Source organism: Curtobacterium sp. ME26 (genome assembly GCF_903970945.1).
GTDB lineage: Bacteria > Actinomycetota > Actinomycetes > Actinomycetales > Microbacteriaceae > Curtobacterium > Curtobacterium citri.
The window spans coordinates 1-52002 of the sequence record NZ_CAJCKG010000024.1; the positions used below are offsets into that span (position 1 = coordinate 1).

57 protein-coding genes and 1 riboswitch are annotated in these 52002 nt (G+C 71.0%); of the genes, 35 read left to right on the forward strand and 22 right to left on the reverse strand.

Going from position 1 to position 52002, the window contains the following annotated elements; all coding sequences use genetic code 11:
* Positions 1 to 129: 129 nt before the first annotated feature.
* Positions 130 to 537 carry a tautomerase family protein gene (locus tag H7A69_RS10740; protein WP_069711676.1) on the forward strand — a complete coding sequence of 136 codons (408 nt, stop codon included), beginning with the start codon at positions 130 to 132 and terminating at the stop codon, positions 535 to 537.
* A gap of 38 nt (positions 538 to 575) precedes the next feature.
* On the opposite strand, the gene H7A69_RS10745 is transcribed toward H7A69_RS10740, so the two are convergent.
* Positions 576 to 1334, reverse strand: a complete 759-nt coding sequence (locus tag H7A69_RS10745) for a GntR family transcriptional regulator (RefSeq protein ID WP_182047012.1) — start codon at positions 1332 to 1334, stop codon at positions 576 to 578.
* A 109-nt stretch (positions 1335 to 1443) separates the two neighbouring features.
* Positions 1444 to 2088 carry an exonuclease domain-containing protein gene (locus H7A69_RS10750; RefSeq protein ID WP_182047013.1) on the reverse strand — a complete coding sequence of 215 codons (645 nt, stop codon included), beginning with the start codon at positions 2086 to 2088 and terminating at the stop codon, positions 1444 to 1446.
* A 102-nt stretch (positions 2089 to 2190) separates the two neighbouring features.
* On the opposite strand from H7A69_RS10750, the gene H7A69_RS10755 reads away from it, so the two are divergent.
* Together H7A69_RS10755 and ychF are read left to right on the forward strand one after the other, a co-directional pair.
* Positions 2191 to 2391: a hypothetical protein gene (locus tag H7A69_RS10755; RefSeq protein ID WP_182047014.1), complete on the forward strand. Its 201-nt coding sequence runs from the start codon at positions 2191 to 2193 to the stop codon at positions 2389 to 2391.
* Between the two features lie 61 nt (positions 2392 to 2452).
* Positions 2453 to 3526, forward strand: a complete 1074-nt coding sequence (gene ychF / locus H7A69_RS10760; protein ID WP_182047015.1) for a redox-regulated ATPase YchF — start codon at positions 2453 to 2455, stop codon at positions 3524 to 3526.
* Positions 3527 to 3544: 18 nt separating this feature from the next.
* On the opposite strand, the gene H7A69_RS17300 is transcribed toward ychF, so the two are convergent.
* Positions 3545 to 3982: a tyrosine-type recombinase/integrase gene (locus H7A69_RS17300; protein WP_259346181.1), complete on the reverse strand. Its 438-nt coding sequence runs from the start codon at positions 3980 to 3982 to the stop codon at positions 3545 to 3547.
* Between H7A69_RS17300 and H7A69_RS17485 the strand changes: the two genes are divergently transcribed.
* From H7A69_RS17485 to H7A69_RS10795, 6 genes are all read left to right on the forward strand, one after another.
* Positions 3972 to 4145, forward strand: coding sequence for a hypothetical protein (locus tag H7A69_RS17485; RefSeq protein WP_182047016.1), 174 nt, complete (start codon positions 3972 to 3974; stop codon positions 4143 to 4145). The two genes, H7A69_RS17300 and H7A69_RS17485, sit on opposite strands and share 11 nt — an antisense overlap.
* Positions 4146 to 4264: 119 nt before the next feature.
* Positions 4265 to 4522, forward strand: coding sequence for a hypothetical protein (locus H7A69_RS10775; protein ID WP_182047017.1), 258 nt, complete (start codon positions 4265 to 4267; stop codon positions 4520 to 4522).
* 154 nt (positions 4523 to 4676) lie between these two features.
* A complete protein-coding gene (locus H7A69_RS10780; RefSeq protein ID WP_182047018.1) occupies positions 4677 to 5243 on the forward strand; it encodes a hypothetical protein in 567 nt (188 codons plus the stop codon).
* 209 nt (positions 5244 to 5452) lie between these two features.
* Entirely contained in the window at positions 5453 to 5728 is a 276-nt protein-coding gene (locus H7A69_RS10785) for a DUF1778 domain-containing protein (RefSeq protein ID WP_182047019.1), read from the forward strand.
* Between the two features lie 3 nt (positions 5729 to 5731).
* Positions 5732 to 6259: a GNAT family N-acetyltransferase gene (locus tag H7A69_RS10790; protein ID WP_182047020.1), complete on the forward strand. Its 528-nt coding sequence runs from the start codon at positions 5732 to 5734 to the stop codon at positions 6257 to 6259.
* Positions 6256 to 6639 (forward strand): DUF2510 domain-containing protein, encoded by a 384-nt coding sequence (locus H7A69_RS10795; protein ID WP_182047021.1) that lies wholly within the window; start codon positions 6256 to 6258, stop codon positions 6637 to 6639. Before H7A69_RS10790 ends, H7A69_RS10795 begins: the two co-directional genes overlap by 4 nt.
* A gap of 25 nt (positions 6640 to 6664) precedes the next feature.
* Here H7A69_RS10795 and H7A69_RS10800 read toward each other — a convergent pair whose 3' ends face one another.
* Positions 6665 to 7300, reverse strand: coding sequence for a hypothetical protein (locus H7A69_RS10800; RefSeq protein WP_182047022.1), 636 nt, complete (start codon positions 7298 to 7300; stop codon positions 6665 to 6667).
* 168 nt (positions 7301 to 7468) lie between these two features.
* Between H7A69_RS10800 and H7A69_RS10805 the strand changes: the two genes are divergently transcribed.
* The 3 genes from H7A69_RS10805 to H7A69_RS10815 all read left to right on the forward strand — a co-directional run bounded on the left by H7A69_RS10805 (position 7469) and on the right by H7A69_RS10815 (position 8808).
* Positions 7469 to 7822, forward strand: a complete 354-nt coding sequence (locus H7A69_RS10805; protein ID WP_182047023.1) for a hypothetical protein — start codon at positions 7469 to 7471, stop codon at positions 7820 to 7822.
* Positions 7823 to 7902: 80 nt separating this feature from the next.
* The gene (locus H7A69_RS10810) at positions 7903 to 8364 is read left to right on the forward strand and encodes a phage tail protein (protein ID WP_182047024.1); all 462 of its coding nucleotides are present in this window, start codon (positions 7903 to 7905) and stop codon (positions 8362 to 8364) included.
* Positions 8365 to 8460: 96 nt separating this feature from the next.
* Entirely contained in the window at positions 8461 to 8808 is a 348-nt protein-coding gene (locus H7A69_RS10815; protein ID WP_182047025.1) for a hypothetical protein, read from the forward strand.
* Positions 8809 to 8910: 102 nt separating this feature from the next.
* Here the strand turns inward: H7A69_RS10815 and H7A69_RS10820 are convergent, their stop codons facing one another.
* Positions 8911 to 9198 (reverse strand): hypothetical protein, encoded by a 288-nt coding sequence (locus H7A69_RS10820; RefSeq protein ID WP_182047026.1) that lies wholly within the window; start codon positions 9196 to 9198, stop codon positions 8911 to 8913.
* A 333-nt stretch (positions 9199 to 9531) separates the two neighbouring features.
* Entirely contained in the window at positions 9532 to 10308 is a 777-nt protein-coding gene (locus tag H7A69_RS10825) for an isocitrate lyase/phosphoenolpyruvate mutase family protein (RefSeq protein WP_069711665.1), read from the reverse strand.
* Between the two features lie 112 nt (positions 10309 to 10420).
* Between H7A69_RS10825 and H7A69_RS10830 the strand changes: the two genes are divergently transcribed.
* On the forward strand, positions 10421 to 11608 hold the full coding sequence (locus H7A69_RS10830; RefSeq protein WP_182047027.1) for a MalY/PatB family protein: 1188 nt from the start codon (positions 10421 to 10423) through the stop codon (positions 11606 to 11608).
* 15 nt (positions 11609 to 11623) lie between these two features.
* On the opposite strand, the gene H7A69_RS10835 is transcribed toward H7A69_RS10830, so the two are convergent.
* Together H7A69_RS10835 and H7A69_RS10840 are read right to left on the reverse strand one after the other, a co-directional pair.
* Positions 11624 to 11809, reverse strand: coding sequence for a hypothetical protein (locus H7A69_RS10835; protein ID WP_182047028.1), 186 nt, complete (start codon positions 11807 to 11809; stop codon positions 11624 to 11626).
* A gap of 27 nt (positions 11810 to 11836) precedes the next feature.
* Entirely contained in the window at positions 11837 to 12322 is a 486-nt protein-coding gene (locus H7A69_RS10840; protein WP_182047029.1) for a GNAT family N-acetyltransferase, read from the reverse strand.
* Positions 12323 to 12390: 68 nt separating this feature from the next.
* On the opposite strand from H7A69_RS10840, the gene H7A69_RS10845 reads away from it, so the two are divergent.
* A complete protein-coding gene (locus H7A69_RS10845; protein ID WP_182047030.1) occupies positions 12391 to 13269 on the forward strand; it encodes a LysR substrate-binding domain-containing protein in 879 nt (292 codons plus the stop codon).
* Positions 13270 to 13302: 33 nt separating this feature from the next.
* Here the strand turns inward: H7A69_RS10845 and H7A69_RS10850 are convergent, their stop codons facing one another.
* Genes H7A69_RS10850 through H7A69_RS10865 form a run of 4 tightly spaced genes read right to left on the reverse strand, consistent with a single transcriptional unit; the run spans position 13303 to position 15221 of the window.
* Positions 13303 to 13557, reverse strand: a complete 255-nt coding sequence (locus H7A69_RS10850) for a hypothetical protein (protein WP_182047031.1) — start codon at positions 13555 to 13557, stop codon at positions 13303 to 13305.
* On the reverse strand, positions 13554 to 14036 hold the full coding sequence (locus H7A69_RS10855; RefSeq protein WP_182047032.1) for an FBP domain-containing protein: 483 nt from the start codon (positions 14034 to 14036) through the stop codon (positions 13554 to 13556). The genes H7A69_RS10850 and H7A69_RS10855 overlap by 4 nt, the downstream gene beginning before the upstream one ends.
* A gap of 47 nt (positions 14037 to 14083) precedes the next feature.
* On the reverse strand, positions 14084 to 14818 hold the full coding sequence (locus H7A69_RS10860) for a M56 family metallopeptidase (protein WP_182047033.1): 735 nt from the start codon (positions 14816 to 14818) through the stop codon (positions 14084 to 14086).
* Positions 14819 to 14831: 13 nt separating this feature from the next.
* On the reverse strand, positions 14832 to 15221 hold the full coding sequence (locus tag H7A69_RS10865) for a BlaI/MecI/CopY family transcriptional regulator (RefSeq protein ID WP_182047034.1): 390 nt from the start codon (positions 15219 to 15221) through the stop codon (positions 14832 to 14834).
* 95 nt (positions 15222 to 15316) lie between these two features.
* A riboswitch (glycine riboswitch) is annotated at positions 15317 to 15407 on the forward strand.
* A 171-nt stretch (positions 15408 to 15578) separates the two neighbouring features.
* Between H7A69_RS10865 and gcvT the strand changes: the two genes are divergently transcribed.
* From gcvT to H7A69_RS10905, 8 genes are all read left to right on the forward strand, one after another.
* Entirely contained in the window at positions 15579 to 16682 is a 1104-nt protein-coding gene (gene gcvT / locus H7A69_RS10870) for a glycine cleavage system aminomethyltransferase GcvT (protein ID WP_182047035.1), read from the forward strand.
* 4 nt (positions 16683 to 16686) lie between these two features.
* The gene (gene gcvH, locus H7A69_RS10875; RefSeq protein WP_069711655.1) at positions 16687 to 17064 is read left to right on the forward strand and encodes a glycine cleavage system protein GcvH; all 378 of its coding nucleotides are present in this window, start codon (positions 16687 to 16689) and stop codon (positions 17062 to 17064) included.
* Complete coding sequence (gcvP, locus tag H7A69_RS10880) at positions 17061 to 19985, forward strand: aminomethyl-transferring glycine dehydrogenase (RefSeq protein WP_182047036.1); 2925 nt, start codon at positions 17061 to 17063, stop codon at positions 19983 to 19985. The genes gcvH and gcvP overlap by 4 nt, the downstream gene beginning before the upstream one ends.
* Positions 19986 to 20354: 369 nt before the next feature.
* Positions 20355 to 21983: an ABC transporter substrate-binding protein gene (locus H7A69_RS10885; protein WP_182047037.1), complete on the forward strand. Its 1629-nt coding sequence runs from the start codon at positions 20355 to 20357 to the stop codon at positions 21981 to 21983.
* Positions 21984 to 22227: 244 nt separating this feature from the next.
* Positions 22228 to 23157 (forward strand): ABC transporter permease, encoded by a 930-nt coding sequence (locus tag H7A69_RS10890; RefSeq protein ID WP_182047038.1) that lies wholly within the window; start codon positions 22228 to 22230, stop codon positions 23155 to 23157.
* Positions 23147 to 24097, forward strand: coding sequence for an ABC transporter permease (locus H7A69_RS10895; RefSeq protein ID WP_182047039.1), 951 nt, complete (start codon positions 23147 to 23149; stop codon positions 24095 to 24097). The genes H7A69_RS10890 and H7A69_RS10895 overlap by 11 nt, the downstream gene beginning before the upstream one ends.
* The gene (locus H7A69_RS10900; RefSeq protein ID WP_182047040.1) at positions 24094 to 25836 is read left to right on the forward strand and encodes a dipeptide ABC transporter ATP-binding protein; all 1743 of its coding nucleotides are present in this window, start codon (positions 24094 to 24096) and stop codon (positions 25834 to 25836) included. Before H7A69_RS10895 ends, H7A69_RS10900 begins: the two co-directional genes overlap by 4 nt.
* Before the next feature lie 113 nt (positions 25837 to 25949).
* On the forward strand, positions 25950 to 26402 hold the full coding sequence (locus H7A69_RS10905) for a PH domain-containing protein (protein ID WP_182047041.1): 453 nt from the start codon (positions 25950 to 25952) through the stop codon (positions 26400 to 26402).
* Between the two features lie 581 nt (positions 26403 to 26983).
* Here the strand turns inward: H7A69_RS10905 and H7A69_RS10910 are convergent.
* From H7A69_RS10910 to H7A69_RS10920, 3 genes are read right to left on the reverse strand one after another with little or no spacing between them, the layout of a single operon-like run.
* Positions 26984 to 29131 (reverse strand): ABC transporter ATP-binding protein, encoded by a 2148-nt coding sequence (locus tag H7A69_RS10910; protein ID WP_182047042.1) that lies wholly within the window; start codon positions 29129 to 29131, stop codon positions 26984 to 26986.
* Positions 29124 to 30062 (reverse strand): ABC transporter permease, encoded by a 939-nt coding sequence (locus H7A69_RS10915; RefSeq protein WP_182047043.1) that lies wholly within the window; start codon positions 30060 to 30062, stop codon positions 29124 to 29126. The genes H7A69_RS10910 and H7A69_RS10915 overlap by 8 nt, the downstream gene beginning before the upstream one ends.
* A 3-nt stretch (positions 30063 to 30065) precedes the next feature.
* Positions 30066 to 31046: an ABC transporter permease gene (locus tag H7A69_RS10920; RefSeq protein ID WP_069711646.1), complete on the reverse strand. Its 981-nt coding sequence runs from the start codon at positions 31044 to 31046 to the stop codon at positions 30066 to 30068.
* Positions 31047 to 31298: 252 nt separating this feature from the next.
* On the opposite strand from H7A69_RS10920, the gene H7A69_RS10925 reads away from it, so the two are divergent.
* Entirely contained in the window at positions 31299 to 33011 is a 1713-nt protein-coding gene (locus H7A69_RS10925; RefSeq protein WP_069711645.1) for an ABC transporter family substrate-binding protein, read from the forward strand.
* Positions 33012 to 33090: 79 nt separating this feature from the next.
* Here H7A69_RS10925 and H7A69_RS10930 read toward each other — a convergent pair whose 3' ends face one another.
* The 3 genes from H7A69_RS10930 to H7A69_RS10940 all read right to left on the reverse strand — a co-directional run bounded on the left by H7A69_RS10930 (position 33091) and on the right by H7A69_RS10940 (position 35233).
* A complete protein-coding gene (locus H7A69_RS10930) occupies positions 33091 to 33642 on the reverse strand; it encodes a PH domain-containing protein (protein ID WP_182047044.1) in 552 nt (183 codons plus the stop codon).
* A gap of 268 nt (positions 33643 to 33910) precedes the next feature.
* The gene (locus H7A69_RS10935) at positions 33911 to 34390 is read right to left on the reverse strand and encodes a peroxiredoxin (protein WP_182047045.1); all 480 of its coding nucleotides are present in this window, start codon (positions 34388 to 34390) and stop codon (positions 33911 to 33913) included.
* Between the two features lie 93 nt (positions 34391 to 34483).
* Positions 34484 to 35233: a CPBP family intramembrane glutamic endopeptidase gene (locus H7A69_RS10940; protein WP_182047046.1), complete on the reverse strand. Its 750-nt coding sequence runs from the start codon at positions 35231 to 35233 to the stop codon at positions 34484 to 34486.
* A 125-nt stretch (positions 35234 to 35358) separates the two neighbouring features.
* On the opposite strand from H7A69_RS10940, the gene typA reads away from it, so the two are divergent.
* The 7 genes from typA to H7A69_RS10975 all read left to right on the forward strand — a co-directional run bounded on the left by typA (position 35359) and on the right by H7A69_RS10975 (position 43412).
* Entirely contained in the window at positions 35359 to 37281 is a 1923-nt protein-coding gene (gene typA / locus H7A69_RS10945; RefSeq protein ID WP_069711641.1) for a translational GTPase TypA, read from the forward strand.
* A gap of 97 nt (positions 37282 to 37378) precedes the next feature.
* Positions 37379 to 38572: an amidohydrolase gene (locus H7A69_RS10950; protein ID WP_220456228.1), complete on the forward strand. Its 1194-nt coding sequence runs from the start codon at positions 37379 to 37381 to the stop codon at positions 38570 to 38572.
* Between the two features lie 70 nt (positions 38573 to 38642).
* Positions 38643 to 39182: a hypothetical protein gene (locus H7A69_RS10955; protein ID WP_182047048.1), complete on the forward strand. Its 540-nt coding sequence runs from the start codon at positions 38643 to 38645 to the stop codon at positions 39180 to 39182.
* 19 nt (positions 39183 to 39201) lie between these two features.
* Positions 39202 to 40434, forward strand: a complete 1233-nt coding sequence (locus H7A69_RS10960; RefSeq protein WP_182047049.1) for a PIG-L family deacetylase — start codon at positions 39202 to 39204, stop codon at positions 40432 to 40434.
* A 37-nt stretch (positions 40435 to 40471) separates the two neighbouring features.
* Positions 40472 to 40789, forward strand: a complete 318-nt coding sequence (gene fdxA / locus H7A69_RS10965; RefSeq protein ID WP_069711637.1) for a ferredoxin — start codon at positions 40472 to 40474, stop codon at positions 40787 to 40789.
* 14 nt (positions 40790 to 40803) lie between these two features.
* A complete protein-coding gene (gene dapC, locus H7A69_RS10970) occupies positions 40804 to 41922 on the forward strand; it encodes a succinyldiaminopimelate transaminase (RefSeq protein ID WP_182047050.1) in 1119 nt (372 codons plus the stop codon).
* Between the two features lie 191 nt (positions 41923 to 42113).
* Positions 42114 to 43412 carry a citrate synthase gene (locus H7A69_RS10975; protein ID WP_083263736.1) on the forward strand — a complete coding sequence of 433 codons (1299 nt, stop codon included), beginning with the start codon at positions 42114 to 42116 and terminating at the stop codon, positions 43410 to 43412.
* A 305-nt stretch (positions 43413 to 43717) separates the two neighbouring features.
* On the opposite strand, the gene H7A69_RS10980 is transcribed toward H7A69_RS10975, so the two are convergent.
* Entirely contained in the window at positions 43718 to 45142 is a 1425-nt protein-coding gene (locus H7A69_RS10980; protein ID WP_182047051.1) for a M60 family metallopeptidase, read from the reverse strand.
* A gap of 142 nt (positions 45143 to 45284) precedes the next feature.
* Positions 45285 to 46250 (reverse strand): 2,3,4,5-tetrahydropyridine-2,6-dicarboxylate N-succinyltransferase, encoded by a 966-nt coding sequence (gene dapD / locus H7A69_RS10985; protein WP_182047052.1) that lies wholly within the window; start codon positions 46248 to 46250, stop codon positions 45285 to 45287.
* A gap of 128 nt (positions 46251 to 46378) precedes the next feature.
* Between dapD and dapE the strand changes: the two genes are divergently transcribed.
* Both dapE and H7A69_RS10995 read left to right on the forward strand, forming a co-directional pair.
* Positions 46379 to 47461 (forward strand): succinyl-diaminopimelate desuccinylase, encoded by a 1083-nt coding sequence (dapE, locus tag H7A69_RS10990; protein ID WP_182047053.1) that lies wholly within the window; start codon positions 46379 to 46381, stop codon positions 47459 to 47461.
* Entirely contained in the window at positions 47458 to 48696 is a 1239-nt protein-coding gene (locus H7A69_RS10995) for a hypothetical protein (protein ID WP_259346182.1), read from the forward strand. The genes dapE and H7A69_RS10995 overlap by 4 nt, the downstream gene beginning before the upstream one ends.
* On the opposite strand, the gene H7A69_RS11000 is transcribed toward H7A69_RS10995, so the two are convergent.
* Positions 48675 to 49835 carry an AI-2E family transporter gene (locus H7A69_RS11000; protein ID WP_182047055.1) on the reverse strand — a complete coding sequence of 387 codons (1161 nt, stop codon included), beginning with the start codon at positions 49833 to 49835 and terminating at the stop codon, positions 48675 to 48677. The genes H7A69_RS10995 and H7A69_RS11000 overlap by 22 nt on opposite strands.
* Before the next feature lie 127 nt (positions 49836 to 49962).
* On the opposite strand from H7A69_RS11000, the gene H7A69_RS11005 reads away from it, so the two are divergent.
* Both H7A69_RS11005 and H7A69_RS11010 read left to right on the forward strand, forming a co-directional pair.
* Positions 49963 to 50133 (forward strand): DUF3117 domain-containing protein, encoded by a 171-nt coding sequence (locus H7A69_RS11005; RefSeq protein ID WP_017887054.1) that lies wholly within the window; start codon positions 49963 to 49965, stop codon positions 50131 to 50133.
* 138 nt (positions 50134 to 50271) lie between these two features.
* A complete protein-coding gene (locus H7A69_RS11010; RefSeq protein WP_182047056.1) occupies positions 50272 to 50994 on the forward strand; it encodes an AAA family ATPase in 723 nt (240 codons plus the stop codon).
* 24 nt (positions 50995 to 51018) lie between these two features.
* Here H7A69_RS11010 and H7A69_RS11015 read toward each other — a convergent pair whose 3' ends face one another.
* Positions 51019 to 51651, reverse strand: a complete 633-nt coding sequence (locus tag H7A69_RS11015) for an O-methyltransferase (RefSeq protein WP_182047057.1) — start codon at positions 51649 to 51651, stop codon at positions 51019 to 51021.
* A 64-nt stretch (positions 51652 to 51715) separates the two neighbouring features.
* Here H7A69_RS11015 and H7A69_RS11020 point away from each other — a divergent pair.
* Positions 51716 to 52002: twin-arginine translocase TatA/TatE family subunit (locus H7A69_RS11020; RefSeq protein ID WP_259346183.1), on the forward strand; the 287-nt coding region annotated here is incomplete at its 3' end.

Genomic DNA, 52002 nt, shown 5'->3' on the forward strand with positions numbered 1-52002 from the left:
ATCGGTCCCACCACGACGGACGGGAGGCGCGGTGCCGGACCGGCACCGCGCCTCCCGTCCGTCACGGGGCGACTTCCGGACCCGGGTCGGATAGTATGTAAGGACAAAGTTCCCGAACCAGGAGGCACCATGCCGCTCGTCCGTATCGACCTCGCCACCGGCCGCACCCCCGACGAGGTCCGTGCGATCGCCGACGCGATCCACACCGCCATCGTGGCCGAGTACGGGATCCCGGAGCGCGACCGCTTCCAGGTGATCACCGAGCACCCCGCGCAGCAGATCATCGCCCAGGACGCCGGCCTCGGCTTCGAGCGCACCGCGGGCGTCGTCGTCATCCAGGTCTTCACGCAGCGTGGGCGCAGCGACGAGGCGAAGCAGGGCCTGTACCGAGCGGTGCACGACCGGCTCGCCGAGGTCGGCGTCGCGAGCGAGGACGTCTTCATCGGCTACGTCGAGAACGGCCCCCAGGACTGGTCGTTCGGCTTCGGCCGCGCGCAGTACGTGACCGGTGAGCTCGGGGTGCCCGCCGCGGGGTGAGGCGCCGGCTCACTCGTCGACGAGGCTCCTCGTCGGGGCTACTTGTCGACGAGGGTGACCTCGAACGAGTAGCGGTCCGGGCGGTAGCAGTGCACGCCGTACTCCACCGCCCGGCCCGACGCGTCGTACGCCGTCCGGCTCATCGTCAGCACCGGGTCGCCGTCCTCGATCTCGAGGAGGTCGGCCTCGTCGCCGCTGGCCGCTCGCGCACCGATGCGCTGCTTCGCGACCCGCATCGTGACGCCCCGTCCGCGCAGGAGCTGGTACAGCCCGTGGGACCGCAGGTCCTCGTCGGTGACGTCGGTGAACTCGGGCGGCAGGTAGTTCTCGAGCACCGCCATCGGGACGTCCTCGGCGAAGCGCACCCGTCGGATGTGAGCGACCGTCGTGCCCGTGGGGAGGCCGAGCGCCTCGGCGACGACGTCGGGGGCGACGACGTCGTCCCGCGCGATCAGCTGCGTCGTCGGGGCCTGCGCCCCCTGTGCGAGGTCGTCGTACAGGCTCGTCAGCTCCACCTTGCGGGTGACCGGCCCGTGGACGACCTGCGTGCCGATGCCGCGGCGGCGGACGAGCAGTCCCTTGTCGACGAGGTCCTGGATGGCCCGGCGGATGGTCGGACGCGACAGCCCGAGCCGCTCGCCGAGCGCGATCTCGTTCTCGAGGCGTGCGCCGGGCGGCAGGGCGCCCGAGCGGATCGACTCCTCGAGGCGTGAGGCCACCTGGAAGTACAGGGGCATCGGACCCGACCGGTCCAGGTCCATGAACAGGTCGGACGGCAGCTGGCCTTCGTTGGTCATCGCGGTCCTTCGGGGGAGACGGCGCCGACGAGGGCGCCCGGGCGGCATTGTCGTGACAATACCACCGGCCGTTCGGCCACCCGGAGCGCCGCCCGGGCGTGCTCCGGCGTCAGTCCGCGAAGATCATCGGCCGGCTCGACAGCCGCGGCTGCCGCGGCTGTCCCGCCGCGCGGGGCTGCTCCGTCCGCGCCCGCACCGGCGCGACGTGCACCCGGGTCGCGGCGCCGAGCGCCTCGACCGTGTCGCACCCGTGCACCCCGGCGGCGTGCACGACGATCGCCGCGCAGGCCTCGGCGTCCGCGGACGCGTCGTGGTGCTGGAACCCGACGTGGCCCGCCGCCCGTGCCGCCACCGGGAGCCGGTACGAGTCGAGCGTGTAGGTCTTGCGCGCCACCTGGAGCGAGCAGAGCGAGTGGTGCTCCGCGAGCTGCGTGCCCGTCGCCGCGCACCCGCCCGCGATGACCCCCATGTCGAAGCGGGCGTTGTGCGCGACCAGGACGTCGCCCTCGGCGAACGCCACGATGTCGAGGTACTGCTCCGCCCACCCCTTGGCACCGACGACGTCCGACTCGACGATGCCGTGGATGCGGGTGTTCCACTCGAGGAAGGTGTCGTGCCCGGCCGGCGGCTGGATGAACCAGGACGCCCGGTCGACCACGCGGCCGCCGCGGACCTTGACGAGACCGACGGAGCAGGCGCTCGCGGGCGAGCTGTTCGCGGTCTCGAAGTCGATGGCGGTGAAGTTCAACGGCACGGGCCCGATCGTCGCACGGGGTTCCGACATCATCCGGTCGTGCCCTCGGCGTTGCGGCTCGTGACCCTGGTGGCCGGTGCGGACGCGACGTAAGCTCACGGCATGGGGGAACCGGGGAAGATGGACGACCTGATCGCGGGCGCGCACCGTGTCGAGGCGGGAGCGCACGACGCCGGGCGGGCCGTCGGGCTCGGCGTGGCCCTGGTCGCGGTCGGTGCCACCGTCGCCTTCATCGTGGTCGGCACGGCGCAGGGCCTCCTGCTCTCCGTCGTGGCGTTCTTCTCGGGGGTCTGGCCGTCCTGACCCCGTCGGTCTGGAGGCCCGGGTCGGCCCCGGCGGGCGGCCGCCGGTAGGCTGTGCTCCCGTGGCTCTCACCATCGGAATCGTCGGTCTCCCGAACGTCGGCAAGTCGACCCTGTTCAACGCCCTGACCAAGAACCAGGTCCTCGCCGCGAACTACCCGTTCGCGACGATCGAACCGAACGTCGGTGTGGTCAACCTGCCCGACCCCCGGCTCGACCAGCTCGCCGAGCTCTTCGGGTCGGAGAAGACCGTGCCCGCGCCGGTGTCCTTCGTCGACATCGCCGGCATCGTCAAGGGTGCGAGCGAGGGCGAGGGCCTGGGCAACAAGTTCCTCGCCAACATCCGCGAGGCCGACGCCATCGCGCAGGTCGTCCGCGGCTTCACCGACGACGACGTCGTGCACGTCGCGAACAAGGTCTCGCCGAAGGACGACCTCGAGGTCATCAACACCGAGCTGATCCTCGCCGACCTCGAGACCGTCGAGAAGGCCCTGCCCCGGTACGAGAAGACCGTGAAGCTCAAGCAGGCCGAACCGGCCGTGCTCGCCACCGCACAGGAGGCGAAGGCCGCCCTGGAGGCCGGCACGCTGCTGTCCGCGACCTCGATCGACCTGACGCCGATCGCCGAGCTCGGACTCCTCAGCGCCAAGCCGTTCATCTTCGTCTTCAACGTCGACGAGGCGATCCTGACCGACGAGACCCGCAAGGCCGAACTGGCCGCGCTCGTCGCGCCCGCGCAGGCCGTCTTCCTCGACGCCCAGGTCGAGTCCGAGCTCATCGAGCTCGACCCCGAGGATGCCGCAGAGCTCCTCGAGTCGACCGGGCAGACCGAGTCCGGTCTCGACCAGCTCGCACGCATCGGGTTCGACACCCTCGGCCTGCAGACCTACCTGACGGCCGGACCGAAGGAGTCGCGGGCGTGGACGATCGGCAAGGGGTGGAAGGCTCCCCAGGCTGCCGGCGTCATCCACACCGACTTCGAGAAGGGCTTCATCAAGGCCGAGGTCATCTCGTTCGACGACCTGATGGAGACGGGCTCGATCGCGGAGGCGCGTGCGCACGGCAAGGCCCGGATCGAGGGCAAGGACTACGTCATGCAGGACGGCGACGTGGTGGAGTTCCGCTTCAACAACTAGAGCAGCCCCCGACCCGCATCACAGCGCGGATCGGGCGTCTCTGTTCGTGAGGGATTCGTCAGGAGTGGCGAAAACGGAGTCGAACAGGCCCTGTGCTGCGATGCGTGTCTGGTCCTCCGCGGACGGCCAGAGGTGGGTGTAAGTGTTCAGCGTGATCGACGGTGACGCGTGCCCCAACGCGTGCTGCACCGTCGCGACTGAGCAGCCGGCCTCGATCAGCCCCGACGCGTAGTAGTGCCGCAGGTCGTGCAGGACGATGCCCTCCAGTCCTGCACGAGATAGGGCGGTGTTCCATGCGTAGTTGACCGTGTTCTGGTGCGCCGGCTGCCCGTTCTCGGCCGGGAACAGCCATGCGTCCGGCTGCCCTTGCAAGCCCCGGAACGCGATGTGCTTCGAGATCGTTCGTGAGATCAGTGCGGCGCGCAAGCTGCTGCGGCAGCCGAGCGTGATCCACATCGACGGCAACACCCCTTCGGTCCCACCTTCGGTGGCTGAGAACTCCAGCTCCGCGGAGCTGTTTCTGCTGAACGGACGCGCTCGCCAGTTGCTCGCCGTCGTGTTCCTGTTCCTCGGCATCGCCTGCGGAACGGTGGGAAACTTCCTCACGCTTGATTGGTGACCCTCGGGACGGGACGGACGATGGCACGACGACGACATGCTGGACCGGCTACGGACGCGAAGCGGGCCGCGGAGCAGCGGCAACGAGACCGCCGGCGGCAGGCTGCAGCGATCCGGGCCATGTACGCCGACGAGCTTGCGGAGCTCCGACCGGCGGAGGTGCAGCAGGTGCCCCTGTTCGCGGAGCTGCTGCTACAGGCGGCACGGGAGGGTGACTCGTCGGCGGTTCGTCTGCTCGGAACGGCGCAGCACCTTGTCGGCCTCGGCTACGAATCGTTGGAGCAGGTCGATTCTGGTCTGCTCCGTGAGGTGGACGGCGTTCATGGGAGCCGTCTCGCCCGGCAGCCGTCCACGTCACCGGCCCGGATGCTGGTCTAGATGGGTGGTGTTCCAGCAATTCGCGCGTCTTTGCGCCGCATATGGGTCGACAGCTGCCTGACGAGCTGGACGCGCGCCAGCACGAGCGGGCGGGCGGGCCAGTAGATTCTCGACCGTGAGACGACAGCTAAGTGGGCGGACGATCCTCGTGGGAATGGCAGTGCTCGCTGTCATCGTGGGGGGCTACGTCCTGATCCGTTGGGTGCACTGGGATGCGGACGCCGTTGCAGCAGTTGCGACCGCCGCCGCCGCAGTAGCGGCATTCGCGTCGGCAGACTCCAGTGCCAACGCTGCCCGTGATTCAGTCCGAGCACTGAGCTACGCCACCAAGCCCCGAATTGACCTGCACGTTCGTCAGAATCAGGACTCGCTTACAGTCCAGGTCGTCAACGACTCAACCAATCCGATCGGTAGCTGCACCTTGTCGTGGACGCTCCGCGACGGCTCAACAGGGTCGCGCGTTCTCGGCTCTCTCGCCGGCTATTCGTTCACAACCACCGGTCTGTCGATCGGTGCGCAGGGACCGTCTTACCCGACGGTGGAGATCACTCCGAACCCTGGACGGAAAGCCGGGACGGACGAGTACCGGGTCGCATTTGCGGGTGTGCAGGGCTCACTGCGGTGGCGGTCCACGTTCCAAATCACTCACGAGCGCGACGCGACATCCGATATCGGGGGCACGCAACGTCAGGCACAGTTGATCGAAGAGCGCGAGATGTGATCAGCGGCTCGACGTCGTTCGTCAGCCGTTCGTCAGCACAGCCGTTTCTGACCGCGACCAGCCGCAGGTAGCCGTCGGTGCGATCTACGTATCTCTGCGGAAGTACCGCGTAGTCGTCGTCTGCCGTTTCGAGGCCGGGAGTTCCGCTTCAACAACTGATCACTGTGGATGCCAGGCCGTCGTACGGAGATCTGCCGTACACTCGTGCCATGGTCGACACGAGGAAGTCGGACCGGCTGGACCTCCGTCTCACGCCGGACCAGAAGCGCGAGATCGAAGCCGCTGCGGCGATCAGCGGACGATCGGTGACGGACTTCTCGGTGAGTGCCCTCGTCGAGCACGCCGCCGACACCATCCGGCGCGAGCGTGAGATCACCATGTCGGCGAGCAGCTTCGAGGCGTTCTCGGCGCTCCTCGACCGACCGGCCCGGTCCGTCTCCGGGCTGGCCGACCTCCTCGCCCGCCCGAGCGTCTTCGTCGACTGACGCATGGCGGTACTCCGGCGTCCCCGTGCCGTCACCGAGCACGACGACACGAGCACCTTCGACTGCGGACGGCCCTCGTTGACGAGTTGGCTGCAGGTCCGGGCCATCCGCAACGAAGCGGGCGGAGCGTCGCGCACGTTCGTCTCGATCGACGATGAGACCGGCCGGATCGCCGGGTACTACTGCCTCGCCGCGAGCTCGCTCCGAGCGGGCGAGGCACCCGGCGCCCTCCGCAGGAACATGCCCGATCCGATCCCCGTCGTCCTGATCGGACGTCTGGCGGTCGACGTGCACTTCCAGGGCCTCGGGCTCGGAGCGGGCCTGCTGCAGGACGCACTCGTCAAGAGCATCGAGGCGTCGCGGCTCGTCGGTGCTCGGGCGATCATCGTGTACGCGCTCGACGACGATGCCGCCCGCTTCTACGAGCGCTTCGGTTTCGTGCTCATCCCGGAGACGGCTCGCTGCCTGTTCCTGCTGCTCACCGACGCGGAAGCCACGGTCGCCGCGGTCTCCGGCCGGATGGACGCATGACGAACGTGCAGCCCGGCTGGTACGACGACGGCTCCGGGGCGACCCGCTGGTGGGACGGCTCCGCCTGGACCGAGCAGGTGCAGGACGGTCCGACGCCCGCGGGCCCGGGGCTGGTCGACCGCCTGCGCGCCGAGGCCGACGCCGGCGCGCGTCCCCGCTCGGGCGCTGCGGGCATGGACTACGTCGTCCTGCAGGTCGTCCTCAAGGAGCGGCTCCTCGGCAAGGGGTCGAACAACCTGACCCAGCTCGAGGACGCCATCAACGCCCAGGCACGGCTCGGCTACCGCCTGCACACGATCACGACGACGACCTCCGGTAGCACGGGCTTCGGCGGCGGCGACCGGATCCAGGCGACGATGGTGTTCGAGCGCCTGGTCTGACGGCCGTCGGGGCTCGCCGGCGGGGTCAGTACCCGCCGATGACCTCGAGGTCCCACACCGGCGGCACGTACTCGCGCGACCAGCCCTCGCGCAGGCGGGTGACCGCGCGGTCGTACGACTCGAGCAGGTCCATCTCGGGCCGCACCATCGACTGGAGCTGCAGCCCCTCGTAGGTCGCGAGCAGCTGCTCGGCGCCGCGGGCCGGTTCCATCGTCTGCGGCTCCCGCCCGACCTGGATGTCGTGCTGCAGCGACTGCAGGACGAAGCCGTGGAACTTCCGCCACCGCATGTACAGCATCGGTGCGAGCGGGTGGTGCGGCGTCGCGGCGATGTTCAGCGTGGACGTGAGGAAGCGCATGAGCGAGGGATCCGCGACGTTCGCGCCGACGATCGCCCGGAGGAAGACGATCGTGCCGCTCCGCTCGGCGATGGGCAGCAGGGGCGTGGTCCGCTGGTCGTTCCACTGGTCGATGGTGGCGAGCAGCAGTCCGTCCCAGGTCGGGAACACCTCGGTGACGACCTCGACGGTCTGACCCGCCTCGACGGCGACGTGCTCGTAGGACACCTCGTGCAGTGCGTTCGCGCGGAGCACGCGGATCATGGCGGCGACCACCTCGACCCGGAGCAGCGCGGACGTGTCGAGGGGCTGGAACGATCGCATGCGACCAGTCCACCGGTCGCCGGGGGTGCGCGACCACCCCCAGAACTGGGAAGAGCCGTTCTCCGCGCTCTGGCCCGATCGGCGTGGCGCAGGGGTCGCGTCTCCCGGTGTCCCCCGGATCACGCCCGTTCCTGAGTACGGCTCGTCGGCACCGCGTTCGATGGACAGGTGAAGTACGTGGTCTACGGAGAGAACCGAGTGTTGACCGGCGACGCGATCGCCGAGGCGGTGCTCGCCTATGCCGCGGCGCTCGGCGAGAACGGGACGACGGACATCGTCGAGATCCCGACCGCGGACGCCGAGGGCTACGGCACGACGGCCGAGGTGCTGCTCGGCCCGGCGTCCCAGATCATGGTCGAGGCTGCGCCGGACGACGAGCTGGAGCCGGAGGACGAGGACCTCGTCAACGAGCTCGCCCGTCGAACCACGGCGGTCGGCGGCGGACGGTTCTCCGACGCGGCGTCGTCGCACTCGGACGAGCCCGAGGCGAAGCGCCTGCGCACCGATCCGCCACAGGTCTGATCCGCCACAGGTCTGATCCGCCACAGGTCTGGCCCGCCGCAGTACGGTGTGGCTGAACCCGTCCCGAGGAGGAACCAGCCGTGCCGAACGTCGTCGACTTCGTGACCGTGTCCACCGAGGGCCTCGAGTCCTCCCCGGTGGCCGACGCCCTCGCCGGGCTCCGCGCGAACGAGGCGCGGTACTTCCGGAACAAGTACGACCACGTCTTCACGACGCACCCGGCGGCCGAGGTACCGGAGCTCGTCGAGTACGTGGCCCGGGTCCTGCGCGAGGAACGCGGGATCGTCATCGCGTCCCCGGTGCTCGAGGCGACGCAGTTCGAGGTCGACGGCGTCCGGTGGACGTACGTCTTCCACGAGTCCGGCCTGTCGATCAACGTCCTCTACGCACTCGAGGCGGGCGGCAAGCGGGCGGTCGGGTTCAAGCTCTCGGACGGGATGGACGAGCCCGAGGAGCTCGGCGCCTTCAAGTTCGCGCGGCAGCGGTCGAAGCTCGCCGGGACGATCCGCGGCTCCTACTTCGTCGTCAAGGGCGAGTACTGACGGACGAGCCCTGTCCCGCCCTGGCCACGGAACGCACACTCCGGACGGCGTGGAGGTGCGGAAACCTACCGTCGGTGGAGAGATGAGGAGGGGACCGTGAAGTACATCCACTACGACGCCAGTCTGATCCTCACAGGGGACCTGATCGCGGACGCCGTCGCCGACTACGCGGCGGTGCTGGGTGCGAACGCGCGCACGGACACGATCACCGTGCCGAGCGTGGGCGACGACGGCTCCGTGTCGACGTCGATCCTGCTGGTCGGCCCGGCGAGCGAGCTCTGCGTGACGATCGCGCCCGACGACGAACTCGAACCCGAGGACCCGGCCTTCATCCGGCGGCTCCGCGATGCGGCACGGCGCGCCGGCCCCGAGCGTCCGGTGGACGCCGACGGCGGTGTGCGCTTCCGCGGCGCAGAGGAGCCGTCGGCGCACACGGACGCCTGACGTCGACCCGGACGCCTGACGACCAAACAGGAACGACGAACGCCGCCGGCTCGAGCCGGCGGCGTTCGTGGTGTCGGGCCCGGCAGCGCGGGCGGGACGGGCCTAGGCGGCCAGGGCGAGCTCGCGCTGGTCGACGCGGCGGGCGAGCAGGATGGTCCGGCTCGACTCGCCCCGCCAGGAGCGGCCAGGCACGGTCCAGCCGGCCTCGCCGTCGACGGCCAGGCGGGCGTCACGGGTGACGAACAGGCGGAGGTCGTCGGCCGGGATGCGGACGAGGTACTCGCGCTGCGAGCGGTCGTCGCGCACGGGGAACTCGGCGATGCGGTCAGGGGAGATCACGGGCGCCGCGAGTGCGGTCCCGGAGATGGTGATGCGGTCGTTGCTGGTCATGGTGGTGCGGTACTTCCTGGTCGTTCGGCACCCGGCCGTGCTCTGGTCGGCGGACCTGCGTGGTCCGGCACGACGCATCGGCTGCGGGTGCGCACGTCGTGTCTCGACGTGCTGCTCGTCCGTTCGGATCGAGCGGTGGTCTCGGTGGAATGCGACCCGGCGGGTCGGTGGCGAGACGGGCTGGTGTGCGCGAGTCAGATGGGTTCGCTGCAGTGCACCAACCAGACACTATACGGCACCTGCTCCGGAACGTCCAGGAGATCACGGACGACCACACGACGGACGGGAGGCGCGGCACCCGCTGGTACCGCGCCTCCCGTCCGTCGTCGGTGCTCAGTTGAGGACCGGAGTGTCCTCCGGCACGACGCCGTCGCCGTACAGGTCCGTCGCCAGGTCACGGAGCGCCCGCAGCGCGACGCGCTGCGTGAGCGGGCCGTAGGAGATGCGGGCCACGCCGAGCTCCTGGTACTCCGCGGCGGGGAGGGCTCCGGGCAGACCGATCACCGACAGCTTGCCGCGGCCGAGCCCGGCCACGAGACGCTCGACCACGTCGCGCTGGATCGCACCGGGCACGAACACGAGGGCAGCCCCGTTGTCGAGGAAGGCCTTCCCGCGCGCGATGGCGTCCTCGATGCTCTCGTCGATCGGCCGGTCGCCGCCGCGGGCGATCGCGTCGGTCCGGGCGTTCAGCTGGAAGTCGATGCCCTCGGCCTGCGCCGCGGCGGTGATCGCGGCGACGCGTGCGACGGCCTCGTCGAAGGGGCGCAGTCGGTCCTCGACGTTGGCGCCGACGATCCCGGCGGCGATCGCCCGGCGGATCGTCTCCGCCGGGTCCTCGTAGCCGTCGTCGAGGTCGGCGGTGACCGGCAGGTCGGTCGCGGCGGCGATGGTCGCGGCGCCCGCGAGGGCGACGTCGAGCGGCATCCCGCCGTCGTCGTACCCGGCGCTCGCGGCGATCGAGTGCCCGGCCGTGGCGACGGCCTTCGTCTCCGGCAGGTCGCTGACGACCTTCGCGCTGATCGCGTCCCACACGTTGACGACGCGGAGGATCTCGGGGGCTTCGTGCAGCTGCTTGAGGGTGGTGGCCTTGTCGGCGGTGCTCGTGCTCATGGAGCCGAACCTATGCGGCCGAGCCCTGCGGCGCCCGGGCGGCGACCGGAAGACGACGCGGGATGACGGGCGGACTCGCACCGAACCTCCCGGCCGGTGCATCCTGGGACGCATGGCGGACGACGAGCAGGACCCGGTCGGGACGCTCCGCGGGGTGCGCACGAGCATCAAGTGGACGCGCTACGCACCCGAGGTGCTGCCGCTGTTCGTCGCCGAGATGGACCACGACGTCGCCCCGGCGATCCGGCAGGCGCTCGTCGAGCGCGTGCAGCAGTCGGACCTCGGCTACCTCGACGGACCGGGACCGCTGGCACCGGCCTTCGCGCAGTTCGCCCTGGAGCGCTGGGGGTGGGACGTCGACCCGTCCCGCGTGCACCTGGCCACCGATGTGAGCGTCGGGATCGTCGAGTCGCTGCGGCTCGCGCTGCCCGACGGCGGCCGCGTGGCGATCACGCCGCCGGTGTACCCGCCGTTCTTCGAGCTCGTCGAGGAGGCACGGTGTCGGGTCGAGGAGGTCCCGCTCGCCGAGCAGTGGGGCGTCTACCGGCTCGACCTGGCGGGTCTCGAACGGGCCTTCGCCGACGGCGTCCGGGTGTTCCTGCTCTGCAACCCGCACAACCCGATGGGCCTCGTGCACGACCGCGCCGACCTGGTCGCGCTCGCCGAGCTCGCCGCACGGCACGACGTGCTCGTCATCAGCGACGAGATCCACGCGCCGCTGACCCACCCGGGCGTCCGCTTCACCCCGTTCGCGATGGTCGCCGAGGCCGCGGGTGCCCGCAGCGTCTGCGTGACGAGTGCGAGCAAGGGGTGGAACCTCGCCGGCGTGAAGTGCTCGGTCATGGTCGCGGGCGACGAGCGGACGGCGGCCCTCCTCGACACGCTGTGGGAGGAGGTCGCCTGCCGGACGAGCATCCTCGGGCTGCACGCCAACCTGGCGGCCTTCACCCTGGCCACCGACTGGCTCGACGAGGTCGTCGCCCGGATCGTGGCGAACGAGCGGCTGCTCGGCACACTGCTCGCCGAACACCTGCCCGGGGTCGTCTACACCAGGCCTCGCGCCGGGTACCTGGCGTGGCTCGACTTCCGGGGGATCGGTCTCGGGGACGACCCTGCGGTGCCGCTGCGGGAGCACGCGTACGTGGCGCTCAACTCCGGGCTCGGGTTCGGTGCGCAGGGGCGGGGGTTCGCGCGGCTCAACCTGGCGTGCTCACCGGTGACGCTGCGCGAGGCCGTGCTCCGCATCGCGGCGGCGTACCCGTCGGGCGCGCAGGAGGGGCTCGTCTGGCACGTGGCCTGAGCGCGCGGCGGCCGGTCAGTCGACGTACTGGTTGCGCCCGACGACGCGGATGCGCAGGTCGTCGTCCCGGTCCATGGCGAGGAACTCGCGGGCGACGGGGCCGACGGACGACCAGCGCAGGACCTCGGTGATCGGGGTCCCCTCGATGAACACCTGCCACACGCCGCGCTCACGGACGGCCTGCACCTCGTACGTCGCCATGCGGCGAGCGTAGCGGTTGCCCGCCGATCAGAGGTCGAGCACCATGTGCACGTCGGCGCGGACGTAGGGGCTCGGTGCGACCTCGTCGTGGTCGAGGTGGCGGAAGCCGAACGCCTCGTACAGGTGCACGGCGCTCGCCAGACCGCTGTTGCTCTCGAGCGCCACACGACGCGCGCCCAGCGCCCGAGCACGGTCGAGTGCGGCGGTGATGAGCCTCCGGCCGGTGCCGTGCCCCTGGTGCGCCGGCGAGACCGCCATCTTCACGAGTTCGACCACGCCGTCGCCGACGGGCATGATCCCGATGCAGCCGATGACCTCGGTGTCGAGGCGTGCGACGAACACCGCCCCGCCGGGTTCGACGATGCGGCCGACCGGGTCGCCGAGGATCGCACGGTCCTCGTCCTCGAGCGTGAAGTACCGCTCGATCCACGCCTCGTTGAGCGTGCGGAACGCGTCGGCGTCGGCGGGGGAGGACAGTTCAGCGATGGTGAGGGTGTGCGTCGCGTCGGGCATGCGTCCATCCTCGATCGACAACGCAGTCGCGTCCAATACTCGTTCGTGCTGATCGATACGCTGCGTGCATGGATGTCGACCTCCGGCAGCTGCGGGCGTTCCTCGCCGTCGCAGACGAGCTGCACTTCGGGCGGGCGGCCGAGCGCCTCCGCATCGCGCAACCCGCGCTCTCGCAGCAGATCCGGCGGACCGAGCGCGACCTCGGCGTCGACCTGTTCGTGCGGACGTCGCGGAGCGTCGCGCTGACCGCAGCGGGGCGCGTGCTCCAAGGCCGTGCACGGTCGCTGCTCGACCAGGCACAGCGGGACCTCGACGAGGTCGTCCGCGTCGGGCGCGGGGAGGCCGGACGGCTCGACGTGGGGTTCGTCGTCTCGGCGCTGCCGCTCGGGCCGATCGAGCGTGTCCAGGCCTTCCGGCAGCGGTTCCCGCTCGTCCGCGTCGAGCTGACGGAGGGCTACTCGTCGACGCTCCTCGCCCGGATCGTCCGCGGCGAGCTCGACCTGGCGGTCCTGCGCGACCCCGACCCGGACCCGGCCGTGCGCTTCCTGCCGTTCCGGACCGAGCGGTTCGTCGCGGCGGTCCCGCGCGGACACCGGCTCGCGGACCGGGCGGCGATCCGGGGCACCGAGCTGGTCGACGACCCGTTCGTGTTCTTCCCCGCGGTGGCCGGTGCGGTCGCGACCGAGCGCAACCTCGCACCCGTGGTCGCCGGCGGACGACGGCCGGAGGTCGTGCAGGAGGCGACGACCTGGGCGACCGTGCTGCACCTCGTCGGTGCGGGGCTCGGCGTGACGATCGCCCCGGAGAGCGCGACGCTCGCGGCACCCGACTCCGTCGTCCTGCTCCCGCTGCAGGACGACCCGCACCGCAGCGAACTGGTGTGGGCGGTCCGGGCCGACGACGACCGCGAGATCCTCCGGAACTTCATCGCCGCGACCGGGTCCTGACCGCGCGCCAGACGCTCGCGGCGCAGGACGTGCTCAGCCGAGCGGCAGCACCGGAGCGCGCTGGTCGCCGAGCTCGTCCTCGCGCCAGGGTCGGGTACCGCGCAGCGCCAGCCCGAGCTGCACGAGCACGAACGCCACGTGCGGCTCGACGTCCGGGTCCCACGCGCCCTCGACCCCCAGGCCGAGCGCGGCGAGCTCGTCGTCGGCCTCGTCGCGGATGCTGAGGCTCCAGCGGCCGTCGCCCTGCTCCTCGACGACGGCCCAGCGAGCGGTGTCGAACCGGCTCACGCGGTCTTCGCGACGTCCTCGGTGAAGTTGCGCACGCGCCCGAGCAGCGCGTCGCCCCGCATCTTGATCGTGGCGGGTGGGTTGAGGTGCGGCGGTGCCGTGCGGATGAGCATCGAGCAGCCGAGGTCCTCACAGATGTACGACCCGATGGTGTTGCCGTTCCGGCCCGACTCGCCGGCGCGGGCGGCGGAGAACAGGCGGACCTGCGTCGCAGGCTGCGGGGAGTGGCAGAACGAGCACATCGCGGCGATGCCCGGGCGGAGCGAGCCCCCGGCGGACCGGACGACGATGCCCACCGGGCGGTCGTCGATCCAGGACACGATGTAGCCGCGGCGGGCGGCCTGCGGGTCGCGCCAGCCGAGGAACTCGCGCTCGTCCCACAGCATCTCGTGCAGGCCGGGGATGGGGAGCTGCTCGAGCTCGTCCGGGGTGGCGTTCACGAACGACGAACGGATGTCTGCTTCGGTCAGTGGCTTCACGGTGCCTGCAACCCTATGCCTCACCGCCGACGTGCGCGCGGCGGTCGTCAGCCCAGCCGGGAGGCGCGGATCGCCCCGAGCGCGCTCGTCCCGTCCGCCACGAGCACCGCTCGGCGCAGGGCGTCGCGTCCGACGCGTCGGGCCGCCGCGTCGTCGGCCGCGAACTCGACGAGCACGCGCGTCGAGCGCGCCATGGCGCGCGCGCCGGGCACCCACGGGACCGCACGCTCGATCGACTCGGCGACCGCGACGGCGACCGCGTGGCGCTGGGTCAGGTGCGCGCGCTCGTGGGCGACCACGGCCTCCAGTTCGTCGGTCCGCAGCAGGTCCGCGAGCCCGGTGCTGACGAGCACGCCGCCCGCGCGACCAGGCACCGCGCAGGCGAGCGCGTGGTCCGCCTCGACGAGCGCGACGGGGGTGCCGTCGATCTCGCGGTGCGGCGCGGCCCCGGACCGCATCGCCTGCCGGACCGCCTCGTGCTCGGCACCGGGACGGACGCGGACCGCGACGACGAACGCGGCCACGCCGAGGAGCGCGACGCCGAGGTTCAGGCCGTGCGTCGGGGACTCGGCGAGCCGGAAGGGGTCGAGCGGGCGGTCGGCCACGACGACGAGGGCGACCCCGACCACGAAGCCGACCACGCCGAGCACGACCGCGACGGACCACGAGGCGAGCGCCGTCCGGGGCCGGTCGATCGTCCAGGCGGACCGGGTCAGGACGCGCGGGGCGACCACCACGACGACGAGGGCGAGGGCGATGAGGGCGACTCCGGCGACGACCACTGCTCGGTTCCGGTCAGGAGCGGGCTCGGGCGTCGAGGGCGCGGCGCAGGACGTCGAGGTCGTCCGAGGCGAGCGACCCGGTGAACTGCAGCAGTGCTGCCTCGCGGTCCGACGCGGCGGCGAGCGCGCTCGACATGAGCGAGGCGGTCTGCTGCTCGCGGCTGTGCACGGCGCGGAAGGTCAGCGGGGCGTCGTCGTGCTCGCGCCGTTCGACCTGGCCCTTGCGGCCGAGGCGGTCGAGCACGGTGAGCACGGTGGTCAGCGCCGGGCGCGGCTCCGGGAAGGCGTCGAGGACCTGCCGCGCGGTGCACCCGGAGTCGTCGCCGCCGTCCGCCGCGGCGCGCAGGGTCTCGAGGACGGCCTGTTCGAGCTGCCCGCGGGGGCGCGATCGCTGTCCTGCCATCCCCGCATTCTACGAGACGTCGAACGCCCGGCCGCGACACATGCCCGAAACGCGGGATCGGTATGCTCGTCGCAGCACAACTCAACACCGGCCGATCACCCGCCGCGGGAGAGCCGAGCGCACGCGCACGGCACCGAAGGAGCAACCTCCCCGTCAATCTCTCAGGTCCCACACCGCAGCGGACAGGCCACTCTGAAAAGCAGGCACGCGTCCCCGCCCGGGCGTCCGCGGTGTCTCGCCCACGGTGAAAGCCGCCGGACCTCACGGGCCGCGGTGAAACTCTCAGGCCCATGACAGAGGGGGAGTTCCCACCCGACGACGTCCGTCGGGTCCTGCCGATGCCAGGAGAACTCCGTCATGCGTTCCTCCCCACTCGAGTCCGCGCACGAGGCCGCGGGCGCCACCTTCACCGACTTCGCCGGCTACCGCATGCCCGTGCGGTACTCGTCCGACCTCGCCGAGCACCACGCGGTGCGCACGGCTGCCGGGGTCTTCGACCTGTCGCACATGGCCGAGGTCGGCGTCAGCGGCCCCGACGCCGTGGCGTTCCTCGACCACGCGCTCGCCGGGTCCTTCGGCGCGATGCCGGTCGGCCGCGCGAAGTACTCGCTCCTGCTGGCCGAGGACGGCGGGATCCTCGACGACCTCGTCGTCTACCGCACGGGGGAGGACGTCTTCCTCGTCGTCGCGAACGCCGCGAACCGGGCCGTCGCCGTCGACGCCCTGACCGCACGCGCCGCGGGCCTCGACGTCGTCGTGTCGGACGACTCCGACAGCACCGCCCTCGTGGCGATCCAGGGTCCGGCCGCAGCGGGCACGCTCGACGCGCTGGTCGTGGCCGACCGGCTGCAGCCCGAGACCCCGCTGGACGAGCTCCGCTACTACCGGGTCCTGCACGCGCTGTTCGACGGCGCCGAGGTGCTCGTCGCGCGCACCGGCTACACGGGCGAGGACGGCTTCGAGATCTACAGCGACACCGACGTCGCGACCGTGATCTGGGACGCGCTGCTCGAGACCGGCGCGGACCGCGGCGTGGTGCCCGCCGGACTCGCCGCCCGCGACACCCTGCGGCTCGAGGCCGGCATGCCGCTCTACGGGCACGAGCTCGACGCCACCGTCCGTCCGGCACAGGCCGGACTCGGTCGGGTCGTCGCCACCTCGGGCTCGTTCGTCGGGGACGCCGGCGTGCAGCCCGCGGAGGACGCCCGCGTGCTCGTCGGCCTCGTGACCGAGGGACGCCGTGCGCCGCGCGCCGGGTACGACGTGGTGCACGACGGGCAGGTCGTCGGCACCGTCACCTCCGGGGCGCTCTCGCCGACGCTGGGACACCCCGTCGCCATGGCCTTCGTCGACCCGGCCGTGGCCGGCGAGGGACAGCTCCTGCACATCGACGTCCGCGGGACCGCGATCCCCAGCATCGTCACCCCGTTCCCCTTCTACCGTCGCACTCCGAGAGGCTGACACCGTGACCGACCAGACCGCACTCCAGTACACCGCCGACCACGAGTGGATCCTCGTCGAGGGCGACACCGTCACCGTCGGCATCACCGACCACGCCGCCGAGCAGCTCGGTGACGTCGTCTACGTCGAGCTGCCCGCCGTGGGCACCGCGACGACCGCCGGCGAGCAGATCGGCGAGATCGAGTCGACCAAGAGCGTCGGCGAGCTCTTCGCCCCGATCGAGGGCGAGGTGGTCGCGATCAACGACGCCGTCGTCGATGCCCCCGACACCGTCAACCAGGACCCGTTCGGTGCCGGCTGGCTCGTCAAGCTCAAGGTCGACGGCACCTCCTTCCCCGAGGACCTGATGGACCACGACGCGTACCGGGCGTCGATCGCATGACCCGGGCACAGGAGAACCTCCAGACGTCCTTCGCCGACCGGCACATCGGCACGACGGCCGCCGACCAGCAGGTCATGCTCGACGCGGTCGGACAGCCCTCGCTCGACGCCCTCGTCCGCGCGGCGATCCCCGAGTCGATCCACGCCGCTCCGGCCGAGCGCTCGACGATCCCCGCCGCCGTCGGCGAGACCGAGGCGCTCGCCGAGCTCCGCACGAAGGCCGGCCGCAACACCGTCCGTCGCGCGATGATCGGCCTCGGGTACCACGGCACCCACACGCCCGCGGTGATCCAGCGGAACGTGCTCGAGAACCCGAGCTGGTACACGGCCTACACGCCGTACCAGCCGGAGATCTCGCAGGGCCGCCTCGAAGCGCTCATCAACTTCCAGACGATGGTGTCCGACCTCACCGGCATGGCCACCGCGGGTGCATCGATGCTCGACGAGGGTACCGCCGTGGTCGAGGGCATGCTGCTCGCCCGGCGCGCGTCGAAGGTCAAGGGCGACGCGTTCCTCGTGGACGCCGACCTCCTGCCGCAGACCCGTGCCCTGCTCGACCACCGCGCCGACGCCGTGGGCATCGCCCTGCGCGGGTTCGACCCCGTCGAGGGTCCGTCGGACGAGCAGCTCGAGGGTGCGTTCGGCGTCGTCCTGCAGTACCCGGGCGCCTCCGGCCGGATCGTCGACCCGTCCCGCACGATCGAGCGCGTGCACGCCGGCGGCGGCATCGCCGTCGTCGCCGCCGACCTCCTCGCGATGACGCTCCTCGCCAGCCCGGGCGACCTCGGCGCCGACGTCGCCGTCGGCACGAGCCAGCGCTTCGGCGTCCCGCTCGGCTTCGGCGGCCCGCACGCCGGGTACCTCGCCGTCCGTGCCGGACTCGAGCGCCAGCTCCCCGGTCGCCTGGTCGGGGTGTCCTTCGACGCCGACGGGCAGATGGCCTACCGCCTCAGCCTGCAGACCCGCGAGCAGCACATCCGTCGCGAGAAGGCGACGAGCAACATCTGCACCGCGCAGGTGCTCCTCGCCGTGATGGCGTCGATGTACGCCGTCTACCACGGGCCCGAGGGGCTGCGCTTCATCGCCGACCGGGTCGCCCGGACGACGTCGGCGCTCGCCGGGGTGGCCCGTGACGCCGGGTTCGAGGTGGTGCACGAGCACTGGTTCGACACGCTCACCCTGCGTGCTGCCGGACGTGCCGCGTCGGTGGTGGACGCCGCGCGCGACGCCGGGTACCTGCTCCACCTGGTCGACGCCGACACCGTGCAGCTCTCGGTGGACGAGACGACCACGCCGGACGACGTGAGCGCGCTCGCCCACGTGTTCGGGGTCGTGGACGCGACCGTCCCGGGGGCGGAGGCCGCCGTGCGGGACGCGGCCACGGGCCTCCCGTCCGACCTGCTGCGGAGCAGCGAGTACCTGACGCACCCCGTGTTCAGCGCGCACCGCAGCGAGACCCGCATGATGCGGTACCTCAAGCACCTCGCCGACAAGGACTACGCGCTCGACCGCGGCATGATCCCGCTCGGCAGCTGCACGATGAAGCTCAACGCGGCGACCGAGATGGCCGCGGTCACCTGGCCGGAGTTCGCGAACGTGCACCCGTTCGCGCCCCGGTCGGACGTCGAGGGCTACCTCGACATGATCGGCGACCTCGAGACCTGGCTGGCCGAGGTCACCGGGTACGACACCGTCTCGCTGCAGCCGAACGCCGGCAGCCAGGGCGAGCTCGCGGGGCTGCTCGCCATCCGCGGGTACCACCGCTCGCGCGGTGATGTCGACCGGACGGTCTGCCTCATCCCGTCGAGCGCGCACGGCACGAACGCCGCGTCGGCCGTCCTCGCCGGCATGCGGGTCGTCGTCGTGGCGTGCGACGAGGACGGCAACGTCGACCTCGCCGACCTCCGCGCCAAGACGGCCGCCCACGCGGAGACCCTCGCGGCGCTGATGATCACGTACCCGTCGACGCACGGGGTGTACGAGCACGACGTCCGTGAGGTCTGCGACGCCGTGCACGAGGCCGGCGGCCAGGTGTACGTCGACGGCGCGAACCTCAACGCCCTGCTCGGGCACGCCCGCTTCGGTGACTTCGGCGGCGACGTGTCGCACCTCAACCTGCACAAGACCTTCTGCATCCCGCACGGCGGCGGCGGCCCGGGCGTCGGACCCGTCGCGGCGAAGGCACACCTCGCGCCGTTCCTGCCGGGGCACGCGATGGCGCAGCAGGCGGACCGACGCCCGGGCTCGTCGGCCGACGGCACCGACGGCCGCCTCGCCCACGCCGGTGGCCCGGTCTCCGCAGCGCCGTACGGCAGCCCGAGCATCCTGCCGATCACGTGGACCTACGTCCGCATGATGGGACTCGAGGGGCTCACGCGCGCGACCGAGGCCGCGGTGCTCGGCGCGAACTACATCGCCTCGCGGCTCCGTGACGCGTTCCCCGTGCTCTACACGGGGGAGTCGGGGCTCGTCGCCCACGAGTGCATCCTCGACCTGCGTCCGCTGCGCGAGACGTCGGGCATCACCGTGGACGACGTCGCCAAGCGCCTCGTCGACTACGGGTTCCACGCGCCGACCATGTCGTTCCCGGTCGCCGGCACCCTCATGGTGGAGCCGACCGAGAGCGAGGACCTCGCCGAGCTCGACCGGTTCGTCGACGCCATGCTGGCGATCCGCGCCGAGGCGGCGGCGGTCGAGCGGGGGGAGTGGCCGGCGGACGACAACCCGCTCGTGCACGCCCCGCACACGGCGGCGTCCGCGATCTCGGGGGAGTGGACGCACCCCTACACGCGGGAGCAGGCGGTCTACCCGGTCCCGGGCATCAGCGCCCGGAAGTACTGGCCCCCGGTGCGTCGGATCGACCAGGCGTACGGCGACCGCAACCTGGTGTGCGCGTGCCCGCCGATCGAGGCCTTCGCCTGATCGACGTCACGCGACGGCGGAGACGTCGTCGAACGCGTAGCGTGTGCCCCGTCCGGTGATCCGGGCGGGGCACACCCGTCTCCGTGGCCGGGAGTGGATGGGAGCGCTCCAGCTCCGGGCGAGGGCTGCTCGTCTTGCACACGGTGTGCGCTCGTGCAACATGTTCGATGCGGAAGCAACAAACCCGCACGGCCCCGGCGCGAGCGCCCGAATCTTGCATCCTCTCGCAACGATCCTGCAACTTGGTTTCCGGTTTGTAACCGATGGTCGCTGGGTTTGGTCGGGGGTCCTGGCACTGCCTACAGTGCAAGGACAAGCGCGCCCGGCAGCACCTCTGTGCCTGGCGCGTCCCATGCACCAGGAGGAACCTTGATCAAGAAGCGCGCTGGGCTCTCTGCCCTCGCCGTGCTCGGGGCCACAGCAATCGCCCTGACCGGCTGCTCCAGCAACGGCAGCAGCAACGGCGGTGACTCGGGCTCGACCAACGCGTCGGGCATCGTCACCACGAACGGCTCCGAGCCCCAGAACCCGCTCATCCCCTCGAACTCCACCGAGACCGGTGGCGGCAAGATCATCACGTCGATCTTCGAGGGTCTCGTCTCCTACGACGCCGACGGCAAGCCGGTGAACGAGGTCGCGAAGAGCATCACCACCGATGACTCGAAGACCTACGACATCAAGCTCAACACCGGCTACACCTTCACCAACGGTGAGAAGGTCACGGCGGAGTCCTTCACGAAGGCGTGGAACTGGGCGGCGCAGAAGTCGAACGCGCAGGGCGCGAGCTACTTCTTCGAGAACATCGAGGGCTACGACGCCGACAAGGACTCGGAGCTCACCGGCCTCAAGGTCGTCGGCGACGACGAGTTCACCGTCGCGCTGAAGTCGGCGCAGTCGGACTTCCCGCTGTCGCTCGGCTACTCGGCCTTCATGCCGCTGCCGTCGTCGTTCTACGACGACACCAAGGCGTTCGGTGAGAACCCGATCGGCAACGGCCCGTACAAGCTCGACGGCAAGGGTGCGTGGACGCACAACCAGTCGATCAAGCTCGTCACGAACTCGGACTACGCGGGCAAGCGCAAGCCGAAGAACGGTGGTCTCACGATCACGTTCTACACCTCGCAGGACACCGCCTACGCGGACGTGCAGGGCGGCAACCTCGACGTCCTCGACGCGATCCCGGACAGCGCCTTCCAGACCTACAAGTCGGACTTCCCCGACTCGAACGTCAACCAGGCCGCGGCGATCTTCCAGGGCTTCTACCTGCCCTACTACCTGAAGCACTGGAGCGGCGACGAGGGCAAGCTCCGTCGTGAGGCCCTGTCGATGGCGGTCAACCGCAAGCAGATCACCGACAAGATCTTCGACGGCACGCGCACTCCGGCCAAGGACTTCACCTCCCCGGTGATCTCCGGCTGGAACGGCGACCTCGAGGGCTCGGACGTGCTCGAGTACAACCCCGACGAGGCCAAGAAGCTCTGGGCCGAGGCGAACAAGATCTCGCCGTACGACGAGACCCTCTCGATCGCCTACAACGCGGACGGCGGCCACGAGGCCTGGGTGACCGCGGTCACCAACTCGATCTCCAATACGCTCGGCATCAAGGCCGAGGGTAAGGCGATCCCGACGTTCCAGGAAGCCCTGGACGCGCAGACGCAGGACAAGCTCACGGGCGGTAGCCGCACCGGTTGGCAGGCCGACTACCCGTCGCTGTACAACTTCCTCGGCCCGACCATGGGTGAGGGTTCGTCGAGCAACTACGCGCGCTACGACTCGACCGAGTACAACGACCTGCTCGCGAAGGGCCGTTCGGCCGCCACCGTCGAAGAGGGCAACAAGATCTTCGACCAGGCCCAGGAGCTGCTCTTCAAGGACCTGCCCGAGATCCCGCTCTGGTACTCCAACGTCACCGGCGTCTGGTCGGCCGACAACGTGAAGAACGTCAAGTTCGGTTGGGACTCCGTGCCGCTGTACTACGACATCGAGGTCACCAAGTAACACCGGTCTCCCTGCGGTCGAACACCGCGGAGACCCACCGCGAGCAGGTATCCTGCTCCGCGGCCACCGGACGGGGGTCCGGAGACCACACGGTCTCCGGGCCCCCGTACCTCGGCGGCAACACCACCCCCACCACCGCGGGCGCCGCCGCCCGCACCGGACACCCGTGCCGACCCGCGAGCCGTCCACCCCTTCACGACATGAACCTGAACGACACGCGCCCCGCGCAGGACCGAGCGATCTGATGCTCTGGTACCTCGGCAAGCGCCTCCTGCAGCTCATCCCCGTCTTCTTCGGGGCCACGTTCCTCATCTACTTCATGGTCTTCTCGCTGCCCGGCGACCCGATCGCCGCGCTGTTCGGCGACCGCCAGCCGTCGCCGCAGGTGATCGAGCAGCTCCGGCAGCAGTACAACCTGGACAAGCCGTTCCTGGTGCAGTACCTGCTGTGGATCGGCGGCGTGTTCCGCGGCGACCTCGGTGTCACCTACTCGGGCCTGCCGGTGTCGCAGCAGCTCGCGTCGGCGTTCCCGATCACCGCGCGCCTCGCGCTCCTCTCCCTGCTGTTCGAGGCCGTCGCCGGCATCGTCGTCGGCGTCATCGCGGGTCTGCGCAAGGGCAAGTGGTTCGACACCACCGCCCTCGTCGTCTCGCTGCTGCTCATCTCGGTCCCGACCTTCGTCGTCGGCTTCCTGCTGCAGTACGTCTTCGGCATCCAGCTCGGACTGTTCCGCGTCACCGTCTCCGGTCAGGCGCCGTGGTCGGAGCTCGTGCTCCCCGCGATCGTGCTCGCGACGGTCTCGTTCGCGTACATCGTCCGGCTCACGCGTGCGAGCGTCGCCGAGAACATGAACGCGGACTTCGTCCGGACCGCCACCGCGAAGGGCCTGCCCCGTCGCCGTGTGGTCGGCGTGCACATCTTCCGCAACTCGCTCATCCCCGTGGTGACCTACCTCGGTGTCGACATCGGCAACCTGATGGTCGGTGCGGTCGTGACCGAGGGCATCTTCAACATCAACGGCGTCGGCGGTACGGTCTTCCGCGCCGTCAAGCTCGGCGAGGGCCCCACGGTCGTCTCGTTCGTCGCCGTGATGGTCATCATCTTCATGCTCGCCAACCTCCTGGTCGACCTGCTCTACGCCGTCCTGGACCCGAGGATCCGCTATGCCAAGTAACGCCGAACCCCGCTCCGTGACGCACTACGTGGCGCCGATCGAGGAGACGCCGCTGCAGGCGGTGGACCAGGTCGACGAGACGGAGAAGACCCGGTCGACCTGGACCGACGCGTGGGAGTCCATGCGCGGCCGACCGACGTTCTGGATCTCCTCGGTCCTCATCCTGCTCGTGCTCGTCGTCGCGATCTTCCCCGGGCTGTTCACCCACGTGGACCCGCGCGCGGCGAACCTCGACTTCAGCGACGAGGGTGCCCGTCCGGGTCACCCGCTCGGGTACAACCGCCAGGGCTACGACGTGTACGCCCGTGTCATCTGGGGTGCGCGCAGCTCGGTCATCGTCGGCCTCGTCGCCACGATCCTGGTGTCGCTCGTCGGCATCATCATCGGCGCCCTCGCCGGCTTCTACGGCGGCTGGCTCGACACGATCGTCTCCCGTATCGGCGACATCTTCTTCTCGATCCCGACCATCCTCGGCGCGATCGTGATCATGTCGGTCATCCCGGCGCGCAACGCGATCACGGTGGCCCTCGTGCTCGCCGCGTTCGCGTGGCCGCAGATCGCCCGCATCATGCGCGGCGCCGTGCTCAGCGCGAAGCAGTCCGACTACGTCACCGCCTCCGCGGCGCTCGGCGTCAGCCGCTTCACCACGCTGGTCCGCCACGTGATCCCGAACGCGATCGCACCGGTCATCGTCATCGCGACGGTGTCGCTCGGTTCGTTCATCGTCGCCGAGGCAACCCTGTCGTTCCTCGGCATCGGGCTGCCGCCGTCGGCGCTCAGCTGGGGCCTCGACATCGGCACCGCGCAGACGTCGATCCGCACCAACCCGTCGACGATCTTCTGGCCGTCCGCCGCCCTGTCCATCACCGTGCTCGCGTTCCTGCTCCTCGGCGACGTGGTCCGCGACGCGCTCGACCCGAAGGCGAGGGCCCGTCGATGACCGAGACGCTCACCGATCCCACCACCCGTCGTCCGGCCGGTTCCGGCGCGCCGCTGCTCGAGGTCTCCGGCCTGCAGGTCGGGTTCCGCACCCAGAGCGGTCTCGTGCAGGCCGTCCGCGGCGTCGACTTCACCCTCGAGCAGGGCGAGCGCCTGGCGATCGTCGGCGAGTCCGGTTCGGGCAAGTCGACCAGCGCGCAGGCGATCATCAAGCTGCTCGCCGGCACCGGCGAGGTCACCGGCGGGTCGATCAAGTTCAACGGGCGCGAGCTCGTCGGGCTGTCCGACAAGGAGATGGCCGGCATCCGCGGGAAGGAGATCGGCTACGTCCCGCAGGACCCGATGTCGAACCTCAACCCGCTGTGGTCGATCGGCTTCCAGGTCGAGGAGGCCATCAAGGCCAACGGCATGGCCACCGGCAAGCACGCGATCCGCGCCCGCGCGGTCGAGGTGCTGCAGGAGGCCGGCCTCGGCGACGCCGCCACCCGGCTCAAGCAGTTCCCGCACGAGTTCTCCGGCGGCATGCGGCAGCGCGTGCTCATCGGCATCGGTCTGTCGAGCCGCCCACAGCTGCTCATCGCCGACGAGCCGACCTCGGCACTCGACGTCACCGTGCAGCGGATCATCCTCGACCACCTCGAGACGCTGACCCGCGACTTCGGGACCTCGGTCCTGTTCATCACGCACGACCTCGGCCTCGCCGCCGAGCGCGCCGAGAAGCTCGTCGTGATGTACAAGGGGCAGGTCGTCGAGTCGGGTCCGTCCAAGGAGATCCTGGCGAAGCCGCAGCACCCGTACACGCAGCGCCTCGTCGCCGCGGCCCCCTCGCTCGCGAGCCGCCGCATCCAGTCGAAGGTGCAGCACCAGCGGGTCGACATCGCGGACGCCGGCAGCGAGGACGACGAGCTCATCGCCCGCGCCCAGGAGCGGGAGCACCACCCGAAGCAGGACCTCATCGTGGTGAAGAACCTCCAGAAGGTCTACAAGCTCCGCGGCAAGAACCTGCAGTCCCGTGAGCTGAAGGCCGTCGACGACGTGTCCTTCGCGATCCCGAAGGGCACCACCACGGCGCTCGTCGGGGAGTCGGGTTCGGGCAAGTCGACCGTCGCGAAGCTCGTGCTGCAGCTCGAGTCGATCACGAGCGGGTCGGTCACCTTCGACGGCATCGACATCGGCGCGCTGAAGGGGAAGGACCTCTTCGACTTCCGCCGCCGCGTGCAGCCGGTGTTCCAGGACCCGTACGGCTCGCTGGACCCGATGTACAACGTCGGGAACACGATCGCGGAGCCCCTCGCCACGCACAAGGTCGGCGACAAGGCGAGCCGCCGGGCCCGCGTGCTCGAGCTCCTCGACCAGGTCGCCCTGCCGAAGTCGATGGTGAACCGCTACCCGAACGAGCTGTCCGGTGGCCAGCGGCAGCGCATCGCCGTGGCCCGTGCACTCGCGCTGAAGCCCGAGGTCATCGTGCTCGACGAGGCGGTCTCCGCGCTCGACGTGCTCGTGCAGGGGCAGATCCTCGACCTGCTGACCGAGCTGCAGACCGAGCTCGACCTCACCTACCTCTTCATCACGCACGACCTCGCCGTCGTCCGCCTCGTCGCGGACAACGTCTGCGTCATGCGCAAGGGGCAGATCGTCGAGAAGGCGACGACCGACGAGGTCTTCGCCTCCCCGCAGGAGCAGTACACGAAGGACCTGCTCGCCGCGATCCCGGGTGCCGGGTTCGAGTTCGGGCGCTGATCCGTCTGGGCACCACCGAGGCCGGACGTACCGTCCTCCGCGCAGGTCGCGGGGGAGCGGTCACGTCCGGCCTCGTCGCCGTCCTGGCCCTGCTGCTGCTCGTCGACGCGGGTGTGCGCGGGAGCTGGGACGTCGTGCTCGCCGCGGTCGGCCCACTCGCGGTGCTGCTCTGGGCGCTCTGGGTCCTGACGTACCGGCCGTCGATCCGACTCGACGACGACGCACTCACCGTCGTCAACCCGCTCCGCGTCACGCGCGTGCCGTGGGGCGAGGTCGCCGACGTCCGGCTGCGGTGGCAGATCGTGGTCGAGACGACCGACGGTCGGAAGGTCGCGTGCTGGGGCGGGCCGTCGCTGCCGCGCCCGAAGCCGGCGCGGCGGGGCGAGCCCCGGACGCTCCCGCAGCCCGACGAGATGCGGGTGCTGCTCGACCGCTGGGCGGCTCGGCGCGATGCGGGAGCCGTCGGCGGTGCGGTGCACCGCGGGTGGGACCGCGAGGCCCTGCTCGTCGGGGCGGGGGCCCTCGCCCTGCTCGCCGTCTCGCTGCTGAGCGTCGCCCTGCGCTGACCGCGCCGCGCTGACGGCGACCACTCGCCGGACGGGAGGCGCGTGTCGGGCCGGCCCCGAGCCTCCCGTCCGTCGTCGGCTCGCCGTTCCGTCGCGGCGCGAGCGGGCGTTCTCCGTCCCGCTCACCGACGCCCACGGCGTCTTCCGCCCGCTCGCGGTCGCTCCTCCCGGACGGGCGGACCCGTGCGCAGCTCGCGCCGAGCGGGCGGATCCTGCCGCGCGGACATCGGTGCGCGGGCCGGTTCCGCGCGTTCGGCGACCGCGTGCCGTGCTCGACCCTCCCCGCCCCGCGAACGGGCGGTCCCCGTGGTGCCGACGCGGGCAGGCGGTGCGGTTCTGCCCGCTCGTGGCCGCTCCTCTCGAGCGGGCGGATCGTGCGGCATAGAGCCCGGTGCGCGGGCCGGTTCCGCCCGCTCGCGATCCGGCGCGCGCCGGGCGCACCGAGCGGGCAGATCACGTCGACCGGACGACCCGGGCGTGACGGACGAGGCCCGCTCGCGCGGCGGACCGGACCGGCGCCACCACGCACCGGACGGGAGGCGCGCGGCCGCCCCGCCCCGCACCTCCCGTCCGTCGGTGGGTCAGACCGCCGCTGCGGCCGCGTGCTCCGTCAGCAGGTGCTCCTGGTCGGTCTGCACGCACGCCACACCGCGACCGGCGACGTCCTGCAGCCGGGGGTCGATCGGCCGGCACTGCTGCTGGCGACCCTCGTCGAGGAGCTGGTAGAGCGGGCACCGGGTGCGGAACCGGCAGCCGTCGATGCGCTCCGTGGGTGAGGGCAGGTCGCCCTGCAGCAGGATGCGACCCCGGTCGGCCTCGGCGTCGGGGTCCGGCACGGGCACGGCGGACAGCAGTGCGCGGGTGTACGGGTGCTGCGGGTCGTCGAACACCCGGTCGCCCTCGCCGTACTCGACGATCCGGCCCAGGTACATGACCGCGACGTCGTCGGCGATGTGCCGGACGACGGACAGGTCGTGCGCGACGAACAGGTAGGACAGGCCCAGGCGGTGCTTGAGGTCCTCGAGCAGGTTGATCACGCCGGCCTGCACGGACACGTCGAGCGCGGACACGGGCTCGTCGAGCACGAGGATCTTCGGCTCGACGATGAGCGCCCGGGCGATGCCGATGCGCTGCCGCTGCCCGCCCGAGAACTCGTGCGGGTACCGGTCGATGTAGCTCGGCTCGAGGCCGACGAGCTCGAGGACGTCGCGCACCCGTCGGCGGATCTCGTCCTTCGCGACCCCGTGCACGGTCAGCGGTTCGCCGATCACCGAGCCGATGTCGAGCCGCGGGTCGATGGAGGCCATCGGGTCCTGGAACACGACCTGGATGTCACTGCGGAGCGCGCGGCGGTCGCGCTTCGACAGCGTGCCGGTGTCGACCCCGTTGACCCGGATGGTGCCCTGCTGGGCGCCGGCGAGCTCGAGGATCTCCATGATCGTCGTGGTCTTGCCGCAGCCGGACTCGCCGACCAGTCCGAGGACCTGCCCGCGCTTCAGCGTCAGCGAGATCCCGTCGACGGCGTGGACCTCGCCGATGCGGCGGCGGAAGACGGCGCCCTTGGTGAGCGGGAACGTCTTCACGACGTCCTGCAGCTCGAGCACGACGTCGTCGCCGTGGTCGATCGTCGACTCGGGGACGTCCTCGGGGCGGGGGAAGATCTCGGAGCGGGCGAGGGTGCCGGCGGCGATCTCGTCGCGTCGGATGCAGGCGGCGACGTGGTCGTCGTCGAACGCGCCGTTCGAGATCGTCGGCACGGCTCCGGTGAGCACGGGGTTGTCCACCCCGGCCGGCACGCTCGGCGCGAGCAGGGCCGGCTCGCCGTCGCGGCAGGCGTCGAGGACCGCGGGGCAGCGGTCCGCGAACGGGCAGCCGGTCGGCTTCGCGGTGAGGAGCGGCGGGCGACCCTCGAGCGGCACGAGACGCTCGGCGCGCGACGAGGTCATGTTCGGCATCGAGCGGAGCAGGCCGATCGTGTACGGCATCACCGGCTCGTGGAACAGCGGTCCGACGGGCGCCGTCTCGACGATCCGGCCCGCGTACATGACCGCGACCCGGTCGGCGTTGCCGGCGACGACGCCGAGGTCGTGCGTGATGAGCACGACGGCGGCACCGGTCATGTCCTTCGCGGTCTGCAGCACGTCGAGGATCTGCGCCTGGATCGTCACGTCGAGCGCCGTCGTCGGTTCGTCGGCGATTATGAGCTTCGGGTCGTTCGCGATGGCGATCGCGATCATCGCGCGCTGCCGCATGCCGCCGGAGAACTCGTGCGGGAATGCGTCGAGGCGTCGTGCCGCGTTCGGGATGCCCACGGCGCGCAGGAGTTCCTCGGCGCGGACCCGGGCGGCCTGCGCGGTCAGCGCCCGGTCGTGCAGCTTGAGGCCCTCGACGATCTGCTGCCCGATCGTGTACACCGGCGTCAGCGCGGAGAGCGGGTCCTGGAACACCATCGCGATGTCGCTCCCACGGAGCCTGGACATCTCGCGGTCGGAGCGCCCGACGAGCTCCTGGCCGTCGAACCGGATGCTGCCCTCGACGTGCGCGGAGGACGGCAGCAGGCCCATCACGGCCATGGAGGACACCGACTTGCCGGACCCGGACTCGCCCACGATCCCGAGGAACTCGCCCTGGTTGACCGAGTAGTCGACACCGCGGACCGCGTAGACCGGCTTCGTCCGGGGGTTGAACGTGACGGACAGGTCGGAGACGGTGAGCAGCGGCTCAGTCACGGTTGGCTCCAGAGGTGGGGTCGATGGCGTCGCGCAGGGCGTCGCCGAGCAGGCTGGTCGACAGCACGGTCGCGACGAGGGTCGCGGCCGGCAGCACGAAGAGCCAGGGGCGGGTGACGGCGGACTGGCTGCCCGCAGCGAGCAGGGTGCCGAGGGACACGTCGGGCACCTGGATGCCGAAGCCGAAGAAGCTCAGCGCGCTCTCGGACAGGATCATCGCGCCGACGCCGAGCGTCGCGTCGATGATGAGCAGCGAGGCCACGTTCGGCAGGATGTGTCGGCGGATGATCGTGAACGAGGGCACGCCCATGAACCGTGCGGCCTTGACGTAGTCGCGCTCCCGCAGCGACATCGTCTGGCCGCGGATGACACGCGCCATGATCATCCAGCCGAAGATCGCCAGACCGATGATGAGCGCCACCCAGCTGAGGTTCTTGAACAGCGGGCTGAGGAGCACGAGCGCGTAGAACGACGGGATGACGAGCAGCAGGTCGATGCCCCAGACGAGCGCGCGGTCGACGAACCCGCCGAAGTAGCCCGCGATCGCGCCGACGATGCCCGCGATGAGCGTGGCGGCCGGCCCGGCGATGAGGCCGATGAGCAGCGACTTCTGCAGGCCCACGAGGGTCTGCGCGTAGATGTCCTGACCGATGTCGTTCGTGCCGAACCAGTGGGCGGCGCTCGGAGCGGCACCGAACGCGAGCCCGTCGGAGTCGACCGCGTTCCAGTGGTACAGGTACGGGCCGACGAAGGCCCAGAGGATGATGAGCAGCAGCGCACCACCGCCGATCCGGGCGCGCCAGGTGCCGAAGACCTTGCGCCAGAGCGGCGTCCGGCCGCCGGTGACCTCGACGACGTGCGCCGGCTCGCCGGCAGCGCCGTCGGTCGGGTCACCGGCGGTGGTCGTGGTGGTGGGGTCGAGTACGGACACGGGTCACACCCTCACTCGCGGGTCGAGCGCGGCGTAGAGCAGGTCCGCGAGGGTGCCTGCGATGAGCACGAGGACCGCCGTGAAGAGGATCGTGCCCGCTGCCGCGTTGATGTCGTTGTTGGTGATGCTCTGCACGAAGTACTCGCCCATGCCGTGCCAGCTGAAGACCAGCTCGGTGATGCTCGCGCCGGTCAGGATCAGCCCGAACGAGTACGCGAAGAACGTCGACATCGGGATGAGTGCGACGCGGACGCCGTGCCGCATGATGGCCGATCCGCGCGTCCGGCCCTTCGACCGTGCCGTCCGGATGAAGTCGTTCGACAGGACGTCGAGCATCGCCGACCGCTGGTAGCGCGAGTACGACGCGACGGCGCCGACGGTGAGCGAGATCGTGGGGAGCAACAGGTGCACGAGTCGGTCGCCGAGGACGGGGAGGAACCCGGTCACCCCCGGGGTGTACTCACCCGTGAAGCTGATCAGCTGCGTGCCGGTGGCGTTGTTGAGCGAGGTGGCCAGGATCATCAGGACGACCGCGATGACGAAGGGCGGCGTGGCCAGGACCGCGAACGACAGGTACGTCGAGACCTGGTCGGACGTCCGGTACTGCCGCACCGCGTTCCAGACGCCGAGCAGCACGCCGAACAGCGCGCCGAGCAGCGTGCCGATGACGAGCAGGCGGAGGCTCGTGCCGGCCCGGGCGACGATGTCCGCCGTCACCTCGGTGCCACGGGCACTGATGCCGAGGGAACCGTGCGTGACGAGCCCGGTCCACCAGTCCCAGGTGCGGACGAGCAGCGGGGTGCCCGGGTCGGCGCCGAGCTTCTGCAGCGAGGCGTCGATCGTGCCCTGCGGCACGGCTGGGTTGCGGCCGAGGAACCGAGACGCCGGGTTCAGCGTGGAACTGGCGAGCAGGTACCCGAGGGTCGTCGCGACGATCGTCAGGATGACGTAGTTGACGATCCGCTTCGCGATGAAGGCAAGCATGGACGATGGACCTCGCTAGGGGTACGGACGGCGTTGTCGGTGACGAGAGCGTAACCCCATCCGACCACGTCGTGGTGATGCGAAGTGACGCTATGCAACATGTGTTACAGCCGTGTTTCGATTCCTCGCAGGGACTCTTGTGGTCGCTGCGGATGTGGTTAGGGTTCTCAACCAACAGACCCGACGGCAGGGGCCGTCGGGGTCGCAAGGCGCTCAGCGCAGACACATCGAAAGGGGATCCTCGCGATGCGAATGAGGATCAAGACCACCGCCGTGCTCGCCACCGCGGCCGCCGCAGCCCTCGTGCTCGCCGGCTGCTCCGGTGGTGGGACGGCGGGCGAGAGCAGTTCCGCCGTCGCCCAGTCGTCGCTGAAGTCGACCGGGTGGACGAGCGCGGACCGCGACTCGGTCAAGGACGGCGGTTCGCTGACGCTGCCGATCGACTCGGCTCCCGCCAACTTCCAGATCAGCAACCTCGACTCGGGGACGGTCGACGACCAGACGATCGCGGGGGTGTACCTGCCCGGGTTCATCCAGTTCAAGGAGAACGGCGACTGGGAGGCGAACCCGGACTTCGCGGACTCGGTGAAGCTGACGAAGGACTCGCCGCAGACCGTCGAGATCAAGATCAACCCGAAGGCCGTCTGGTCCGACGGCACGCCGATCACCGAGAAGGACGTCGCGGCGAACTGGAAGGCGCTCAACGGCACGAACCCGGCCTTCGCGCCGCTTGCCACGAACGTGTGGGAGGACGTCGAGTCCGTCGAGCAGGGCTCCGACGAGCGTGACGTGGTCATCACCTTCAAGAAGACGAACGCCGACTGGGCGAGCGTCCTCTCCGGCATCTACCCGGCCTGGGCCGTCGACACCCCCGACCACTTCAACAAGGCGTGGGCCAAGGGCCCGTACGCGGCCGACGGCAAGACCTTCGTCTCCGGCGGTCCGTACATCCTGAAGTCCTTCGACGCCAACGGCGGCGTGCTCACGTTCGAGAAGAACAGCAAGTGGTGGGGCGACACCCCGAAGCTCGACACGATCGTCTTCAAGACCGTGTCCCGCGACGGCCTCGCCCAGGCCTACGCCAACAAGGAGCTCGACGCCTTCAACCTCTACGGCAGCGCCGACAACCTGAAGACCGCGAACAGCCGGTCCGACTCGAAGATCGAGCGCTCGCTCGGCACCACCTGGCGCCACGTGACCCTCAACGGCACCTCCGAGGTCTTCAAGGACAAGGAGGTCCGCCAGGCCTTCGCGCAGTCGCTCAACCGCAAGGTGCTCGCCCAGGCGATCCTGTCTCCGGTGAAGAGCCCGGGCGACGTGCTGAACAACATGGTGTACCTGCCGGGGCAGAAGGGCTACGAGGACGACGCCTCGAAGGTCTACGGCTACAGCGTCGAGGACGCCAAGAAGAAGCTGCAGGACGCCGGGTACACCATCGGTTCGGACGGCTACGCGTCGAAGGGCGGCAAGGAGCTCGACGTCCGCTTCGTCATCCCGTCGGACAACCAGAACTCGGCGAACATCGCGCAGCTCGTGCAGCAGCAGACGAAGGCGGCCGGCTTCAAGGTCACGATCGACACCGTGCCGACCGACGACTTCTTCACGAAGTACATCACCACCGAGACGCGTGACTTCGACGCCACGTACTTCGCGTGGCAGGGCACGCCGTTCCCGGTGTCCTCGCTCAAGTCGATCTTCTACCCGGCCGACGCCGGACAGAACTACGCCGGTGTGACCGACGACTCGCTCGGCGACGCGTGGGACAAGGCGAACGCCGAGCTCGACGCGAGCGCCCGGATCAAGGACGCCCAGGCCATCGACAAGAAGATCGTCGCGGTCGCCGGCACCATCCCGCTGTTCGCGGAGCCCTACGCCTGGGGTGTGCGGAAGGACCTCGTGAACTACGGTCCGGCGCAGTTCCAGTCGAGCTCCGTCAAGTGGCAGGACGTGGGCTACAGCAAGTAGTCTCCCCTCCACACGGGACCCCCGTCGCCTCCGGGCGGCGGGGGTCCCGTGCGTCCGGGGCAGCAGGCATGCGGTCGAGTCAGAGCTGCGCGGCGGCCATCGACGCGGCGACGCCGAGGACGACCATCCCGGTCACCGACCAGCCGTGCGCCCGGTGCGTGATCCGCGCCGGGACCACCGTCGCGGGTGGTGGGCCGGTCTGCTCGACCGGCACGGGGACGAAGGTGCGCATCCTACGGGCCGCGGCGTCGACGTCGAGGGGGGTGGTGCCTCCCGGCCGGCCGCTGGTCTCGCCGAGCCGTGCGGTGGGACGGGTGGCGAGCCAGGTGCGGCGGACGCCCTCGCTGGTGACGACCTCGATGCCGTACTTCGTGCGGATCTCGGTGACGCGGCGCCAGTCGTAGGTGCTCGTGCGGCGGACGTCCACGATGCGGAGGTGGTCCGGGGTGCACTCGAAGCGGGGGCGCCAGAAGACGGCCCAGGCGACCAGGGCGATGAAGCAGCTCGGCACGGGGACCAACCACGGCGACCCGCCGCCGACGAGGGCGAGGGGGACGAGCACGACGGCGATGCCCCAGAGGACGACGGCGAGCCGGCGCATGCCGGGGGCGACGATCACGGTGGGGGTCACCCGACGATGGTAGGCGCGCCGACCCTCGGAGACGTCGAGAGCGCCGACCCTCGGACGGTGCCGTGACGGCCGGGGAGCGTGACGAGAGCGCCTCCCCGGGGACGTCCGGGGAGCGGGCGTGACACACCGGCGCGTACCTCCGGACGACCCGATTCCCCGGGGAGGCGAGTCCGTGTGGACCGCTCGTCCCTCTGATGGTCCCCGTCCCCCGTTCGGGTGTCAACACCCCACTGCGGAACCTTCAGGAGATCGACACGCCGTCGACCCGCTACGCGACCAGCTGCTCGACCTGCGCCCGGATCGTCGCGGCCTTCGGGAAGCGCAGCCCCACGAGGCCGACGTGCCGCCAGCGCACGACGCCGTCCGGTCCGATGACGAACACCGAGCGGCGGAGTCCGATGCCCGGCGCGACGAGTCCGTACGCGCGGACGACGTCGCCGGCGGGGTCGCTCAGCAGGGGGAAGGTGAGCGAGGAGCCGTGGGCGAAGGCCGCGTGCGAGTCGAGGGCCTGCGGGCTGATGCCCCACACCACCGCGCCGAGGTCGCCGAAGTCGTCGAGCTCTTCCTGGTAGCTGCAGAGCTGGGCGGTGCAGACGGGGGTGGCGTCGCCCGGGTAGAAGGCGAGCACCACCGTCCGGCCGATCTCGGCGGACAGCGCGTACTCGCCGTCGGTGCGGGCGCCGCCCCGCACGGTGGTGCCGGGCAGGGTGAAGCCCGGCGCTGGCTCACCGACCTCGGGGATCTGCATGCGCCCACGCTAGGGCGTCCGGCCGGGAACCACGCCCCGCCCCGCTGGACGCGCGCTGGGCGGATGCACCGAGGTCGTCGCGCGGTCAGCGGGTCAGCGGAACAGCTGGGGGAGGGCCGCGGCCACGAACGGGTAGCCGACGAACACCACGGCGTCGAGCAGGCAGTGCGTGATGACGAGGGGCAGGAGCCGTCCCCACCTCGTGTAGATCCACCCGAAGACGACGCCCATGACGGCGTTGCCGACGAAGGCGCCGAACCCCTGGTACAGGTGGTAGCTCCCGCGCAGGACCGCCGTCGACAGGATGACCTGCCACCGCCCCCAGCCGATGCCTCCGAGGCGCTCGTACAGGTACCCGATGACGATGACCTCCTCCTGCAGCCCGGACCGGATCGCCGAGAGCAGCAGGACGGGGATGGTCCACCAGTAGGTGTTCAGCGCCGCGGGGTCGACGTCGACCGTGAAGCCGAGTGCCCGCCCGGTGAAGTAGAGCGCGAGTCCCGGGACCCCGATGCCGAGCGCGATGAGCGCGGCGCCGCCGAGGTCGGGCCGGGCCCGGAACCGGTCGATGCCGAGCCGTCGGAGGTGCGGGCGGGTCGTGCTCCAGAGCAGGTAGCAGACCAGCGCGACCGGGGCCAGGTCGACCGCGATGCCGACGAGCTGCCGGGCGAGGTCGACGTACTGCACGGTCGTGGTCGACGTGTTGAGCGCCGTGGACTGCTCGCCGAGCGGGGTGGTCTGGGACAGGTCGTCGATGATCTGCAGGACCGAGTACAGCGCGCTGCCGCCGAGCGAGAGCATGAGGACGATCGTGATCTCGATCCACGTTCGTCGTCTGCTCACGGGCTGTACTCCTCGGGGTTGCGAACTACCGGTAGACTGGCGTGTCGGGCGTTCTGCCCGCGGGTGCCGTCTGTCCAAGATGACCGGCCGCCCGATCTTCTCCTGAACACCGAAGGATGTCCTGTATGGCGCTCGCCACCCGGTCCGACCTGCGCAACGTCGCCATCGTGGCACACGTCGACCACGGCAAGACCACCCTCGTCGACGCGATGCTCACGCAGACCAACTCGTTCGACGCCCACTTCGAGGGCGAAGACCGCATGATGGACTCGAACGACCTCGAGCGCGAGAAGGGCATCACCATCCTCGCGAAGAACACCTCGGTGCTCTACAACGGGAAGCACGCCGAGGAGTTCAACCCGGGCGGTCGCATCACGATCAACGTGATCGACACCCCCGGCCACGCCGACTTCGGTGGTGAGGTCGAGCGCGGCCTCTCCATGGTCGACGGTGTCGTGCTGCTCGTCGACGCGTCCGAGGGCCCGCTGCCCCAGACCCGCTTCGTGCTCCGCAAGGCGCTCGCCGCGAAGCTCCCGGTGATCCTGCTCGTCAACAAGACGGACCGCCCGGACTCCCGCATCGACGAGGTCGTCTCCGAGTCGCAGGACCTGCTCCTCGGCCTGGCCTCCGACCTGTCGGACGAGGTCGAGGACCTCGACCTCGACGCGATCCTCGACGTCCCCGTGGTCTACGCCTCGGGTCGTGCCGGTGCCGCGTCGCGCAACAAGCCCGAGGACGGCACGCTGCCGGACAACGACGACCTCGAGCCGCTCTTCGAGGCGATCCTGCAGCACGTCCCGGCGCCGAAGTACGACGACGAGCACCCGCTGCAGGCGCACGTCACCAACCTCGACGCGTCGCCGTTCCTCGGCCGCCTCGCGCTGCTCCGCATCTTCCACGGCACGATGAAGAAGGGGCAGACGGTCGCGTGGGTCAAGCACGACGGCACCGTCGCGAACGCCCGCATCACCGAGCTGCTCATCACGAAGGCGCTCGACCGCTACCCGGCGGAGTCCGCGGGCCCCGGTGACATCGTCGCCGTCGCCGGCTTCGACACGATCACCATCGGTGAGACGCTGTCCGATCCCGAGGACGTCCGTCCGCTGCCGACCATCACGGTCGACGCACCGGCGATCTCGATGACGATCGGCACGAACACCTCGCCGCTCGTCGGCAAGGTGAAGGGCCACAAGCTCACCGCCCGCATGGTCAAGGAGCGCCTGGACCGCGAGCTCATCGGCAACGTCTCGCTCAAGGTCGAGGACATCGGGCGTCCGGACGCCTGGGAGGTCCAGGGCCGTGGTGAGCTCGCGCTCGCCATCCTGGTCGAGCAGATGCGTCGCGAGGGCTTCGAGCTCACCGTCGGCAAGCCGCAGGTCGTCACCCGCCGTGACGAGAACGGCAAGCTGCAGGAGCCGTACGAGCACATGACGATCGACACGCCGGAGGAGCACCTCGGCGCGATCACGCAGCTCATGGCCGCGCGCAAGGGTCGCATGGAGAACATGACGAACCACGGCACCGGCTGGATCCGTATGGAGTTCGTCGTGCCGTCGCGTGGCCTGATCGGCTTCCGCACGTCGTTCCTCACGGAGACCCGTGGCACCGGCATCGCGAACGCGATCTTCCACGGCTACGACGAGTGGGCCGGCCCGATCCAGACCCGCATCAACGGCTCGATCGTCTCGGACCGCTCCGGTGTGGTGACGCCCTTCGCGATCACGAACCTGCAGGAGCGCATGTCGTTCTTCGTGAACCCGACCGAAGAGGTCTACGAGGGCATGGTCATCGGCGAGAACTCGCGCGCCGACGACATGGACGTCAACATCACGAAGGAGAAGAAGCTCACGAACATGCGTTCGGCGAACGCCGACTCCTTCGAGTCGATGACGCCGTCGCGCCAGCTCTCCCTCGAGGAGTGCCTGGAGTTCGCGCGCGAGGACGAGTGCGTCGAGGTCACCCCCGACGCCGTCCGCATCCGCAAGGTCGAGCTCGACGCGCAGGCCCGCCAGCGCTCGTACGCCCGCCTGAAGCGCCAGGACGCGTAAGCGGTCCGACACCGGTCTGGAGGCACCCCTCCGTCCGACGGCCCGGTCACCTCACGAGGTGGCCGGGCCGTCGGTCTGTGGCGATACGGTGGAGCGCGTGACCCTCGATCTCCTCTCCCTCTACCAGGACCTGCACGCCCACCCGGAGCTCGGCTTCCAGGAGCACCGCACCTCCGGCGTCATCGCCGACCGGCTCGCCGAGTTCGGCGGGATCGAGGTCACCACGGGCGTCGGCGGCACGGGTGTCGTGGGCGTCCTGTCGAACGGCGACGGTCCGGTCGTGTGGCTCCGCGCCGACATCGACGGCCTGCCCGTGCAGGAGCGCACCGGCCTGCCGTACGCGAGCACGCACACCGGCCGCGACGACGACGGCGCCGAGGTCCCGACGATGCACGCCTGCGGGCACGACATCCACGTGACGTGGCTGCTCGGCACCCTCGAGCGCCTCGTCGACGACCGCGGTGCGTGGCACGGCACGGTCGTGGCGGTCTTCCAGCCCGCGGAAGAGGTCATCTCCGGCGCCCGCGCGATGATCGAGGACGGCCTGGTCGAGCGCTTCCCGCAGCCCGACGTCGTCCTCGGGCAGCACTCGGCACCGGCCCCGGTCGGCGTCGTCGCGGTCGGCTCCGGCCCCGTGATGGCGTCGAGCGACCGCCTGACGGTGACGTTCAACGGCCGCGGTGCGCACGGCTCGGCGCCCCAGGCGTCGCTCGACCCGATCGTCACCGCCGCCAGCGCCGTCGTGCGCCTGCAGACCGTGGTCTCGCGCGAGGTCTCGCCGTCCGACGCCGGGGTCGTCACGGTCGGCTCGTTCCACGCCGGTACGCGCCCGAACATCATCCCGGACCAGGCCGTCATCGAGATCTCGACGCGGGCCCGGAACGAGGAGACCCGCGAGCGCATCATCGCCTCGATCGAGCGCATCGTGCGGGCCGAGAGCGACGCCGGCGGTCTGCCCGCCCCGACCATCGAGCGGGCACCGGGTGCCGAGGTCACGGTGAACGACGCGGACGCCGCGCGTCGGGTGCTCGACGCGCTCCGCGGGGTCGTGCCGGACGCCCGCGACCTGGAGATCGGGCTCGCGATGGCGTCGGAGGACGTCGGGCAGCTCGCGACGGCCGCCGGCGTGCCGCTCGTCTACTGGTTCACGGGGATCACCGACCCCGAACTGTTCCGTCGCGGCGAGGAGATCCCGAGCAACCACTCGCCGTTCTACGCCCCGCAGGCCGAGACCGCGATCCCCGTCGGCGTCGACGCCCTGACCGCCGCCGCTCGCGCCTGGCTGTCCTGAGGCGCGGCGGGCGGGAGATCCACAGCCAACGCACGCCGAGCCCGGCGGATGGGGCCCTAGGGTGCTGCCCATGCGCACGCCCCGGACCCTGATCGCCGCCGTCACGGCGGGCATCGCCCTCGCCGGCCTGACCGGCTGCTCCGCCGACGCCGTCCGCCAGGCCACCGACCTCGGTTCCTCGGTCGCGTCGAACGTGAGCGAGACGGTGCAGGGCATCGACGGCAAGGCCGTCCAGGACGGCATGGCCTCGGTCGCCGGCGGCATCGACGGCGCGCTCGACGCGGCGCTGTCGGGCTCGGGCGTGACGAGCGACGGGAAGGTCCCGGACGGCTTCCCGTCCGCGGACGTCCCGCTCGTCGACGGCACCGTCCTCGGCGGAGGGGCCGGCCCGGACGGCACCGGCTGGGTCGTCCAGGTCCGGGTGGCCTCCGTGGACGAGTTCGGCGCGGCGGACGAGCAGCTGGCCGCGGCTGGCTACACCGAGTCGGCGAAGCGTGCCGACGCGACGAGCGCGTTCGGGCTGTTCCGGAGCGACGCGTACCGCGTGGTCCTGACCGTGTCCGACTCCGAGGCCGGTGCCACCGCGACGTACATCGTCACGCCCCGGTAGCGAAGTACCCTGGGACGCGATGTCCAAGGCTCCCGCAACGCGTCCCGAGCGCGTCCTGTTCGTGCACGCCCACCCCGACGACGAGACCCTGTCGTCCGGCGGGACCATCGCCACCCTGCTGGAGCTCGGTGCCGAGGTCACGGTCCTGACCGCGACCCGGGGCGAACGCGGGGAGATGCTCACCGAGGCCCTCGCGCCGCTCTTCGGCGACGGTCCCCGTGTGGCCGCGCACCGCGAGACCGAGATCGCCGCCGCGCTGGCCGCCCTCGGGGGCCCGGCGCACCTGTGGCTCGGCGGCAGGGGAGCGCGCCCCACCGACCTGCCCGAGCGGCGGTACACCGACTCCGGCATGCAGTGGGGGCCGGACGGGCGTGCCACGGCCGCCGCCGACGCCCCGGTCGACTCGCTCACCGCGGCCGACCTCGGCGAGGTCGTCGACGACGTCCGCGCGGCGATCCGTTCCACAGGGGCAGACGCGGTGGTCAGCTACGCCGACGACGGCGGCTACGGCCACCCGGACCACGTGCGCGTGCACCACGCCGCGCGGTACGCCGCCCGCGCCGAGGAGGTCGCCTTCTCGATGATCGTCCCCGCGGACTCGCCCGAGGTGGACCTGATGGTCGACGTCGCGCCGGTCCGGGCGAAGGTCCGTGCCGCGGTGGAGCAGTACCGGTCGCAGGTGACCGTCGACCCGGTCGACCCGGTCGATCCGCAGCGCCTGACCTGGGTGATGCCGCACGGTGTCCGGCAGGCGGCCCCCGCGGTGGAGGCGTTCCGGCACGACGCCGACCCGGTCCCGCCGGCACCGGAGACCTTCGCCGACCTCGGCCGTCAGGGCAAGGTCACGGCGATCGTCGTCGCGGCGGTCGCCGGACTGGTCGTCGGAGCGCTCGGGACCGTCACGCACCAGCAGCGACTCGGGGGCTTCCCGGTCGGCATGGTCCTGACCACGCTCGTCGTGCTCGGGCTCGTCGTGGGACTGCGGCTCCTGTACCGCTCACGGGCGATGGTCGCGGCGGCCGGCATCGCGATCATCGTCGCCACGCAGGTCCTGGTGAGCGTCGGCGGCCAGTCGTCACCGCTCGTGCTCGCGAACCTCGCCGGGTACGTCTGGACCTTCGCACCCGCGGCGATCGCGGCCTTCGCACTCGCGTGGCCCGACCTGTCCGGACTCCGCGCCCGCGCCGCAGCGGCGTCGGCTCCGTCGTCCGCGGACCCCGCGCGGTCCGGGGCTCCCGGGCGCCGCGGGTAGACTCGACCACGCTCAGTCCGAAGGGAGCACCCGCACCGTGACCTACGTGATCGCCCAGCCCTGTGTCGACGTCAAGGACCGCGCCTGCATCGACGAATGCCCGGTCGACTGCATCTACGAGGGTGACCGGTCGCTGTACATCCACCCCGACGAGTGCGTCGACTGCGGTGCGTGCGAGCCGGTCTGCCCGGTCGAGGCGATCTACTACGAGGACGACCTCCCCGACGAGTGGGCCGACTACTACAAGGCCAACGTGGAGTTCTTCCAGGAGGTCGGGTCGCCCGGTGGCGCGGCGAAGGTCGGTGTGATCCACAAGGACCACCCGGTCGTCATGGCCGAGCCCCCGCGCGGCTGACCCCGGACCGGACCGTGGCGCTCGACCTCCCCGACTTCCCCTGGGACCAGCTCGTCCCCTTCAAGCAGCGCGCCGCGGCGTACGAGGGCGGCATCGTCGACCTCAGCGTCGGCTCGCCCGTCGACCCGACCCCCGAGGTCGTCCGGACGGCGTTGGCGCAGGCGACCGACGCGCACGCCTACCCGCAGGTCGCCGGCACACCGGCCCTGCGCGAGGCGATCGTCGCGTGGTACGCCCGCCGACAGGGCGTGACGCTGACGCCGGACCAGGTGCTGCCGACGATCGGCTCGAAGGAGTTCATCGCCGGGCTGGCGCTGTGGCTCGGCATCGGACCCGGCGACACCGTGGTGTTCCCCGAGGCCGCGTACCCGACCTACGAGCTCGGTGCCGCCCTGGTGCGTGCGGAGGCGCTGGCGTCGGACGACCCCGCCGCCTGGCCCGAGACGACGAAGCTCGTGTGGCTCAACTCGCCGGGCAACCCCGACGGCCGGGTGCTCACGGTCGAGCAGCTCCGTGCCGCGGTGGAACGAGCCCGTGCACTCGGCGCCGTGATCGTGGGCGACGAGTGCTACGCCGAGCTCGGGTGGGAGCCGCCGTACGACGCCGCACCGACGCCGTCGATCCTCGACCCCCGGGTCGTGGGCGACACCACCGACGGCGTCCTCAGCGTCTACTCGCTGTCGAAGCAGTCGAACCTCGCGGGCTACCGCGCCGCGTTCGTGGCGGGTGACGCCGCGGTCCTGGCCGACGTGCTCGCGGTGCGCAAGCACACCGGCATGATGCCGCCGCTGCCCGTGCAGGACGCGATGATCGTCGCCCTCGCTGACGACACCCACGTCCAGCAGCAGAAGGCCCGCTACCGGGCCCGTCGGAACATGCTCCGACGGGCACTCGAGGGCGCCGGCTTCCGGATCGACCACAGCACGGCCGGGCTCTACCTCTGGGCGACCCGGGGCGAGCCGGCGCTCGACACCGTCGGCTGGCTGGCCGACCGCGGCATCCTCGTCGCGCCGGGCACCTTCTACGGTCCCGCGGGTGCGGAGCACGTGCGGGTGGCGCTCACGGCGACCGACGACCGGATCGCGGCGGCCGCGCAGCGTCTGGCGAGCGCCCGCCGACTGGCGGCGTCCTGACGGAGGCGCACCGCGCCTCCCGACCGACACCGCAACGCACGACGTGCGTGCTCCGCACAATCCGTGGAGTCCACCAAACCTTCGCCTCCGGGTGGTGCACGACCGACAGTCCTCGCAGTTAGGCTGTCCCCGTGACTGACACTGCCAACGATGCTCAGAAGACGGCCACACCGCCCACCACGCCCGTTCCCGTGAGCCCTGCCGCCGCCGAGTCGACGGAGACCGCGACGCTGACGTTCCCGGGTGGCACGGCGGAGTTCCCGATCCTGCCGAGCGTCGACGGCGCGTCCGCCATCGACATCTCGTCGCTCAAGAAGCAGACCGGGCTGAACACGCTCGACTACGGCTTCGTGAACACCGGGGCGACGAAGAGCGCCATCACGTACATCGACGGCGACCAGGGCATCCTGCGCTACCGCGGGTACCCGATCGACCAGGTCGCGTCCGGCTGCACCTACCTCGAGGTCGCCTGGCTCCTCATCTACGGCGAGCTCCCCACGGACGAGGAGCTCGCGGGCTTCGACGCCCGCATCCGCCGGCACACCCTGCTGCACGAGGACCTCCGGCGCCTGTTCGACGCCCTGCCGCACTCGGCGCACCCGATGTCCGTCCTGTCGAGCGCCGTGAGCGCCCTGTCGACCTACTACGAGGACGACATGGACGTCGACGACCCGGAGAAGGTCGAGCTGCAGACCGTCCGGCTCCTCGCGAAGCTCCCCGTCATCGCGGCCTACGCGCACAAGAAGGCGATCGGTCAGGCGTTCCTCTACCCGGACAACAAGCTGTCGTTCGTCGACAACTTCCTCCGGCTGAACTTCGGCACCATGGCCGAGCCGTACGAGCCGAACCCGGTGCTGTCCAAGGCGCTCGAGCGGCTCCTGATCCTGCACGAGGACCACGAGCAGAACGCCTCGACCTCGACCGTGCGCCTGGTCGGCTCGACGAAGGCGAACATGTTCGCGTCGATCTCCGCGGGCATCAACGCGCTGTACGGGCCGCTGCACGGCGGTGCGAACGAGGCCGTCCTCGAGATGCTCCAGCAGATCAAGGACTCGGGCGAGCCGGTGTCGCGCTTCGTCGAGCGGGTGAAGAACAAGGAGCGCGGAGTGAAGCTCATGGGCTTCGGGCATCGCGTGTACAAGAACTACGACCCGCGGGCGAAGCTCGTGAAGGAGTCCGCGCACGAGGTGCTGCAGTCGCTGGGCGTGCAGGACGACCTGCTCGACATCGCGATGGAGCTCGAGCAGATCGCGCTCGAGGACGAGTACTTCGTCAGCCGGAAGCTCTACCCGAACGTCGACTTCTACACGGGCATCATCTACCGGGCGATGGGCTTCCCGCCGCGGATGTTCACGGTGCTCTTCGCGATCGGGCGGCTGCCGGGGTGGATCGCCCAGTGGCGCGAGCTCAACAACGACCCGCTCAACAAGATCGGCCGCCCGCAGCAGCTGTACGTCGGGCACCCGGAACGGGACCTGCCGGCGCGCTGAGGCCGACGACGACGGCGCTGTGCCGTCGCCGGTGCCGAAAGGCCCGCTCGCGTTCCGCGAGCGGGCCTTTTCTGTCACCTTGGGACGCGGCGGCGACGGCTCCTGCCCGCTCGGCGACGCGCATGCGGCGTGTCCTGCTCGCTCTGTGACGCGCGTGCGACCGCGCGGAACGCGCGCGTGCGTCGAACCACCGAAGCGACGTCGAACCAGCCCGCCCGGTCGGTTCGATGTCGCTTCCATGGTTCGACCCGACGGACGGGAGGCGCGTGGCGGGACCGCCACGCGCCTCCTGTCCGTCGTCGGGATCAGTGCAGGGCGTCGAAGTCGTCCCAGATGGGCGTCTTCGGCTCGGGGTACGTGGCCATCTCGGCGCGCACGTCGTCCTCGACGCTGATGCCCCACTCCGCGAAGAAGCGCGTGAGGTCCTGCTTCGTCACCTGGGCTGCGGCACGGATGAACGCGCGGCGGTAGGTGCGGTCGCCGTCCTCGTTCGCGCGAGCGGTCGTCCGCGCGACGACGTCGTTCCCGTACGCACGACGCAGCTGGTCGAACATCAGGCTGCGCGTGGTGGCGTTCAGTTGGTTCGCCCAGAAGTCGCGCTGCTCGATCGGCTTCGCACGGAACTCCCGGACCTTGTCCGTCCAGCCGTCGAGCCAGTTCCGTCCGTTCACCCGCTCCTCGATGACGAGGCTCGCGAGGTCTGCCGAGGCGTAGTCGTCCGCCTGCCCGAAGCCGTTCTTCCAGCGCGTCGAGCGCTGCTGGTAGACCTGCCCGATGGCGTGGCGGAAGTGGCCCTCGCCCGCCTGGGTGCGGTCGCCGGTCAGCAGGTTGTGGGGGTCGGCGAAGTCCGTGGGGAAGGACACGAAGCCGTTGTGGGCGTCGGCGTACTCGGAGCTGCCGGAGACGTCGTAGCTCGGTGTCGCGATGTGCACGCGGTGCTTGCCCTGACCGCCCCAGAACTTCGCGTTGGTCTCGACGACGTCGTCCCACGCGGCGAGGCGCGCGTCGAGGTCGTCCCCGTGGACGAGCTCCTCGTTCTGGTCGTCCTTCGGCTCGTCCGAGTGCCGACGGACGTCCGCCTGCACGCGCTCGCCGATGAGCAGGAAGAACGGACTGGCCGTCCACTCGCGCAGCTGCCGGTCGAACTTCGCGCGGTCGGTCTGCCCCTTCACGAAGGTCGGGACCGGGTACCCACCCGCGATGTGCACGATGCCCGTGTCGGTGTCGCTCGTGTCGAACACCGAGACGAGGCCGTCGTGGGGCGCCGTGATCTCGGTGGTGACGCCCCCGCGCGCGGCGAACTGTGCGACGCCGACGTTCTTGCACTGGTTGATGCCGATGTGGTTGCCGTACTGGCCGACACCGACGAAGACGCCGCCCATGCCCTCCGGCACCGTGACGGCGATCTGCTGGCCCTTCTTGATCCACCGGCCGGCCTGGCGGAGGTCGCTGCGGGCGTAGCGCGTGCCGTCCTCCCACTGGGCGTCCTCCGCGATGCCGAGCGGCGCGACCGCGAGGTCCGAGGCACTCGTCCCCACGATCGGAGCGGGGATGCCGACGGCGTCGACGTCGGACGTGGGCGGGGCGGTCGCAGCGGGGGTGGTCGGTGCCGGGTCGGTGGCGGCGTTCGCGGTGGCGGGGACGAGCACCGTACCGAACACGGTGGAGGCGAGCACGAGGCCGCTCAGCGCGACGCGCGCGCCGTGGGGACGGGGGAGGGACGAGGTCATCAGGACTCCTCGGTCGGGACAGGGACGCCGCGAGCGTACGGAGCCGTCGCCGTCGAGCCGTGTCCGCTTCCGGAGACGTCGTTCCCGCGTGCTGGTCCGGCGAGCGGGCGCGGCGGTGTCCCGCGGGGTCGTGTCCCGGTGCCTAGGCGTGCAGGTCGGTGTTGAGCTGGATGCCCTGCCCATGCCGCTGCGACGCCTCGACCGCCCCGGTGAGCGAGTTCCGCCGGAACAGGACGTTCGGCACCCCGGACAGCTCGGCCGCCTTGACGGTGCGGGGGGTGCCGTCGGGGGAGGGGGCCGTGCCGACGAGCACGACCTTCGTGCCCGCGGTGACGTAGAGCCCGGCCTCGACCACGGAGTCGTCGCCGAGCGAGATGCCGAGCCCGGCGTTCGCCCCGAGCAACGCCCGTTCGCCGAGGGACACCCGGTGCGTCCCGCCGCCGGAGAGCGTGCCCATGATCGACGCGCCGCCGCCGATGTCCGTGCCATCGCCGACGACCACGCCCTGGGACACCCGGCCCTCGATCATCGCGTCACCGAGGGTCCCGGCGTTGAAGTTGACGAAGCCCTCGTGCATCACCGTGGTGCCGGGAGCCAGGTGCGCTCCGAGCCGGACGCGGTTCGCGTCGCCGATGCGGACACGGTCCGGCACGACGTAGTCGAGCAGCCGCGGGAACTTGTCCACCGCGTGCACCGCGATGCCGGCGCGCTGGAGCGACGGGCGCAGCCGCGTCAGGGCCTCGGGGTGGACCGGTCCGGCGTTCGTCCACGCGACGATGGGCAGGTGCGCGAAGACCCCGTCGAGCGAGACCTCGTTCGGCCGCACGTGCAGGTGGCTCAGCAGGTGCAGCCGCAGGTAGGCGTCCGGCGTGCTGGTCGGTGCCGCGTCGATCGCGATCTCCGTGGTGACCGCCTCGATCCGGACTTCACGCCGGGGGTCGTCGCCGACGTGGGTGCGGAGCTCCTCGGGGAAGGCCGCGTCGGCGGGGCGCTCGCCGAGGTGCGTCTCGGGGTACCAGGTGTCGAGGGTGGTGCCGTCGGCGGCGATCGTCGCGAGGCCGTGGCCCCAGGCGTGGGACGGTCGGGCGGTGGGGGTCGTCTCGGTCACGGGACCAGGCTAGCGAGCGCCCCGGGCGACGAACCGTCCGGGCGGACGGCCGGGGACGTGAGCGATCGTCGTCCACAGGTGTGCGGTCCCTCACGGAGCGCGCGAGGCACGGCCGGTAGGCTGCCCGCATGCCGGAGCTGCTCGACCTCACCGCCTCGTCCATCGACATCACGCGCGCCGTCTGCGACATCGAGTCGGTGTCCGGCAACGAAGGGCGTCTGGCCGACGCGATCGAGGCGTCGCTCGCGTCGCTGCCGCACCTCGACGTGGTCCGTGACGGCGACGCGATCGTCGCGCGGACGCAGCTCGGGCGGGCACGACGCGTCGTCATCGCCGGGCACATCGACACGGTGCCCTTGAACCACAACCTGCCGACGGAGTTCCGCACCGCCGAGGACGGCACCGAGATCCTCTGGGGCCGCGGCACGGTCGACATGAAGGCCGGCTGCGCGGTGCAGCTCAAGCTCGCGCACGACCTGACCGAGCCGAACGTCGACGTCACGTGGGTCTTCTACGACCACGAGGAGGTCAGCGACGCCCTGAACGGTCTCGGGCGCCTGGCGCGGACCCGTCCGGAGCTCCTCGCCGGCGACTTCGCGATCCTCGGTGAACCCTCCGGCGCGCAGATCGAGGGCGGCTGCAACGGCAACCTCCGCGCCGAGGTCCGCACCTCCGGCAAGCGCTCCCACAGCGCCCGCAGCTGGATCGGCGACAACGCCATCCACAAGACCGCCCCGATCCTCGCCACCCTCGCCGCGTACGAACCGCGGACGGTCACGGTGGACGGACTCGAGTACCGCGAGGGCCTGAACGCCGTCGGCATCACCGGCGGGATCGCCGGCAACGTCATCCCGGACGAGGCGATGGTGCACGTCAACTACCGCTTCGCCCCGTCGCGCAGCGCCGACGAGGCCGTCGCTCACATCCGCGAGCTCTTCGACGGGTACGACGTGCAGATCGTCGACCTCGCCGCCGGTGCCCGCCCCGGCCTCGACGCCCCGCTCGCGCAGCAGTTCGTCGCCGCCGTCGGCGGTCCCGCGCCCCGCCCGAAGTACGGCTGGACCGACGTCGCGCGCTTCTCGGCGCTCGGCGTCCCCGCGGTCAACTACGGCCCCGGCGAACCGGTCTTCGCCCACCACGACGACGAGCAGGTCCCCGTCGACCAGATCACCGCGGTCGAGGACGGCCTGCGTCGGTGGCTGACGGCGTGACCACCGGCCCCGCGCCGGTCGTCACGGGGCGGAGCAGCACCACGCGGTGGCGGGCCCGCTACCGCGTCGTCCCGTGGTGGGTCCGGGTCAGCGTGGTCTACCTCGTGGCGCGGCTCGTGACGGGCGCGATGCTCCTGGCGTTCGCGAGCGTGCAGACCGCCAACTCCTTCACCGTCCAGCACCCGTCCTACCTGTCGTTCGCGTCCATCTGGGACGGTGCCTGGTACCGGGTGATCGCCTCGTCCGGCTACCCCTCGACGCTGCCGGTCGACAGCGCCGGGCACGTCACCGAGAACGCGTGGGCGTTCATGCCGGCGTACCCGTTCCTGGTGCGCGGGCTCATGGTGCTCACGGGGGCCTCGTTCGAAGCGGTGGCGGTCGCGGTCTCGTTCGCCGCCGGGTGGGGCGCGGCCCTGGTCTTCCGGCGCCTGATGGGCCGCTTCCTCGACGACGGTCGGGCGACGTTCGCGACCGTGCTGTTCTGCGTCGCGCCGGTGTCCGCCGTGTTCCAGGTCGCCTACGCCGAGGCGATGGGGCTCTTCCTGCTCCTCGTCGCCCTGCTCCTGATGGTCGACCGACGCTGGTGGACGATGCTGCCCGTCGTGCTCCTGCTCGGGATGACCCGGCCGACCGGGCTCGCGTTCGCGCTCCTGGTGGTGCTCTTGCTCGGCGTGTGGGCGGTGCGTCCGGCATGGGTCCGGGAGACCGGACGGCTCACGGTCCGTCGCGCCGTCCCGCCCCTCGTGGTCGGGGTCGTCTCGGGGCTGGTCGGCCTGGCGTGGCCGGCGATCGCCTGGGCCGTCACCGGGGTGCCGAAGGCCTACACGGACACCGAGCTCGCCTGGCGGTCGTCGTACATCGGCTGGCAGGAGCTCGTGCCCTTCACACCGTGGATCCAGGGCTTCGGCTGGTGGTTCCGGCAGCCAGCGGGCGGGGTCCTGCTCGCGGTGGCCGTCGTCGGGTTCGCCGTGTTCGTCCTCCACCCCGCCGCCCGCCGCATCGGCCTGGAGCTCCGGTTGTGGGGCATCGCCTACGTCGTGTACCTGCTCGCGGTGTTCTTCCCGCAGTCGAGCACCTGGAGGATCCTCCTGCCGATCGCTCCGCTGCTCGGCATCGTCGCGTTGCCGCGCTCCCGCGTGTACCGCGTGCTCCTCGTCGTCGTCTGCCTCGGCCTGCAGTGGGTGTGGCTGGACACCTGCTGGTGGGTCGACGGCTACGACTGGACCCCACCGTGATCGGCCTCGCGGTCGTCTGACCGACGCGCGGCGGGGGTCGCGTCGTCCTGCTCTCCGGGGCGCCAGTCGGCGGCGGCGTGCACCATCGCGTTCACCGTGGCGATGAACGGCACCGCGAAGAACGCCCCGACCACCCCGGCGATCGTCGTGCCCGCGGTGACGCCGAGCACGACGCCGAGCGGGTGCACCCGGACGGCCGAACCGGTGAGGAACGGGTGCAGGACGTGGCTCTCGAGCTGCTGCACGGCGACGACCACGGCGAGCATGATCAGCGCCGGCACCAGGCCGTTGAAGACGAGGGCGATGACCACGGCGACGATCCCCGCCACGATCGCGCCGACCACCGGCACGAAGGCGCCGAAGAACACGATCACACCGATCGGCACGGCGAGCGGTAGCCCGAGGGCGAGGGCGCCGATGACGATGCCGAGTGCGTCCGTCACCGCGACGATGAGCTGCACGCGGATGAAGCTCGTCAGGGTCTTCCACCCGGCCTGCCCGGCCGCGTCGATGCGACCGCGGGAGCGGCGCGGGAAGATCCGCACGACCCAGGACCAGACCCGGCGTCCGTCGACCAGCACGAAGATCGTGGTGAAGACCACGATGAACAGGCCCTCGAGGGCGTGGACCAGACCGCTGCCGGCCTCGGCCGCGCCCGAGAGGATCGACGAGACGTGGGCCTGCAGGAACGTCGTCGCCTCGGAGAGGTACTTCGTCACCTGGGCGGACGTGATGCCGAACGGCTCCGTGGCCAGCAGCGTCTGGAACGTCTGCACGTTGCTCCGGAGGCGGTGCTCGAGCGTCGGCAGGTCGTAGCGGATCTGGGCGGTGACGACCAGTGCGAGGACACCGATGACGACGAGGACGGCGACGAAGCACGAGAGCACCGCGAGCCACTTGGGCCACCCGTGCCGCTGCAGGAACGCCGACATCGGTGCGAGCAGCGCGCAGACGAGCAGGCCGACGAGGAACGGCACGACGATCTCCTGCAGCAGGACGACCAGGGCGACGACGACGGCGAGGGCGGCGACCACGACGAGGAAGCGCCACGAGAACGCGCCGGCGATGCGCATGCCCGTCGGGACGGCGTCAGCGGTGACCCGGTCCGGCGTCCGGGTCGTGGAGGAAGTGTTCGGCACACGCCAAGGTGACCACTTCGACCCGCGAGAACGCAGCGATCCGCGGCCCCCAACCTGGGCGGTTTCGCAGTTGCCCCGCTGATACGGGATAATGGGCAGGCATGTACTGCACGAAAGGGGACATCTGGTGGCAGCAATGAAGCCGAGGACCGGCGACGGGCCGATGGAGGCTGTCAAGGAGGGTCGACTCATCATCGTGCGGGTTCCGCTCGAAGGTGGAGGCCGCCTGGTGGTCTCGGTCAACGACGCCGAGGCCAAGGAACTCCACGACGCACTCGCCGAGGTCGTCTCGGCCTAGTCCGTCGAAGCACCACGACAGTCGAAGCACCACGACAGGAGGCCCGGAGCACCCACGCTCCGGGCCTCCTGTCGCTCCGGGCCTCCTGCCGTCCACGGCCTCCTGCGCCTGTCGGTGCCGTCGGACAGGATGGGTCACGTGCCCCGCACCCGCCTGCCGATCCGCCGCATCGAGGAGTACGCGCCCGACCCGCTGTCGCGTCACTCCTGGCCCGGCACGCTCGCGCCGGTGCGGCAGGTCCTCGACGAGGGGCTCGACCTCGACCCGGTGACGGTCTTCGTCGGCGACAACGGGGTCGGCAAGTCCACCCTGGTCGAGGCGGTCGCCCTCGCGTACGGCATGTCGCCCGAGGGCGGCTCCACGATGTCCGGCCACTCGACCCGGCCGACCGAGTCGCAGCTGTGGGAGCACCTCCTGCTCGTGCGCGAGCCCGGTGCCCCGAAGAGCGGGTTCTTCCTGCGCGCCGAGACCATGCACGGCTTCTTCACGTACCTCGAGGGGCACGGCGGCCGGCCCGACGAGCCGCGCTTCCACGAGCGCAGCCACGGCGAGTCGTTCCTCGACTTCGTGATCGACCGGTCGCGGTGGCCCGGCCTGTGGATCCTCGACGAGCCCGAGTCGGCGCTGTCGTTCTCCGGGTGCCTCGCCCTCATCGGCCTGCTGCAGTCCGTCGTCGACACCGGGATCGGCCAGGTCCTGCTCTCGACGCACTCTCCGGTCCTCGCCGCGTTCCCCGGTGCCGCGGTGCACGAGGTGGGGGAGTGGGGGCTGCGCCGCACCGCGTGGAGCGACCTCGACCTGGTCCGCGACCAGCGAGCCTTCCTCGCCGCGCCGGAACGGTACCTGCGCCACCTGGGGTGACCCGCGCCTCCAGACCGGGTTCCGCTAGGCGGAGACCTTCGTCATCTGCAGCAGCCCGTCGCCCGCGGGCGAGAGGGCGCTGCGCACCGCGCCCGAGGTCGACACCTCGGTGAGCAGCAGGCGGAAGTCCGTCGTCGCGCGGTCCCGCCGCACCGGGTCGGCGACACGGCCGCGCCAGAGCGCGTGCGGGACGAGCACCGTCCCGCCGACCCGCGCGAGCCGGAGGCCGTGCTCGACGTACTCGATGACGTGCTCGGGGTCGGCGTCGACGAGGACGACGTCGTAGGAGGCCTCGTTCATCCGGGGGAGCACCTGGTTCGCACGACCGGGGATCAACCGCACCCGCGCGGGTGCCGTGCCGGCCGCGAGGTAGGCGTCACGCGCGTACTGCTGGTGGTCGACCTCGACGTCGATCGTCGTCAGGGTCGCGTCCGGGGCGCCGCGCAGCAGGTACAGCCCGGAGACGCCGAGCCCGGTGCCGATCTCGATCATGCTGGTCGCGCGGGACGCCGCGGCGACCACGGCCACCTGGGCGCCGATCGCGGGGGAGATCGCCTCGACCCCGAGTTCCAGGGAGTGCTCTCGCGCTCGGGCGATCACCTCGGGCTCCGAGACGATGTCCTCGGCGAACTTCCAGTTCGACTCTTTCTCTGACACGCACACTCCGTTCGGAGGACAACTCTACGGGTGCGGCGCAGTGTCACGGGTTACGCTCGTTGCCGTGTCCATCGACTTCAACAAGATCCTGATCATCGGGATCATCGCGGTGCTGCTGCTCGGGCCGCAGCGCCTGCCGATGTACGCGCAGAAGCTCGCCGAGTTCGTGAAGGCCGTGCGCCGGTTCGCGGACACCGCGAAGGACCGGATGCGCGAGGAGATGGGCCCCGAGTTCGACGACGTCGACTGGCAGAAGCTCGACCCGCGGCAGTACGACCCGCGGCGCATCATCCGCGACGCCCTGCTCGACTCGGGCGACAGCACCGCCGCGGGCATGGCGGCCGTGCAGAC

Bases quoted from the DNA above. Each gene is read 5' to 3' on its own strand.
- H7A69_RS10740 (WP_069711676.1), top strand. From the start codon at position 130: ATGCCGCTCGTCCGTATCGACCTCGCCACCGGCCGCACCCCCGACGAG.
- H7A69_RS10745 (WP_182047012.1), bottom strand. From the start codon at position 1,334: ATGACCAACGAAGGCCAGCTGCCGTCCGACCTGTTCATGGACCTGGAC.
- H7A69_RS10755 (WP_182047014.1), top strand. From the start codon at position 2,191: ATGGGGGAACCGGGGAAGATGGACGACCTGATCGCGGGCGCGCACCGT.
- H7A69_RS17300 (WP_259346181.1), bottom strand. From the start codon at position 3,982: ATGTGGATCACGCTCGGCTGCCGCAGCAGCTTGCGCGCCGCACTGATC.
- H7A69_RS10775 (WP_182047017.1), top strand. From the start codon at position 4,265: ATGTACGCCGACGAGCTTGCGGAGCTCCGACCGGCGGAGGTGCAGCAG.
- H7A69_RS10780 (WP_182047018.1), top strand. From the start codon at position 4,677: ATGGCAGTGCTCGCTGTCATCGTGGGGGGCTACGTCCTGATCCGTTGG.
- H7A69_RS10785 (WP_182047019.1), top strand. From the start codon at position 5,453: ATGGTCGACACGAGGAAGTCGGACCGGCTGGACCTCCGTCTCACGCCG.
- H7A69_RS10790 (WP_182047020.1), top strand. From the start codon at position 5,732: ATGGCGGTACTCCGGCGTCCCCGTGCCGTCACCGAGCACGACGACACG.
- H7A69_RS10795 (WP_182047021.1), top strand. From the start codon at position 6,256: ATGACGAACGTGCAGCCCGGCTGGTACGACGACGGCTCCGGGGCGACC.
- H7A69_RS10800 (WP_182047022.1), bottom strand. From the start codon at position 7,300: ATGCGATCGTTCCAGCCCCTCGACACGTCCGCGCTGCTCCGGGTCGAG.
- H7A69_RS10820 (WP_182047026.1), bottom strand. From the start codon at position 9,198: ATGACCAGCAACGACCGCATCACCATCTCCGGGACCGCACTCGCGGCG.
- H7A69_RS10825 (WP_069711665.1), bottom strand. From the start codon at position 10,308: ATGAGCACGAGCACCGCCGACAAGGCCACCACCCTCAAGCAGCTGCAC.
- H7A69_RS10830 (WP_182047027.1), top strand. From the start codon at position 10,421: ATGGCGGACGACGAGCAGGACCCGGTCGGGACGCTCCGCGGGGTGCGC.
- H7A69_RS10835 (WP_182047028.1), bottom strand. From the start codon at position 11,809: ATGGCGACGTACGAGGTGCAGGCCGTCCGTGAGCGCGGCGTGTGGCAG.
- H7A69_RS10840 (WP_182047029.1), bottom strand. From the start codon at position 12,322: ATGCCCGACGCGACGCACACCCTCACCATCGCTGAACTGTCCTCCCCC.
- H7A69_RS10845 (WP_182047030.1), top strand. From the start codon at position 12,391: ATGGATGTCGACCTCCGGCAGCTGCGGGCGTTCCTCGCCGTCGCAGAC.
- H7A69_RS10865 (WP_182047034.1), bottom strand. From the start codon at position 15,221: ATGGCAGGACAGCGATCGCGCCCCCGCGGGCAGCTCGAACAGGCCGTC.
- gcvT (WP_182047035.1), top strand. From the start codon at position 15,579: ATGCGTTCCTCCCCACTCGAGTCCGCGCACGAGGCCGCGGGCGCCACC.
- gcvP (WP_182047036.1), top strand. From the start codon at position 17,061: ATGACCCGGGCACAGGAGAACCTCCAGACGTCCTTCGCCGACCGGCAC.
- H7A69_RS10890 (WP_182047038.1), top strand. From the start codon at position 22,228: ATGCTCTGGTACCTCGGCAAGCGCCTCCTGCAGCTCATCCCCGTCTTC.
- H7A69_RS10895 (WP_182047039.1), top strand. From the start codon at position 23,147: ATGCCAAGTAACGCCGAACCCCGCTCCGTGACGCACTACGTGGCGCCG.
- H7A69_RS10900 (WP_182047040.1), top strand. From the start codon at position 24,094: ATGACCGAGACGCTCACCGATCCCACCACCCGTCGTCCGGCCGGTTCC.
- H7A69_RS10920 (WP_069711646.1), bottom strand. From the start codon at position 31,046: ATGCTTGCCTTCATCGCGAAGCGGATCGTCAACTACGTCATCCTGACG.
- H7A69_RS10925 (WP_069711645.1), top strand. From the start codon at position 31,299: ATGAGGATCAAGACCACCGCCGTGCTCGCCACCGCGGCCGCCGCAGCC.
- H7A69_RS10935 (WP_182047045.1), bottom strand. From the start codon at position 34,390: ATGCAGATCCCCGAGGTCGGTGAGCCAGCGCCGGGCTTCACCCTGCCC.
- typA (WP_069711641.1), top strand. From the start codon at position 35,359: ATGGCGCTCGCCACCCGGTCCGACCTGCGCAACGTCGCCATCGTGGCA.
- H7A69_RS10955 (WP_182047048.1), top strand. From the start codon at position 38,643: ATGCGCACGCCCCGGACCCTGATCGCCGCCGTCACGGCGGGCATCGCC.
- H7A69_RS10960 (WP_182047049.1), top strand. From the start codon at position 39,202: ATGTCCAAGGCTCCCGCAACGCGTCCCGAGCGCGTCCTGTTCGTGCAC.
- H7A69_RS10980 (WP_182047051.1), bottom strand. From the start codon at position 45,142: ATGACCTCGTCCCTCCCCCGTCCCCACGGCGCGCGCGTCGCGCTGAGC.
- dapE (WP_182047053.1), top strand. From the start codon at position 46,379: ATGCCGGAGCTGCTCGACCTCACCGCCTCGTCCATCGACATCACGCGC.